The organism is uncultured Pseudokineococcus sp. (genome assembly GCF_947495735.1).
Lineage (GTDB): Bacteria > Actinomycetota > Actinomycetes > Actinomycetales > Quadrisphaeraceae > Pseudokineococcus.
In genome coordinates this window covers 113,764-171,434 of sequence record NZ_CANMAA010000002.1, presented here as the reverse complement: position 1 = coordinate 171,434, position 57,671 = coordinate 113,764, and the positions used below count along the sequence as shown (strand labels likewise).

Annotated in this window: 48 protein-coding genes (1 of these 48 running past the window's edge); 29 read left to right on the top strand and 19 right to left on the bottom strand. The window is 76.9% G+C overall.

Going from position 1 to position 57,671, the window contains the following annotated elements; translation table 11 throughout:
- The 4 genes from Q0848_RS03710 to Q0848_RS03695 form a co-directional block, all read right to left on the bottom strand.
- On the bottom strand, positions 1–775 hold the beginning of the coding sequence (locus tag Q0848_RS03710; RefSeq protein WP_299034972.1) for a cytochrome bc complex cytochrome b subunit. It extends 929 nt beyond the left edge of the window; only the first 775 of its 1,704 coding nucleotides appear in the window; the start codon lies at positions 773–775; its stop codon lies beyond the left edge, outside the window.
- Entirely contained in the window at positions 772–1,689 is a 918-nt protein-coding gene (locus Q0848_RS03705; protein WP_366146415.1) for a Rieske 2Fe-2S domain-containing protein, read from the bottom strand. The genes Q0848_RS03710 and Q0848_RS03705 overlap by 4 nt, the downstream gene beginning before the upstream one ends.
- A 107-nt stretch (positions 1,690–1,796) precedes the next feature.
- Positions 1,797–2,600 carry a c-type cytochrome gene (locus Q0848_RS03700; RefSeq protein WP_299034968.1) on the bottom strand — a complete coding sequence of 268 codons (804 nt, stop codon included), beginning with the start codon at positions 2,598–2,600 and terminating at the stop codon, positions 1,797–1,799.
- Positions 2,601–2,706: 106 nt separating this feature from the next.
- Positions 2,707–3,378 carry a heme-copper oxidase subunit III gene (locus Q0848_RS03695; protein WP_366146390.1) on the bottom strand — a complete coding sequence of 224 codons (672 nt, stop codon included), beginning with the start codon at positions 3,376–3,378 and terminating at the stop codon, positions 2,707–2,709.
- 178 nt (positions 3,379–3,556) lie between these two features.
- Here Q0848_RS03695 and trpD point away from each other — a divergent pair, with 178 nt between their 5' ends.
- Entirely contained in the window at positions 3,557–4,615 is a 1,059-nt protein-coding gene (trpD, locus tag Q0848_RS03690; protein WP_299034964.1) for an anthranilate phosphoribosyltransferase, read from the top strand.
- A gap of 50 nt (positions 4,616–4,665) precedes the next feature.
- On the opposite strand, the gene Q0848_RS03685 is transcribed toward trpD, so the two are convergent.
- Together Q0848_RS03685 and Q0848_RS03680 are read right to left on the bottom strand one after the other, a co-directional pair.
- Positions 4,666–4,947 (bottom strand): Lrp/AsnC family transcriptional regulator, encoded by a 282-nt coding sequence (locus tag Q0848_RS03685; protein ID WP_299034961.1) that lies wholly within the window; start codon positions 4,945–4,947, stop codon positions 4,666–4,668.
- 176 nt (positions 4,948–5,123) lie between these two features.
- A complete protein-coding gene (locus Q0848_RS03680) occupies positions 5,124–6,956 on the bottom strand; it encodes a DEDD exonuclease domain-containing protein (RefSeq protein ID WP_299034958.1) in 1,833 nt (610 codons plus the stop codon).
- A 191-nt stretch (positions 6,957–7,147) separates the two neighbouring features.
- On the opposite strand from Q0848_RS03680, the gene Q0848_RS03675 reads away from it, so the two are divergent.
- The 3 genes from Q0848_RS03675 to Q0848_RS03665 are packed head-to-tail and all read left to right on the top strand — an operon-like array spanning position 7,148 to position 10,011.
- Entirely contained in the window at positions 7,148–7,438 is a 291-nt protein-coding gene (locus tag Q0848_RS03675) for a hypothetical protein (RefSeq protein ID WP_299034955.1), read from the top strand.
- Positions 7,413–8,831: a hypothetical protein gene (locus tag Q0848_RS03670; RefSeq protein ID WP_299034952.1), complete on the top strand. Its 1,419-nt coding sequence runs from the start codon at positions 7,413–7,415 to the stop codon at positions 8,829–8,831. Before Q0848_RS03675 ends, Q0848_RS03670 begins: the two co-directional genes overlap by 26 nt.
- A 1-nt stretch (position 8,832) precedes the next feature.
- On the top strand, positions 8,833–10,011 hold the full coding sequence (locus Q0848_RS03665; protein ID WP_299034949.1) for a glycosyltransferase family 4 protein: 1,179 nt from the start codon (positions 8,833–8,835) through the stop codon (positions 10,009–10,011).
- A gap of 39 nt (positions 10,012–10,050) precedes the next feature.
- Here Q0848_RS03665 and Q0848_RS03660 read toward each other — a convergent pair whose 3' ends face one another.
- Positions 10,051–11,841, bottom strand: coding sequence for a long-chain fatty acid--CoA ligase (locus Q0848_RS03660; protein WP_299034946.1), 1,791 nt, complete (start codon positions 11,839–11,841; stop codon positions 10,051–10,053).
- A gap of 344 nt (positions 11,842–12,185) precedes the next feature.
- Between Q0848_RS03660 and Q0848_RS03655 the strand changes: the two genes are divergently transcribed.
- The 3 genes from Q0848_RS03655 to Q0848_RS03645 all read left to right on the top strand — a co-directional run bounded on the left by Q0848_RS03655 (position 12,186) and on the right by Q0848_RS03645 (position 15,066).
- Positions 12,186–13,127, top strand: a complete 942-nt coding sequence (locus tag Q0848_RS03655; RefSeq protein ID WP_299034943.1) for an ROK family glucokinase — start codon at positions 12,186–12,188, stop codon at positions 13,125–13,127.
- Positions 13,128–13,351: 224 nt separating this feature from the next.
- Positions 13,352–14,332, top strand: coding sequence for an ROK family glucokinase (locus Q0848_RS03650; protein ID WP_366146414.1), 981 nt, complete (start codon positions 13,352–13,354; stop codon positions 14,330–14,332).
- On the top strand, positions 14,329–15,066 hold the full coding sequence (locus Q0848_RS03645; protein ID WP_299034940.1) for an endonuclease/exonuclease/phosphatase family protein: 738 nt from the start codon (positions 14,329–14,331) through the stop codon (positions 15,064–15,066). The genes Q0848_RS03650 and Q0848_RS03645 overlap by 4 nt, the downstream gene beginning before the upstream one ends.
- A gap of 58 nt (positions 15,067–15,124) precedes the next feature.
- Here Q0848_RS03645 and Q0848_RS03640 read toward each other — a convergent pair whose 3' ends face one another.
- Together Q0848_RS03640 and Q0848_RS03635 are read right to left on the bottom strand one after the other, a co-directional pair.
- Positions 15,125–15,838, bottom strand: coding sequence for a hypothetical protein (locus tag Q0848_RS03640; RefSeq protein ID WP_299034937.1), 714 nt, complete (start codon positions 15,836–15,838; stop codon positions 15,125–15,127).
- Positions 15,835–16,677, bottom strand: coding sequence for a carboxylesterase (locus tag Q0848_RS03635; protein ID WP_299034935.1), 843 nt, complete (start codon positions 16,675–16,677; stop codon positions 15,835–15,837). The genes Q0848_RS03640 and Q0848_RS03635 overlap by 4 nt, the downstream gene beginning before the upstream one ends.
- A 163-nt stretch (positions 16,678–16,840) precedes the next feature.
- Here Q0848_RS03635 and Q0848_RS03630 point away from each other — a divergent pair, with 163 nt between their 5' ends.
- From Q0848_RS03630 to Q0848_RS03585, 10 genes are all read left to right on the top strand, one after another.
- Positions 16,841–17,851 carry a 1-acyl-sn-glycerol-3-phosphate acyltransferase gene (locus Q0848_RS03630; protein WP_299034932.1) on the top strand — a complete coding sequence of 337 codons (1,011 nt, stop codon included), beginning with the start codon at positions 16,841–16,843 and terminating at the stop codon, positions 17,849–17,851.
- A 78-nt stretch (positions 17,852–17,929) separates the two neighbouring features.
- Positions 17,930–18,781, top strand: coding sequence for a 4-hydroxy-tetrahydrodipicolinate synthase (gene dapA, locus Q0848_RS03625; protein WP_366146413.1), 852 nt, complete (start codon positions 17,930–17,932; stop codon positions 18,779–18,781).
- Complete coding sequence (locus Q0848_RS03620) at positions 18,778–20,463, top strand: ribonuclease J (protein WP_299034928.1); 1,686 nt, start codon at positions 18,778–18,780, stop codon at positions 20,461–20,463. Before dapA ends, Q0848_RS03620 begins: the two co-directional genes overlap by 4 nt.
- Before the next feature lie 126 nt (positions 20,464–20,589).
- Entirely contained in the window at positions 20,590–23,550 is a 2,961-nt protein-coding gene (locus tag Q0848_RS03615) for a DNA translocase FtsK (protein ID WP_299034925.1), read from the top strand.
- A 7-nt stretch (positions 23,551–23,557) separates the two neighbouring features.
- Positions 23,558–24,205: an NYN domain-containing protein gene (locus tag Q0848_RS03610; RefSeq protein WP_299034923.1), complete on the top strand. Its 648-nt coding sequence runs from the start codon at positions 23,558–23,560 to the stop codon at positions 24,203–24,205.
- A 98-nt stretch (positions 24,206–24,303) separates the two neighbouring features.
- The gene (locus Q0848_RS03605; protein ID WP_299034921.1) at positions 24,304–25,917 is read left to right on the top strand and encodes an alkaline phosphatase; all 1,614 of its coding nucleotides are present in this window, start codon (positions 24,304–24,306) and stop codon (positions 25,915–25,917) included.
- A 53-nt stretch (positions 25,918–25,970) separates the two neighbouring features.
- Positions 25,971–27,488 carry a 30S ribosomal protein S12 methylthiotransferase RimO gene (gene rimO, locus Q0848_RS03600; protein WP_299034919.1) on the top strand — a complete coding sequence of 506 codons (1,518 nt, stop codon included), beginning with the start codon at positions 25,971–25,973 and terminating at the stop codon, positions 27,486–27,488.
- A complete protein-coding gene (pgsA, locus tag Q0848_RS03595; protein WP_299034917.1) occupies positions 27,485–28,210 on the top strand; it encodes a CDP-diacylglycerol--glycerol-3-phosphate 3-phosphatidyltransferase in 726 nt (241 codons plus the stop codon). The genes rimO and pgsA overlap by 4 nt, the downstream gene beginning before the upstream one ends.
- Positions 28,125–28,793, top strand: a complete 669-nt coding sequence (locus Q0848_RS03590) for a CinA family protein (RefSeq protein WP_366146389.1) — start codon at positions 28,125–28,127, stop codon at positions 28,791–28,793. Before pgsA ends, Q0848_RS03590 begins: the two co-directional genes overlap by 86 nt.
- Before the next feature lie 271 nt (positions 28,794–29,064).
- Entirely contained in the window at positions 29,065–29,382 is a 318-nt protein-coding gene (locus tag Q0848_RS03585; RefSeq protein WP_299034911.1) for a helix-turn-helix domain-containing protein, read from the top strand.
- Positions 29,383–29,642: 260 nt separating this feature from the next.
- Here Q0848_RS03585 and Q0848_RS03580 read toward each other — a convergent pair whose 3' ends face one another.
- Positions 29,643–30,575 (bottom strand): DNA-formamidopyrimidine glycosylase family protein, encoded by a 933-nt coding sequence (locus tag Q0848_RS03580; protein WP_299034908.1) that lies wholly within the window; start codon positions 30,573–30,575, stop codon positions 29,643–29,645.
- A 156-nt stretch (positions 30,576–30,731) separates the two neighbouring features.
- Positions 30,732–36,080, bottom strand: coding sequence for a DEAD/DEAH box helicase (locus tag Q0848_RS03575; protein WP_299034905.1), 5,349 nt, complete (start codon positions 36,078–36,080; stop codon positions 30,732–30,734).
- A 95-nt stretch (positions 36,081–36,175) separates the two neighbouring features.
- Between Q0848_RS03575 and Q0848_RS03570 the strand changes: the two genes are divergently transcribed.
- The 3 genes from Q0848_RS03570 to Q0848_RS03560 all read left to right on the top strand — a co-directional run bounded on the left by Q0848_RS03570 (position 36,176) and on the right by Q0848_RS03560 (position 38,291).
- A complete protein-coding gene (locus Q0848_RS03570) occupies positions 36,176–36,400 on the top strand; it encodes a DUF3046 domain-containing protein (RefSeq protein ID WP_299034902.1) in 225 nt (74 codons plus the stop codon).
- Between the two features lie 218 nt (positions 36,401–36,618).
- Entirely contained in the window at positions 36,619–37,668 is a 1,050-nt protein-coding gene (recA, locus tag Q0848_RS03565) for a recombinase RecA (protein WP_299034899.1), read from the top strand.
- 146 nt (positions 37,669–37,814) lie between these two features.
- Positions 37,815–38,291 (top strand): regulatory protein RecX, encoded by a 477-nt coding sequence (locus Q0848_RS03560; protein ID WP_299034896.1) that lies wholly within the window; start codon positions 37,815–37,817, stop codon positions 38,289–38,291.
- A gap of 84 nt (positions 38,292–38,375) precedes the next feature.
- Here the strand turns inward: Q0848_RS03560 and Q0848_RS03555 are convergent, their stop codons facing one another.
- The 4 genes from Q0848_RS03555 to Q0848_RS03540 all read right to left on the bottom strand — a co-directional run bounded on the left by Q0848_RS03555 (position 38,376) and on the right by Q0848_RS03540 (position 41,709).
- Positions 38,376–39,251 carry an amino acid ABC transporter permease gene (locus tag Q0848_RS03555; RefSeq protein WP_299034893.1) on the bottom strand — a complete coding sequence of 292 codons (876 nt, stop codon included), beginning with the start codon at positions 39,249–39,251 and terminating at the stop codon, positions 38,376–38,378.
- Positions 39,248–39,901 carry an amino acid ABC transporter permease gene (locus Q0848_RS03550; protein WP_299034890.1) on the bottom strand — a complete coding sequence of 218 codons (654 nt, stop codon included), beginning with the start codon at positions 39,899–39,901 and terminating at the stop codon, positions 39,248–39,250. The genes Q0848_RS03555 and Q0848_RS03550 overlap by 4 nt, the downstream gene beginning before the upstream one ends.
- 117 nt (positions 39,902–40,018) lie before the next feature.
- Positions 40,019–40,921, bottom strand: a complete 903-nt coding sequence (locus tag Q0848_RS03545) for a glutamate ABC transporter substrate-binding protein (RefSeq protein WP_299034887.1) — start codon at positions 40,919–40,921, stop codon at positions 40,019–40,021.
- 68 nt (positions 40,922–40,989) lie between these two features.
- Positions 40,990–41,709, bottom strand: a complete 720-nt coding sequence (locus tag Q0848_RS03540) for an amino acid ABC transporter ATP-binding protein (protein ID WP_299035791.1) — start codon at positions 41,707–41,709, stop codon at positions 40,990–40,992.
- A gap of 164 nt (positions 41,710–41,873) precedes the next feature.
- On the opposite strand from Q0848_RS03540, the gene miaB reads away from it, so the two are divergent.
- Positions 41,874–43,463 carry a tRNA (N6-isopentenyl adenosine(37)-C2)-methylthiotransferase MiaB gene (gene miaB, locus Q0848_RS03535; RefSeq protein ID WP_299034884.1) on the top strand — a complete coding sequence of 530 codons (1,590 nt, stop codon included), beginning with the start codon at positions 41,874–41,876 and terminating at the stop codon, positions 43,461–43,463.
- A gap of 46 nt (positions 43,464–43,509) precedes the next feature.
- On the opposite strand, the gene Q0848_RS03530 is transcribed toward miaB, so the two are convergent.
- The gene (locus Q0848_RS03530; protein WP_299034881.1) at positions 43,510–44,271 is read right to left on the bottom strand and encodes a sulfite exporter TauE/SafE family protein; all 762 of its coding nucleotides are present in this window, start codon (positions 44,269–44,271) and stop codon (positions 43,510–43,512) included.
- 133 nt (positions 44,272–44,404) lie between these two features.
- Between Q0848_RS03530 and miaA the strand changes: the two genes are divergently transcribed.
- The 3 genes from miaA (at position 44,405) to Q0848_RS03515 (ending at position 46,937) form a co-directional block, all read left to right on the top strand.
- Positions 44,405–45,370, top strand: a complete 966-nt coding sequence (gene miaA / locus Q0848_RS03525; RefSeq protein ID WP_299034878.1) for a tRNA (adenosine(37)-N6)-dimethylallyltransferase MiaA — start codon at positions 44,405–44,407, stop codon at positions 45,368–45,370.
- Between the two features lie 151 nt (positions 45,371–45,521).
- Positions 45,522–46,436, top strand: coding sequence for a diaminopimelate epimerase (gene dapF / locus Q0848_RS03520; protein WP_366146412.1), 915 nt, complete (start codon positions 45,522–45,524; stop codon positions 46,434–46,436).
- A gap of 321 nt (positions 46,437–46,757) precedes the next feature.
- A complete protein-coding gene (locus Q0848_RS03515; RefSeq protein WP_299034872.1) occupies positions 46,758–46,937 on the top strand; it encodes a hypothetical protein in 180 nt (59 codons plus the stop codon).
- 52 nt (positions 46,938–46,989) lie between these two features.
- Here Q0848_RS03515 and Q0848_RS03510 read toward each other — a convergent pair whose 3' ends face one another.
- Positions 46,990–47,691, bottom strand: a complete 702-nt coding sequence (locus Q0848_RS03510) for a class I SAM-dependent methyltransferase (RefSeq protein WP_299034870.1) — start codon at positions 47,689–47,691, stop codon at positions 46,990–46,992.
- A 142-nt stretch (positions 47,692–47,833) separates the two neighbouring features.
- Between Q0848_RS03510 and hflX the strand changes: the two genes are divergently transcribed.
- Entirely contained in the window at positions 47,834–49,405 is a 1,572-nt protein-coding gene (hflX, locus tag Q0848_RS03505) for a GTPase HflX (protein ID WP_299034868.1), read from the top strand.
- A 286-nt stretch (positions 49,406–49,691) separates the two neighbouring features.
- On the top strand, positions 49,692–51,689 hold the full coding sequence (locus Q0848_RS03500; RefSeq protein ID WP_366146411.1) for an ATP-dependent DNA helicase: 1,998 nt from the start codon (positions 49,692–49,694) through the stop codon (positions 51,687–51,689).
- A 90-nt stretch (positions 51,690–51,779) separates the two neighbouring features.
- Here Q0848_RS03500 and Q0848_RS03495 read toward each other — a convergent pair whose 3' ends face one another.
- A complete protein-coding gene (locus Q0848_RS03495) occupies positions 51,780–52,370 on the bottom strand; it encodes a GNAT family N-acetyltransferase (RefSeq protein ID WP_299034862.1) in 591 nt (196 codons plus the stop codon).
- An 820-nt stretch (positions 52,371–53,190) separates the two neighbouring features.
- Between Q0848_RS03495 and Q0848_RS03490 the strand changes: the two genes are divergently transcribed.
- Positions 53,191–53,859 (top strand): UdgX family uracil-DNA binding protein, encoded by a 669-nt coding sequence (locus Q0848_RS03490; protein ID WP_299034859.1) that lies wholly within the window; start codon positions 53,191–53,193, stop codon positions 53,857–53,859.
- 223 nt (positions 53,860–54,082) lie between these two features.
- On the opposite strand, the gene lexA is transcribed toward Q0848_RS03490, so the two are convergent.
- Positions 54,083–54,799, bottom strand: coding sequence for a transcriptional repressor LexA (gene lexA, locus Q0848_RS03485; RefSeq protein WP_366146410.1), 717 nt, complete (start codon positions 54,797–54,799; stop codon positions 54,083–54,085).
- Positions 54,800–55,337: 538 nt separating this feature from the next.
- Here lexA and Q0848_RS03480 point away from each other — a divergent pair.
- Positions 55,338–55,796, top strand: coding sequence for a LysM peptidoglycan-binding domain-containing protein (locus Q0848_RS03480; RefSeq protein WP_299034854.1), 459 nt, complete (start codon positions 55,338–55,340; stop codon positions 55,794–55,796).
- A 186-nt stretch (positions 55,797–55,982) separates the two neighbouring features.
- Positions 55,983–57,485 (top strand): NCS2 family permease, encoded by a 1,503-nt coding sequence (locus Q0848_RS03475; RefSeq protein ID WP_299034852.1) that lies wholly within the window; start codon positions 55,983–55,985, stop codon positions 57,483–57,485.
- Positions 57,486–57,671 lie beyond the last annotated feature (186 nt).

Here is a 57,671-nt window from a genome sequence, read left to right as displayed (position 1 = left end):
CGTTGTCGTTCGTCCGCCCGGGCCCGGGGTACTGCGTGTGCTTGTGGGCCACGACCAGCGCCAGGTGCAGCGCGATGACCGCGAGGATGATCCCCGGCAGCACGAAGACGTGGAGGATGTACAGCCGCGGGATGATCGTCTCGCCGGGGAACTCGCCCCCGAAGAGGAAGAACGTGATGTACGTGCCGACGACCGGGATGGCGAGGATGACGCCCTCGATGATCCGCAGGCCGTTGCCGGAGAGCAGGTCGTCGGGGAGCGAGTAGCCGGTGAAGCCCTCGGCCAGCGCCAGGACGGCGAGGACGACGCCCAGCACCCAGTTGAACTCGCGGGGCTTGCGGAAGGCGCCCGTGAAGAACACGCGGAGCATGTGCACGACGATGGCGGCGACGAAGATCAGGGCCGACCAGTGGTGCACCTGCCGCATCAGCAGGCCGCCGCGGATGTCGAACGACAGGTTCAGCGACGAGGCGTAGGCCTCGGACATCGTCACGCCGTACATCGGCGCGTACGAGCCCTCGTACTCCACCAGCGTCATGCTCGGCACGTAGAACAGCGCGAGGAACGTGCCGGAGATCAGCAGGATGACGAAGCTGTAGAGCGCGATCTCCCCGAGCATGAACGACCAGTGGTCGGGGAAGACCTTGCGCGCGAAGCCCTTGACGAGGCGCGCGGCGCCGATGCGCTCGTCGAGGTAGTCGGCCGCGCCGGCGGACAGGCGGGCGGTGCGGCTGGTGGGTGTGAAGGCAGCGGTGCTGCCGGCGGGGGTGCTCATCCGCGCTCCCAGTAGCTCGGTCCGGGCGGTTCGAGGAAGTCGCTCTGCGCCACGAGGTACCCCTCGTCGTCCACCGAGATGGGCAGCTGGGGGAGGGCGCGCTTGGCCGGTCCGAAGATGACCTTGCAGTGCTGCGTCAGGTCGAACGTGGACTGGTGGCAGGGGCACAGGAGGTGGTGCGTCTGCTGCTCGTAGAGCGCCACCGGGCACCCGACGTGCGTGCAGATCTTCGAGAAGGCGTAGATGCCGTCCACGTCCCAGCCCACGCGGTCCTCGTCGTACTCCACCACGTCGGGGTCGACGCGCATGATGAGCACGGCCGCCTTGGCCTTCTCGTCGAGGAAGTGGTCGCTCTCGTAGAGGTTCTCCGGGATCACGTGGAAGACCGACCCGAGGGTGACGTCCGAGGCCAGGATCGGCTCCGCGGAGGGGTCGAGCGCCAGGCGGACGCCCTCGTCCCAGAGCGTCTCGGCGAGCGCGTCCCCGGGCAGGGGGCCGAGGTCGCGGAGCAGCACCACCGCCGGCAGCGGGGCCAGCGCCGCGGCGCCGACGAGGCCGCCGAGGATGAACGGACGCCGACCGAGACCGGACTCCTGCCCGCTCTGGACCATGATCGCGGCGGCGTCGTCGCGCTCCTCCTTGGTCCCGCGCTGGGGGTGGCGCTCGTCGAACATCTCGGTGTCCGGCATGAGGGTCTTCGCCAGGTGCACCGCAGCGGTGCCGATGAAGAAGATCCCGAAGCCCAGGCCGAGGCCGAGGGTGATGTTGCTGACCTGCAGCGTCGCGAAGGTGCCGTCGAGCGGCACAGCGAAGTAGGCGACGATGAAGAAGATCGTCCCGAGCGCGGACAGGCCCAGCATGACGAGCACCTGGCGCTCGGCGCGCTTGGCCGCCCGGGGGTCGAAGTCCGCCATGCGGTGGCGGTGCGCCGGCAGGCCGGGGTTGCGGAAGCGGACCGGGGTGCGTCCGCCGTCCGGCTCGTCCGCCGCCGTCTGCCCCGAGTTGGGGAGCTGGACGTCGCTCACGAGGACTTCGCCCCCAGCCAGACGGCGCAGCCGAGGAGCAGGACCATCGCGCCCACCCAGACGAACAGGCCCTCGGTCACCGGGCCGATGCTGCCGAGCGACCAGCCGCCGGGGGAGGGGGTGGTGTTGACGTGGTCGAGGTAGCTGATGATCTGCTGCTTCTCCTCGGGCGAGATGTTGTCGTCGTTGAAGACGGGCATCGACTGCGGGCCGGTCTGCATGGCCTCGTAGATGTGGCGGTTCTCGACGTCGTCGAGGGGCGGTGCGTACTTGCCCTGGGTGAGGGCGCCGCCCGAGCCGACCACGTTGTGGCACATGGCGCAGTTGATGCGGAAGAGCTCTCCACCGGCGGCGATGGCCTCGACGTCGTCGGTGGCCTCTACCTCGCCGGGCTCGGGGATGGCCGGGCCCGGTGCGAGGGAGGCGACGTAGGCGGCGAGGTCGGCGACGTCCTGGTCGTCGAAGACGACGGGCTTCTGGGGCGCCTGCGGGGCCTGCTGCGCGAGCGGCATGCGACCGGTGGCGACCTGGAAGTCGACCGAGGCGGCGCCGACGCCGATGAGGCTGGGTCCGGCGCTGCCGCCCTGCGCCTGCAGGCCGTGGCAGGTGGCGCAGTTGGCCAGGAAGAGCTCCTGGCCGCGGTCGACGTCGCCGACGGCGCCCTCGACGGTCGGCGCGATGGTCGCGTCGGCCCGGCTCGGTGCCAGGGCCGTGTAGGCGGCGCCCGTCACCAGCAGGGCCATCAGCAGCAGCAGCGCTGTGGCGGCGGGGTGGCGCCGGCGCGCGGCGAGGGTTCTCACGTCCTGGGCTTCCTCACGCTCGGGGTGCGGTGCCGGGCCGGGGGTGCGGCGGCCGGGCGGTGGTTCGTGCTCGGGGTCCTCGAGGGGCTCTTCGGCGGCACGGCGGTCACCGGATGACGTAGATGACGAAGAAGAGCCCGACCCAGACGACGTCGACGAAGTGCCAGTAGTACGACGTCACGATGGCGGCGGTGGCCTCGTGGTGCCCGAAGCGGCGGGCGGCGAAGGCGCGGGCGATGACGACGCAGAAGGCGAGGAGCCCGCCCACGACGTGCAGCCCGTGGAAGCCGGTCGCCAGGTAGAAGACCGAGCCGTACGCGGTGCTGGAGATGGTCAGGCCCTCGCTGACGAGCGTGGCGTACTCCCACACCTGGCCGGCGATGAAGATCGAGCCCATCACGAACGTGACGACGAACCACTCGACCATGCCCCAGCGGGCGAGGCTCAGGTGGCCGCCGAGGCGGTAAGGCTGGAAGCGCTCCGCGGCGAAGACGCCGAGCTGGCACGTGATCGAGCTCGACACGAGGATGCCCGTGTTGATGGCCGCGAACTGCTGGTCCAGCAGCGGTGCGCCCTCGGCCCAGAGGCCGGGGGCCGCCGCGCGGATCGTGAAGTACATCGCGAAGAGCCCGGCGAAGAACATCAGCTCGCTGGACAGCCACACGATGGTGCCGACCGAGACCATGTTCGGTCGGTTGACCGTGGCGTGGCCGACGGCCGTGGGGACTGCGGTCTCGGAGGTCACGAGAGGAGTATGGACGACGACGCCGCGCGGCATGCGGGGGGTGCGCGCGTGTCGTCCGCCGCGCCCCGATCGTTACGCTCGCCCGTGCGGCGCAGGCCCTCGCGGAGCGCGCCCGCACCGGGCCGGTGGCCCGGCCCACCCCCTCCGGGGCCGACCCCGGACCGAGCCGCTGCTCCCCCTGCGGGGCCGGGCGGCGACGTTGAGGAGCGACGTGGAGCGCACCACCAGCACCCCCTCGTGGCGTGACCTGACCGCCCGGCTGCTCGCCGGCGAGGACCTCGCCGCGCACGAGACGGCCTGGGCGATGGGCGAGGTGATGGCCGGCTCCGCCCCGGCGGTCCCCCTGGCGGGCCTGCTCGTGGCCCTGCGCGCCAAGGGCGAGTCGGTGGCCGAGGTGACGGGCCTCGCCGACGCCATGCTGCGGGCCGCCGTGCCCCTGGCCGTGCCCGGCCGCTGCCTGGACGTCGTCGGGACCGGGGGGGACCTGGCCAGCACGGTCAACCTGTCGACCATGGCCGCGATCGTGTCCGCCGGGGCGGGGGAGCGGGTCGTCAAGCACGGCAACCGGGCGGCCTCGTCGGCGTGCGGCACGGCCGACGTCCTCGAGGAGCTGGGCGTGCGCCTGGACGCGCCCCCGGCGCGGGTCGGCGAGATCGCGACGGAGGTGGGCATCACCTTCTGCTTCGCGCCGGTCTTCCACCCCTCGATGCGCCACGCCGCCCCCGTGCGGCGCGAGCTGGGCGTGCCGACGGCCTTCAACCTGCTGGGGCCGCTGACGAACCCGGCGCAGCCCGCCGCCAGCGCCATCGGCGTGGCGGACGCCCGGATGGCCCCCCTCGTCGCCGGCGTCCTCGCCGCCCGCGGGCGGGACGCCCTCGTCGTGCGCGGCGGCGACGGGCTGGACGAGCTCACGACCACCGCGCCCTCGACCGTCTGGTGGGTCCGGCAGGACGCGGGGGAGGGCTCGAGCGTGCACGAGGGGCGCCTCGACGCCGTCGACCTCGGCCTGCCGAGGGCCCGGCCGCAGGACCTGCGCGGCGGCGGTCCGCGCGAGAACGCCGCCGTCGTGCGCGACGTCCTGGCCGGCGGCCGCGGCCCGGTGCGCGACGCCGTGCTGCTCAACGCCGCGGCCGCGCTGGTCGCCGCCGAGGGCGGGGGCGGCGACCTGCTCGAGCGCATGGGGGCCGGGCTCGCCCGGGCCGCCACCGCCGTGGACTCCGGCGCGGCCGCCGACGTCCTGGACCGCTGGGTCGTCGCCTCGCGGGCCTGACCCCGCCGGTCGCCCCTCGACGCACGGGGGCCGCCGACGAGGCTGCGGCGTCAGCCCTCGAGGCCGAGGTCGAAGGCCTGGTCCAGGTCGTGGCGGGAGTAGGTGCGGAAGGCCAGGTGCGTGCGGGTGCGCACCACGCCGGGCACCTTGCTGAGGCGGTCGGCGATCGCGTCCGCGAGGTCCTCGTGGCGGTGCGCCCGGACGACCGCCACCAGGTCGACGTCCCCGGTGACCGAGTACACCTCGGTGACGCCGGGGAGGTCGGCGATCTCGGCGGCTGCCTCGGGGATGCGGTCGGCGGCGGTGTCGACGAGCACGATGGCGGTGATCACGGCGGCGTCTCCGGGTGCTGGGGGTGGGGAGCGTCTCGACTGCGTCGAGACCGGCCCAGCGTGGCCCCGTCGACGGCGGTGCGTCGAGCGGGCTCGGCTGGGCAGGGCCACGTCACGAGCTCCTCACGTCACCCTCTACCTGAGGTCGAGGCCGACGGTGGCGGGCTGCTGCGTCGTCAGGTCGTCTGGTCGAGGAGGTCGTCGAGGTCGTCCGCCGGCAGGGGCAGCCGCAGGCGCTGCGCCTGGCCGACGGCGCCGTGCAGCGGGCTGGCCCAGATGCCGTCGAGCTCGACGAGGCGCACGCCGTCCTGCTCCAGCCAGCGGGCGACGAGCTCGGTCTCGCCGACGAGGGCGGCCGGTGCCGGTGCGGCCGCCGCGACGACGGCCTCCCCGGTGGCCCGCAGCGAGGCGACGACGGGGAGCGGGTCGGTGCCCGCCGCGGCCACGGCCGTCCCGGCCAGGCGACCGTGGCGCACCAGCACGAGCTCCCAGCCCCCTCCGGCGTCGGAGGGGCGGCGTCGGGCCGCGACGAGCTCGGCCGCCGCGGCCAGGGGGGCCAGCCGCGAGTGGGCTCCCGCGGCGCCGAGGTAGGCGAGCAGGCGGTCGCGGTGCGCCGCGGCCTCCTCGAACCGCTCGGCGGCCGCAGCCTCCCCGGCGCGCCGCAGCCCGGCCTCGACGACGGAGCGCGGGTCGCCGCCCAGGGCGGTGCGGACCTCGGAGACGACGAGCCCGTAGTCCTCGCGGCTCTGGGCGCCGGTGCAGGGGGCGCCGCAGCGACCCAGCTCGGCGAGGGCGCAGGCGCTGGCGCCCGGGGCGGGGCGCACGGGCAGGCGCCCGGTGCAGCGGCGCAGCGGGTGCGCCTCGTGGAGGGCCTCGACCGCGAGCTCGGCGGTGCGGGCGCTGCGCACCGGCCCGAGGTAGGTAGCGCCGTCGTCGGCGACCCGTCGCACGACCGAGACCCGCGGGAAGGCCTCGTCCGTCAGCTTCAGCCACCGGCCGCGGTCGGGTCGCGTGGAGCGCCGGTTGTACGCGGGGCGGTGCTCGGCGATCAGGCGCAGCTCGCGCACCGCCGCCTCGAGGGGCGTGGGGCACACCACGGGCACGACGCGCGCCGCGCGGGTGACCATCTGGTCCATCCGGGCGCGGGTCTCCCCGGCCGTGAAGTACGAGCGGACCCGGCGGCGGATGTCGCGCGAGGTGCCCACGTAGAGGACCTCGCCGAGGCCGTCGAGGAAGAGGTAGACCCCCGGGGCGGAGGGGAGCCCCTCGGCCAGGTGCCGCTGGGCCCTCCGCCGGGGCTGCAGCCGGGAGCCCGCGCGCAGCTGGTCGCGCAGGTCCTCCAGGGTGCGCACCCCCACCCCGCCGAGGCGCCCCAGGAGCGCGTGCAGCACGTCGACCGTGGCGCGCGCGTCGTCGAGCGCCCGGTGCGTGGGCGTCGTGGCCGAGCCGAGGTGCGCCGCGAGCGTGGCGAGCTTGTGGTTGCGCACCTCGTCGCGGCCCAGCACGGCGCGCGACAGGGTGACCGTGTCGACGACCTCGTTGCCCGGCCAGGCGCGCCCCGTGCGGGCGCCGGCGGCGCGCAGGAAGCCGGTGTCGAAGGGGGCGTTGTGGGCGACGAGCACGGCGTCGCCGACGAACTCCCAGAACGCAGGCAGGACCTGCTCGACCGTCGGGGCCGCCGCGAGCATCGCGTCGGTGATGCCCGTGAGCACCGTGATGAGCGGCGGGACCGGGCCGCCCGGGTCGACGAGGGTCGACATCTCGCCCAGCACCTCGCCGCCGCGCACCTTCACCGCACCGATCTCGGTGATGGCGCACGTGCGCGCCGAGCCCCCCGTGGTCTCCAGGTCGACCACGACGAAGGTGACGTCCTGCAGCGGGGTGCCCAGGTCGTCCAGGGAGGTCTGCACGGGCGCGCGGACCGGGCGCGCGGCGCCCGGGGTCGGGGCCGTCGGGCCGCCGCCCGGCGCGGGCGCCGGAGGGGCCGGGAGGAGGGGTGCGGCGTGCATGGGGCGGACGGTAGGGGCGCCCCCCGACAGCGCCGCGCCGCGCGGGGCCGTCCGGGTGCGGACGGGCGCGGACGCCGGTGCGCCGGGCGCGAGCGGGGCGGCGGCGACGCCGGCGTTGTCGGTGGTCGTCCCTAGCGTCCGCAGCGCCGGTCGGGGAGGTCCTCGACCGTCGCCTGAGGGAGGGAGTCCCCATGATCGTCGACTGCGACGGCTGCGCGGTGCGCGGACCCGCGTGCTCGGACTGCGTCGTCAGCGTGCTGCTCGGGATGCCGTCGGTGCGCGAGGAGCCGGCTCGCGCCCCCGGTGGGGCCCGGCCGGGTGCGGTCCCCGGGGCGGCCGGTGACCTGGACGAGGCCGAGCGCGCTGCGCTCGGCGTCCTGGCTGGGTCGGGGCTGGTGCCACCGCTGCGCCTGGTGCCCGTGGGGCCTCCGGCCGACGGCGCCTACGATGCCCGCCGTGGCGGAGCGACGCGGGCCGGCTGAGGCCCTCGGCCCTCCGGCGGACGCGCCCGGGCGACCCCGGGGGCGGACGCGCCTCGCCGGTCTCGTGCTCGCCGCCGTGCTCGGCGCGAGCGGGTGCCAGGGCGGGGCCGTCCTGGAGGCCTCCGCGACGGCTTCCACGGCGACCGCCCCGACGTCGACCGCGCGGGCGGCGGCCGCGACGACCGCGGAGCGCGAGGACGCCCTGCGGCAGCTCCTGGACGAGCGGGCCTCCGCGGTGCTGGCCGGGGACGTCGAGGGCGTGCTCGCGACGACCGACCCCGCCGCCACCGCCTTCCGCGAGCGGCAGGCGGACACGGCCCGGGGCCTCGCGCGCGTGCCCCTGGGGTCGTGGTCCTACGAGGTGCAGGGCGAGGGCCCCGGGCTCGGGGACGGGCGCCGCGCCGAGCTGGGCCCGGACGCCTGGGTGGCCGACGTGGTGCTGTCCTACCGCGTCGCGGGGGTCGACCCGGTCGACCAGCGGCGCCAGCAGTCGCTCACGGTCGTCCGGCGCGACGGGCGCTGGCTGCTGGCCGGCGACGCCGACGGCCCCGGGCGCCCGGACGTGTGGGACCTCGGGCCGGTCGACGTCGTCGAGGGACGCCGCACGCTGGTCGTCGGGACGGCGGAGCGCGCCGTCCTCGAGCAGCAGGCGGCGCTCGGGGACGCCGCCGCGGAGCGGGTCGACGCCGTGTGGGGCACCGGCTGGCCCCGCCGCACGGTCGTGCTCGTGCCGGCCGACCAGTCCCAGCTGGCGCGGCTGCTCGGCCGGGACGACGAGACGGGACTGGCGCAGGTGGCGGCCCTGACCACGGGCGTCGACCGCTCGTCCGGCGCCCCGGGCGCCGCCGGCGCGGTGGACCGCGTGCTCGTCAACCCCGCGGGGCTGGAGGTGCTCGGCGACCTCGGGCGGGCGGTCGTCCTCACCCACGAGACCACCCACGTCGCCGTGCGCGCGGGGGCTGCCGCGGACCCGCCCCTGTGGCTCTCCGAGGGCTTCGCCGACCTCGTCGCCTACTCCGGCGAGGCCGACCTGCCGCCGCGCGTCGTGGCGCAGGACCTGCTCGCGGACGTCCGCGCCGGTCGCGGCCCCAGCGGCCTGCCGGACGAGACCGCCTTCGACGCCGCGCGAGAGGACATCGCCCCGGCGTACTCCTCCGCCTGGCTCGCGGCGCGCACCGTCGAGCAGCGGTACGGCCGGCCCGCGCTGCTCGAGCTCGTGCGCACGACCAGCGGGCGCACGCCCGTCGAGGGCGGCAGCGACCGGGGAGCCGAGCCCGGCGCGGCCCCGGTGCCCCTGGCGCAGGCCGTGCCGCAGGTCCTGGGCGTCGACCTGGCCGTGCTGGAGCAGCAGTGGCTCGAGGACCTCGCGGTGCTCGCGGGCGAGGCCGGCTGACGTGGGCAGGGTCCTGGTCGTCACCAACGACTTCCCCCCGCGCACCGGGGGCATCGAGTCCTTCGTGCTCGCCGTCGCCTCCCGGCTGCCCGCCGACGAGGTCGTCGTGCACACGGCCCGCCAGGAGGGTGACGCCGAGCACGACGCCCGGCTGTCCTTCCCCGTGGTGCGCGACCCGGCGCGCCTGCTGGTCCCCACGCCCGCGGTGGTGCGACGGGTCGCGGCCACGGCCCGCGCCCACGGCTGCGACCGCGTGTGGTTCGGCGCCGCGGCGCCGCTGGCGCTGATGGCGCCGGCCCTGCGGCGGGCCGGGGCGCGCCGCGTCGTCGCGACGACCCACGGCCACGAGACCTGGTGGTCGAGCCTGCCCCTGGCGCGCTCGGCGCTGCGCGCCATCGGCGAGCGCGTCGACGTCCTCACGGCGCTGGGGCCGTGGTGCGCCGGGCGCATCGCCCGCCCGCTCGGGCCGCGCGGACGGGCCCGGCTCCAGCGCCTCGTGCCGGGCGTCGACGCCTCGGTGTTCCGCCCGGGCGCGGGCGGGGGCGCGGTCCGGCGCGAGCTGGGGCTCGAGGGCCGTCCCGTGGTCGTCTGCGTCTCCCGGCTGGTGGCGCGCAAGGGCCAGGACGTGCTCGTGCGCGCCATGCCGGCGGTGCTCGCCCAGGTGCCGGACGCGGTGCTCCTCGTGGTCGGGGACGGTCCCGCGCGCCGCCGCGTCGAGCGCCTCGTGCGGCGCCTGCGCCTGGAGGGCTCCGTCGTCCTCACCGGGCGCGTGCCGTGGGAGCGGACCGCCGAGCACTACGCCGCCGGTGACGTCTTCGCGATGCCGACCCGCACGCGGCTGCTCGGGCTCGAGCCCGAGGCCCTCGGCATCTGCTACCTCGAGGCCGCCGCCACCGGGCTGCCCGTCGTCGGGGGCGACTCCGGCGGCGCCCCCGACGCGGTCCGGCCCGGCCGGACGGGCGTCGTCGTGGACGGCCGCGACGTCGCGGCCGTGGCCGGCGCCGTGGCGGGGCTGCTGCGCGACCCCGAGCGGGCCCGCGCCTGGGGCGCCGAGGGCCGGCGCTGGGTGACCGGGGCCTGGTCCTGGGACGGGCAGGTGGAGCGACTGCGCGAGCTCCTGGACCCGTCGGTCCCGCTGCCGCCCGGCGCAGACCCGGCGCTGCACCTCCCGGCGCGCTGACGAGGGCGCGGTGACGGGCGCGGTCGCCCCGGCGGTCGGTCAGGAGGAGTAGAGCTGCCCGACCCGGTCGGCGTGGTCGCGCAGGACGACGGCGCGCTTGAGCTTCAGCGACGGCGTGAGGTGCCCGCTCTCCTCGGTGAGGTCGGCGGGCAGCACCACGAAGCGGCGGATCGACTCGGCGCGCGAGACGGCCTCGTTGGCGCTGTCGACGGCGCGCTGCACCTCGGCGAGCACCTCGGGCAGCTCGGCGGCCTCGGACGGGGCCATCTCGGGCAGGTCGTGGTTCTTCAGCCAGATCGGCAGCATGTCCGGGTCCAGCGTCACGAGCGCACCGACGAAGGGGCGCCCGTCCCCGACGACCATGCACTGGCCGACGAGCGGGGAGGCGCGCAGCTTGTCCTCGAGCACGGCGGGGGCGACGTTCTTGCCGGACGCCGTGACGATGATCTCCTTCGAGCGGCCGGTGATCCTCAGGTAGCCGTCGTCGTCCAGGTGGCCGAGGTCGCCGGTGCGGAACCAGCCGTCCTCGAAGGCCGCGCGCGTGGCCGCGTCGTCGCGCCAGTACCCGGCCGTGATGTGCGGGCCGCGCAGCTGGATCTCGCCGTCGTCGGCGACGCGGGCGGCCGTCCCGGGCAGGGGCCGGCCGACCGTGCCGATGCGCAGCTCCGAGGGGACGCCGCAGGCGGTGGGGGCGGTGGACTCGGTCAGGCCGTACCCCTCGAGGATCGTCACGCCCACGCCCCGGAAGAAGTGGCCGAGCCGCTCGCCGAGCGGGGCGCCCCCCGAGACGGCGAACTCGAGCCGACCGCCCATGGCGGCGCGCACGCGCCGGTACACGAGGCGGTCGAAGAGGGCGTGCTGGGCGCGCAGGGCGAGGCCGGGGCCGCCGGAGTCCTGGGCCCGGCTCCAGCGCTCGGCGACCGACGCGGCCCGGCGGAAGAGATCCCCGCGCCCGGCGGCGTCGGCCTTGGCCTCCGCGCCGTTGTAGATCTTCTCGAAGACCCGGGGCACGGACAGGACGAAGGTCGGCTGGAACGACGCCAGGTCCTCGGCGAGGTGCTTCGGGTCCGTGGTGTGGCCCATCGGCGTCCGCGAGACGACCGCGAGGACCTGGATGAAGCGGGCGAGCACGTGCGCCAGGGGCAGGAACAGGAGGGTCGCGCTCTCCTCGCCCGAGACCAGGTCGCGCAGGATGGCGGCGACGTTCTCGGCGAGGACCAGGAAGTTGCCGTGGGTGAGGATGCAGCCCCGGGGGTGACCCGTCGTGCCGGACGTGTAGATGAGGGTGGCCGGCGACTCGCCGGACAGGGCCGCGCGGCGCCGGTCGAGCTCGGCGACCTCCACCCGGCTCCCGAGCTCGCGCAGCTCCTGGAGCCCGCCGCCCTCGATGGCCCAGGTGGGGCCGTCGTCGCCCTCGGCGCGGGCCCGGGACAGCAGCCCGGCGTGCGCCTCCGTCTCCACCACGACGCAGCGAGCGCCGGAGTCCTCCAGGACCCAGGCGACCTGGTCGCGGGAGGAGGACTCGTACACGGGCACCGTCACCGCGCCCGCGGTCCAGATGGCGAAGTCGACGAGCGTCCACTCGTAGCGGGTGCGCGAGAGCAGCGCCACGCGGTCGCCCGGCTCGACGCCCGCCGCGACGAGACCGCGGGCCAGGGCCTCGACGTCCTCGCGGAAGGCGGCGGCCGTGACGTCGCTCCACCCGCCGCTGCCGTCCGGGCGGCGGAAGGACACCGCGTCGGGCTCCTCGCGGGCGTTGTCGACCACCAGCTGCGCCAGGTGCCGGGCGGGGTCGACCTCGACGAGCGGGGGGCGGCTGGACTCGCGCACGGACTGCTCCCTCGAGGCTGGTGGTCCCGGGCGCGGGACCGGCGTCACCGGGCCCCGGCACCGCCCTGGGCCGAGGCCCTGAGCCTAGGGCCAGCGGGCGGTCCTGGGCGCGGCGGCGCGCCTCGTCGCCCGTTCGGGGAGCTGGCCGCGCGCGCTCCCGGGCCGACGGCGCCCGGTCGGCGGATAGCCTCGGGCCATGGCCGTGCGCACCCAGCCCTCCGCGGCCGAGCGCTCCTCGACGGCTGCGGCTGCAGGCCCCTCGACACCGACGAGCGGCGTCCCGCGAGGCTGAGCGACCCCGCGGCCGCGTGCGGTCGCGCCCACCCCTGCCAGACAGGAGAACCATGAGCACGATCGGCGTGGACATCGGCGGCACCAAGATCGCGGCCGGGGTCGTCGACGAGGACGGCACGATCGTGGCGAGGACGCGGCGCTCGACCCCCGCGACGGACCCCGAGGCCATCGAGGACGCGGTGGCGGACGCGGTGGCGGAGCTGCGCGCCGAGCACGACGTGACGGGGGTGGGCGTCGCGGCCGCCGGCTACATCGACGCCTCGCGCTCGACGGTGGTCTTCGCGCCCAACCTGGCCTGGCGGCACGAGCCGCTGCGCGAGGAGGTCGAGAAGCGCGTGGAGCTCCCCGTCGTCGTCGAGAACGACGCCAACGCGGCGGCCTGGGGCGAGTTCGTCCACGGCGGTGGTCGCAGCGCCCGCGACATGCTGCTGCTGACGGTCGGCACCGGCCTCGGCGGCGGGATCGTGCTCGACGGCGAGCTCGTGCGCGGCACCGGGGGGATGGCCGCGGAGGTGGGGCACCTGCGGGTCGTGCCCGACGGCCAGCAGTGCGGCTGCGGCCGCACCGGGTGCTGGGAGCAGTACGGCTCAGGCCAGGCCCTCGTGCGCTGGGCCCGCGCCCTCGCGGGCACCGACCCCGGCCGGGCCGCCCGCCTGCTCGAGCTGGCCGGCGGCGACCCCGACCAGGTGAGCGGCCCGCACGTCACGACAGCGGCCGAGGAGGGGGACGAGGCCTCCGTCGAGCTGGTGGCGACCCTGGGGCGCTGGCTGGGCGAGGGCGCGGCGAGCCTGGCCGCGGTGCTCGACCCCGGGACGATCCTCGTCGGCGGCGGCGTCAGCTCCGCCGGGGACCTCCTCCTCGCGCCGATGCGGCGCGCCTTCGCCGGCGGCCTGACCGCGTCCCAGCACCGGGACCTCGCGCGCATCGAGCGCGCCGAGCTCGGCAACGACGCCGGCATGGTGGGCGTGGCCCACCTCGCGGCGCGCTCGTGAGCGAGGTCGACGGACCGGGCGGGGAGGCTCTCCCCGCGGGTGAGCGCGCGAGGCGGGCGCGAGCCGCCCGGCGGGCCCGCGGCGAGGCCGCCGCGACCCCGGCGGAGCGCCGTCGGGCCGCCCGGTCCCGGGAGCCGCTCTTCGCCCGCGCCGAGGTGGACGAGGTCCGCCGGCTGCGACGCCTGCAGGCCGGGGAGCGCCTGCGCCTGCAGGCGCGACGGGCGATGATCGGCGACGGGCTCGCCATCGGCATCGACATCGGCGGCACCAAGGTCGCCGCGGGGGTGGTCGACGCCCAGGGCCGCGTGGTCGCGCGCGCTCGGCGCGACACCCCCACCCGCAGCCCGCAGGCGGTGGAGGACCTCATCGCCGAGCTCGTCGCGGAGCTGTCCGCCCGCCACGAGATCGTCTCCGTCGGCATCGGGGCCGCCGGCTTCGTCGACGTGACGCGCTCGACCGTCGTCTTCTCCCCGCACCTGGCCTGGCGCGACGAGCCGCTGCGCGAGGCGGTCGAGCTGCGCGTGCGCGAGCGGCTCGGCCGCCGCGTCGGCCGCCGCACGCTCGTGGAGAACGACGCCAACGCCGCGGCGTGGGCGGAGTACCGCTTCGGCGCCGGGCGGGGCGAGCCCCGGCTGGTGTGCATCACCCTCGGCACGGGCATCGGCGGCGCGATGGTCACCGAGGGGCGGCTGCAGCGCGGGCGGCACGGCATCGCCGGCGAGTTCGGCCACATGGTCGTCGTCCCGGGCGGCCACCGCTGCGAGTGCGGCAACCGGGGGTGCTGGGAGCAGTACGCCTCGGGCAACTCCCTCGGCCGCGACGGCCGCGAGCTCGCCCGCGGGCGGTCGCCCTTCGGGCACGCGCTGCTGGCCGGGGCCGGCGGGGACCCCGAGGCCGTGCGGGGGCAGGTCGTGACCGACGCCGCGCGCACGGGGGACCCGGCGGCGGTGGAGATCGTCCAGGACACCGGCCGCTGGCTCGGCACCGGCATCGCCAACCTCGCCGCGGCGCTGGACCCCGGCACCTTCGTCATCGGCGGTGGCGTCTCCGACGCCGGCGACCTGCTGCTCGGCCCGGCGCGCGAGGAGTTCCGCCGCACGCTGACCGGTCGCGGCTACCGGCCGGAGGCGGAGATCGTGCGGGCGCAGCTGGGCCCGGACGCGGGGCTCGTCGGCGCCGCCGACCTGTCGCGGGGCTGGGGATGAGCGCCGCCGTCCGCGGGGGTCCCGGGACCCTGCGGGTGCTGACGTGGAACGTGCACGGCCTGCGCGCCGGCGCCCCGGCGGTCGGCGACGTCCTGCGCGAGGCCCGCTGCGACGTCGCGCTGCTGCAGGAGGCGCCGCGGGGGCTGCGCTCGGTGCCCCGCGCCGCCGCCCTCGCCCGCCGCAGCGGCCTGCTCGTGGCGGCGGCGGGCCGCCCCGCGGCGGGGGCTCTGGTCCTCGTCGCGGCGCGGCTGCACGTCTCCGCCGCGGCCGTGGAGGCGCTGCCCGTGCGCGGGCTGACGACGCCGATCCGCGGGAGCGCGCGCGCCGTCGTCAGCGCGCCCGGGGGCCGCCGGGTCCTCGTCGCGGCGGCGCACCTCGGGCTCGGCGAGGACGAGCGCGCCGACCACGTCGCACGCCTCGCCGCGGCGCCCGGGGACCGGGACGAGCAGGGCGCGCGAGGGGACGGCGGCCCGCCGGACCCCGTCGTGGTGGGGGCCGACCTCAACGAGCACCCGGGGGGAGCCTCCTGGGTCGGCCTCCTGCCCGGGGGCCGCGACGCGTGGGCGGTCGCGGGGTCCGGGGCGGGGGCGACCTTCCCCGCGGACTCCCCGCGCGCCCGCATCGACGGCCTCCTCGTGCGCGGCCTCGACGTCGTCTCCACGCAGGTGCTGGACGTCGGGCGGGCCAGCGACCACCGGGCGCTGCTCGCCGAGCTGGCCGTCCCCGGGCTCTAGGAGGCCTCCGGCCCGCCGTCCGCACCGGGCGGCGGGCTCCGGGTGCCGTCCGGGGGCGTCAGACCACCGCGCCGTCGTCGTCGTCCCGCGAGCGGGGGAGGCGGGCGACGAGGACGCCGAAGCCGGCGACGAAGGCGGCCACGGCCGCGGCCACCACGAGCGTCGGCGCGTCGCGCCAGACCAGGGCGCACACCAGCAGGAGCGCCGGCCCAGCCAGGACCCCCGCCCACGCGAGCCGCGTGACGGTGTCGGCGGGCAGCGGGCGCGAGGGCTCGGGCGGGACGTAGTGGTCGTCGTCCGGGTCAGGATCCGGGTCCCCTGCTCCGCCGCGCCACGAGCTCGGGGCCCGCGCGTCGTCCTCGGCCCACCCGGCGGGGCCGCCCCGCCCGTCGGCCGCGTCGTCGGAGGCGCCCGAGGGCTGGTCGGGTCGCCCCCCGTCGCCGCGGGCGCGCAGGACGCGCCGACCCGAGGGCCCTCCCGTGCCGGGGGCCTCGGGGGCGTCGGGATCCGCGGCGTCCGCACCGGTCGCGTCGTCCGCGTCGGGTCTCCGGGGGGCCCGCGGCTCGCCCGGACCGACGGCTCCGGCTCCCGGCTCGCGCCCTGGGCCGCGGTCGTGCGGGGAGGTGCCGCGGTCGGCGGCGGGCTCGCCCCAGCGGGCGACGATGTCGGCCCACGCCGCATCGACGTCGACCGGGTCCTCACCGCTGCCGACGGGAGGGTCGCCGGGGCGGTCGGGACCGTCGTCCCCGCCGCCCGGCCGCTGCGGGCTCACGCCGGCACCCGGGCGGCGGCGTCGCGCGCCAGGCGGAGCGTCTCCTCGACCACGACGGGCGCGTCGTGGTCGAGCGTGGCGACGTGGAAGCTCCGCTCGAGGCGGACGTCGCGGACGTCGCGGGAGCTCACGCGCTCGCGCACGAGGGCCGCGCTGCTGGGCGGGACCACGTGGTCCTGGGGCGAGCTGGCCACCAGGAGCGGCTGCTCCACCCGGTCGAGCTCGCCCCGGACGCCGGCCATCAGGGCGACGAAGGAGGACAGGGCCCGCAGGGGCACCCGGTCGTAGCCCACCTCGGTGACCCCCTCGGCGGCGATGTCGTCGACGACGCCGGGGATGTCCCGCCGGACCCGCCGCACGAGGGGCAGCGCGGCGAGGCGGGGGTCGCCCAGCAGCACGGCGGGGTTGACGAGGGCCAGGGCGTCGACGGCTGCGCGCTCGTGCACCGCCAGCCTCAGCGCCAGGGCGCCGCCCATCGACAGCCCGCCCACGACGACGACGTCGCAGCGCTCGCGCAGGGAGAGGAGGTCGGCGCGGGCGAGGGAGTACCAGTCGCGCCACGACGAGCGGTCGAGGTCTGCCGGAGAGGTGCCGTGCCCGGGCAGGCGGGGGACGGCGACGTGCAGGCCCGCGGCGGCCAGGGCCCGCCCCCACGGCCGCACGGACGCCGGGCTCCCGGTGAAGCCGTGCAGCAGCAGGGCGCCCACCCGCGCGCCACCCGGGGCGCCGTCGCCCTCCGCAGGTCCGTCCGACCACGCCTCCGCGCCGCGGGCCACGAGGGGCTCGGGGGCGGAGCGCTGCCCTCGGCGGCGTCCGGTCCGTGGGTCGCGCGTGGGCACGCCCCGATGGTCGCACGCAGCGCCGTCCCCCCGCGAGCACGCGCACGGCCGTCCACCGGTCGGCCGCGGTCCGGTGCCGGGCCGCGCGGCGGGGGCGCTGCACCTAGAGTCCTGGGGCGCTGAGGTGGTCCGCCCGGCGCCCCGGACGGTGAGGAGCGGTGCGTTGCTCTACTGGCTGCTCAAGCGGATGGTCCTCGGGCCGCTCCTGCTGACGCTCTACCGCCCGTGGGTGGAGGGCCGCGAGCACGTGCCCGACCACGGGGGTGCGCTGATCGTGAGCAACCACCTGTCGTTCAGCGACTCCATCTTCCTCCCCCTGGTCCTGGACCGACGGGTCACCTTCCTCGCCAAGGACGAGTACTTCACGGGCAGCGGGGTGCGCGGCCGGCTGACCGCCGGCTTCTTCCGCGGCGTCGGGCAGCTCCCCGTGGACCGCTCCGGCGGCGCCGCGGGGCTCGCCTCGCTGCGCACGGGCCTGGGCGTCCTGGGGCGCGGGGACCTGCTGGGCATCTACCCCGAGGGCACGCGCAGCCCGGACGGGCGCCTGCACCGCGGCCGGACGGGCGCCGCCCGCCTCGCGCTGGAGAGCGGCGTCCCGGTGGTGCCGGTGGCGATGATCGGCACGGACGCCGTCCAGCCCGTCGGGAAGCTCCTGCCCGCGGTCCGTCGCGTCGGCATCCGCTTCGGCCCGCCGGTGGACGTCGCGCGGTACGCCGGCCGGGGCGACGACCGCTTCGTGCTGCGGGCGGCGACCGACGACATCATGCGCGCGCTGATGGCCCTCTCCGGGCAGGAGTACGTCGACGTCTACGCCACCGTCACCAAGGAGGCCCTCGCCCGCCAGCGCGAGGCGGCCGAGCACGGCGTCGCCCTCGACCTGCCGACGGGGGCGCCCGCCCCGGGCGGTCTCGCGCCCGGCGAGGCCGGTCCCGAGCGGCCTCGGCTGGACGACGAGCCCCCGGCGCCGGACGCACCCGTGGCGTCGGACGCCGAGACGTCCCCGGCGGACGACGGCCCGGCGGACGCCGGCCCGGCGGACGGCAGCGGCCCGGGCGCCGGGGGCGGGGCCGGCGGCCCCGCCGGTGCGCCTCCGGTCGCCCCGGAGGGCGGGGTGCGCCGGCGCCTGCGGCGCGCGGCGCCGCCGGTGCGCGGGGCGGGCCCTCGCGATCGGTAGCGTGCCCCCGTGCCCGTGACCACCCAGCCCGACGCCCCGAGGGCTCCCTCGCGACCCTTCGGCGCCGTGCTGGCCGCCATGGTCACGCCCTTCGACGCCGACGGCGCCCTCGACCCCGACGGGGCGGCGAGCACCGCGGTCGCCCTCGTGGACGCCGGCTGCGACGGCCTGGTCGTCAACGGCACGACCGGTGAGTCGCCGACGACGAGCCCCGAGGAGAAGGCGCGCGTCCTGCGCGCCGTCCTCGAGGCCGTCGGCGACCGGGCGCACGTGCTCACCGGCGCCGGCTCCAACGACACCGCCGGCAGCGTCGAGGCGGCCCGCGCCGCCGAGGCCGCCGGCGCCCACGGGCTCCTCGTCGTGACCCCGTACTACTCCAAGCCCCCGCAGGAGGGCGTGCTCGCGCACTTCCGCGCCGTCGCCGACGCCTGCGGCCTGCCGGTGATGGTCTACGACATCCCCGGGCGCACGGCCACGCCGCTGGCCGTCCCGACGCTGCAGGCGCTCGCCGAGCACCCGCGCGTCGTCGCGGTCAAGGACTCCAAGAACGACCTGTTCGCCGCCTCCCAGGTCATGGCGAGCACCGACCTCGCCTGGTACTCCGGCGAGGACGCCCTCAACCTCGCGCACCTCGCGCAGGGCGCCGCCGGCGTCGTGAGCGTGGTCGCCCACGCCGCGGCGGGCGCCTACCGGCAGATGGTCGACGCCGTCGACGCCGGGGACCTCACGACCGCGCGGGCGCTGCACGCCCGGCTCCTGCCGGTCGTGGACGTGATCATGAACCGCACCCAGGGCGCCGCCTCGGCCTCGGCCGTCGTGCAGCTGCTCGGTGCCACCACCCACCGCACCGTGCGCCTGCCGCTGCTCGCCCTCACGGGCGACCAGGTCGAGCAGCTGCGCGGGGCCCTGACGGAAGCAGGACTCCTGTGACCCACCCCCACCCCGAGCTCTCCCCGCCGCCCCCGCTCGCCGACGGCGCGCTGCGCCTGACCCCGCTGGGCGGGCTCGGCGAGGTCGGCCGGAACATGACCGTGCTCGAGACGCGCGGCAAGCTGCTCGTCGTCGACTGCGGCGTCCTCTTCCCCGAGGACCACCAGCCCGGCGTCGACCTGATCCTCCCGGACTTCTCCTCCATCGCCGACCGCCTGGACGACATCATCGCCGTCGTCCTCACGCACGGGCACGAGGACCACATCGGCGCGGTGCCCTACCTGCTGCGCCTGCGCCCCGACATCCCGCTCATCGGCTCCACGCTGACGCTCGCGCTCATCGAGGCGAAGCTCAAGGAGCACCGGATCCGGCCGTACACGCTCACGGTGCGCGAGGGGCAGACCGAGGCCCTGGGGCCCTTCTCCGCCGAGTTCGTGGCCGTCAACCACTCGATCCCCGACGCGCTCGCGGTCATGGTGCGCACCGACGCGGGGTCGGTGCTGCTCACCGGCGACTTCAAGATGGACCAGCTCCCGCTGGACGGGCGCATCACGGACCTGCGGGCCTTCGCCCGCCTGGGCGAGGAGGGCGTCGACCTCTTCTGCGTGGACTCCACCAACGCCGAGGTGCCCGGCTTCACGATGTCCGAGCGGGAGATCGAGCCCTCGCTGGACCGGGTGTTCCGCACGGCCGAGCGCCGGATCATCGTGGCGTCGTTCGCCTCCCACGTGCACCGGGTGCAGATGGTGCTCGACGCCGCGGCGCGCGTGGGCCGCCGGGTGGCCTTCGTCGGGCGCTCCATGGTCCGCAACATGGGCATCGCGGCCGAGCTCGGCTACCTCACGGTGCCGGACGGCGTCCTGGCGGACGTCAAGGAGATCGACAACCTGCCGGACGCCAAGGTCGTCCTCATGTGCACCGGCAGCCAGGGCGAGCCCATGGCCGCCCTGTCCCGGATGGCCAACAACGACCACCAGGTCCGCGTCGGGCGCGGGGACACCGTGGTGCTGGCGTCCTCGCTCATCCCCGGCAACGAGAACGCCGTCTACCGGGTCATCAACGGGCTCACCCACCTGGGCGCCAAGGTCGTGCACTCCGGCAACGCCCGCGTCCACGTCTCGGGCCACGCCAGCGCCGGCGAGCTCCTGTACTGCTACAACATCGTCCGGCCGAAGAACGTGATGCCGGTCCACGGCGAGCACCGCCACCTGCACGCCAACGCCGACCTGGCGGTGCTCACGGGCGTCCCGCGCGAGCGCGTCGTCATCGCCGAGGACGGCGTGACGGTGGACCTCCAGGACGGCGTCGCCCGCGTCTCCGGCGCCGTGCCGTGCGGGTACGTCTACGTCGACGGCTCCTCGGTGGGCGCCATCACCGACGCCGACCTCAAGGACCGCCGCGTCCTCGGGGACGAGGGCTTCATCTCCGTCTTCGTCGCCGTCGACTCCTCCTCCGGAGCCGTGGTCGCCGGGCCGGAGATCCACGCCCGCGGCGTCGCGGAGGAGTCCGCCGTCTTCGAGCAGGTGCGCACCCAGGTGGTCCAGGCCCTCGAGCAGGCCGTGGCCGGGGGCACCACCGACGTCCACCAGCTGCAGCAGGTGGTCCGTCGCGTCGTCGGCCGCTTCGCCTCCGGCCGGCTCCGCCGGCGCCCCATGATCGTCCCGGTGGTCGTCAGCGCCTGACCGCCGGTGCGCTCCGGTCACCCGCGGTGACCGGAGCGCCCGGACGGCGCCGCGGGGGCCGCCGGAGGCGGCGCCGCGCCGCCCGGGCTGGGGCCCTGGGGTGCCGCGCCGGGCTACGGTGCCGCCATGGCGACGCGCAGCACGACCTCGGCGCGCCGCTCGGGCTCTGCGCGCTCCAGCGCCGGCGGCACCCGAGACGGCTCCTCCCGGTCCGGGAGCCCGGCGAAGGGGGGCCGCGCGGCGGGGTCGTCCCCGGCGCCGCGCTCGGGAGCCTCGATCGCCGGACGCGCGGCGCGCGGGGCCTGGACGGGCACCGCCTCCGTGGTCGGCGGCGCCGTCCGCCGCGTGGGGGACGGCGCGCGCGACCTGGACCCGGCCCACCGCCGCGACGGCCTGGCCTTCTTCCTCCTCGGCCTGGGCATCCTGGTCGCGGCCCGTGAGTGGTGGGGCATCACGGGCACGCTGGGCGACGGGGTGCACGCCGTCGTGGCGGGCCTGCTCGGCCTGGTGGGCCTGCTCGTGCCGGTCCTGCTGCTGGTCACCGCGGTGCGGCTCATGCGCCACCCCGACAGCCCGGCCGCGAAGGGGCGCTCCTGGATCGGCGTCGCGGCGCTGCTGCTGGCCGCCTGCGGCCTCGTGCACCTGGCCGCCGTCGGCGCCGACGCGCCCGCCACGACCGAGCTCCTCCGCGCCGGGGGAGGGGTCGTCGGGTACGCCGCCGCCGTGCCGCTGGCGGCCGGGGCCTCGTCGGTGGTGGCCGTCCCCCTGCTCGTCCTGCTCGGCCTCTTCGGCGTGCTCGTCCTGACCTCCACCCCCGTGCACGCCGTGCCGGACCGCCTGCGCGCGCTGGGGGACCTCCTGCCGGGCCGTCGCTCCGACGACGACGAGCGCGACGACGACCGCGGGTCCGCCGGCGGCACCGCGGAGGAGTCCGTGCCCCGCCCCCGGCGGGCGCGGGGCGAGGCCCCCGCCGACGCCGCGGACGACGCACCGGCCGAGGCCGAGGGCGCGGGCGGCGCCAGCCGCGCCCGCCGGGCGGCCGAGCGGCTGCGCGCCCGCCGCAGCGGCTCCGCCGAGGAGCCCTCGGGCGAGGAGGCCGAGCCCGCGGGCTGGTCCCGCGGCTCCGGCGCCGAGCCCTACGACGCCGCGGTCGACGTCGAGACGGCGCCCGCGGGGCGCCGCCGCCGTGGTGGGGCGGGGTCGTCGCCGGCTCCCGCCCCGACCGCGGACGGGGCCGAGGCCGCTGCTCCGGCGAGCCCGTCCGCCGACGCCGCGCCCCCCGCACCGGCCGTCCCCTCCGGAGGGGCGCGGAGGCAGGCGGCCGCCGCGGAGCCCCCGGCGGAGGAGATGGAGGCGCCGCCGCTGAGCCAGCTGCCGCAGCGCGTCGAGCAGCTCCTGCTGGGCGGCGACGTCACCTACAGCCTGCCGCCGTCCGACGTGCTGACGCCGGGCTCGCCGCACAAGGCGCGCAGCGCCGCCAACGACCGCGTCGTCGAGGCGCTGACGACCGTCTTCGACAGCTTCGACATCAACGCCGCCGTCACCGGCTTCAGCCGCGGCCCGACGGTGACCCGGTACGAGGTCGAGCTCGGCACCGGCACCAAGGTCGAGCGCGTCACGGCGCTGAGCAAGAACATCGCCTACGCGGTGGCCAGCGCCGACGTCCGGATCCTGTCCCCGATCCCCGGCAAGTCCGCGATCGGCATCGAGATCCCCAACGCCGACCGCGAGACCGTCTCGCTGGGCGACGTGCTGCGCAGCCAGGCGGCGCGCAACCAGGCCCACCCCCTGGTCATGGGCGTCGGCAAGGACGTCGAGGGCGGCTACGTCGTCGCGAACCTCGCCAAGACGCCGCACCTGCTCGTCGCGGGAGCCACGGGCGCCGGCAAGTCGGGCTTCGTCAACGCGATGATCACCTCGATCCTCATGCGGGCCACGCCCGACGAGGTCCGGCTCGTCCTCGTCGACCCCAAGCGGGTCGAGCTGACGATCTACGAGGGGATCCCGCACCTCATCACGCCGATCATCACCAACCCCAAGAAGGCCGCCGAGGCCCTCGAGTGGGTGGTGCGCGAGATGGACGCGCGCTACGACGACCTGGCCACCTACGGCTTCAAGCACGTCGACGACTTCAACGCCGCCGTCCGCGCCGGCCGGGTGACCCCGGTGCCCGGCAGCGAGCGCGTGCTCCAGCCCTACCCGTACCTGCTGGTCGTCGTCGACGAGCTCGCGGACCTGATGATGGTGGCGCCGCGCGACGTCGAGGCCTCGATCCAGCGGATCACCCAGCTCGCGCGCGCCGCCGGCATCCACCTCGTGCTGGCGACGCAGCGCCCGAGCGTGGACGTCGTCACCGGCATCATCAAGGCCAACGTGCCCTCGCGGCTCGCCTTCGCCACCAGCTCGCTGGCCGACTCCCGCGTCGTGCTCGACCAGCCGGGCGCGGAGAAGCTCATCGGCCAGGGCGACGCGCTCTTCCTGCCCATGGGCAGCTCCAAGACCATGCGCGTGCAGGGGGCGTGGGTCACCGAGGCCGAGATCGGCGCCGTCGTCCGGCACGTCAAGGAGCAGCTGGCGCCGGACTACCGGGAGGACGTCGTCGTCGCGGCCCCGGCGGCCCAGGTCGACGAGGAGATCGGCGACGACCTGGAGCTGCTGCTGCAGGCCACCGAGCTCGTCGTCACGACCCAGTTCGGCTCGACGTCGATGCTCCAGCGCAAGCTGCGGGTGGGCTTCGCCAAGGCCGGTCGGCTCATGGACCTGCTGGAGTCGCGCGGCGTCGTGGGCCCCAGCGAGGGGTCCAAGGCGCGCGACGTGCTCGTGCGGCCCGACGACCTCCCCGGGACGCTCGCGGGCCTGCGCGGCGAGCCGCCGCCCGGCGGCGACGACGCCTACGACCAGGCCGTCGCGGTGGAGCCGACCGCGCCGCAGCAGACGGGCGGCTCGCGCCCTGCGCGCGGCGGCTACGGGGCCCCTGCGGAGGACGACTGGGACGCCGGCCTCCCCCCGGCGCCGCAGCGGTACGACGACGGCGCGGACGGGGACGACGAGGAGGACAGCGACGCGTGGCAGCTGACGGGACGGTGAGCGGGGCATGACCGCGGTGGTGGACGAGGTCGGGACGGTCGAGGACGAGGCCCTCGGCGAGGGCCTGGACCTGCTGGTCTGGGACGCGCCGAACATCGACATGACGCTGGCCAACGTCATCGGCGAGCGCCCCTCCCCGACGTCGCGGCCGCGCTTCGACGCGATCGCGCGCTGGCTCGTCGGCTCGGCGGCCGACCGCGACGTCGAGGGCTGCGTCTTCACGAACATCGCGCCGTCGGCCGCGCCGAACATGCGCGGCTGGGTGGAGGCCGTCCGCTCCTTCGGGTTCGCGGTCTTCGCCCGGCCCAAGGTGCACCCCGAGGACGACGTCGACGAGGCGATGCTCGAGCACATCGCGCGGCGGGCGGCCGAGGGCGGCCTGTCCCGCGTGGTGGTGGCCAGCGCGGACGGGCGGAACTTCCGCGAGCCCCTGGAGGAGCTCGCCCGCACGGGTGTCGAGTGCGTCGTCATCGCGTTCTCGGAGGTCGCGGGCTACGCCCAGGAATCCGACCTCATCACCTTCATCGACCTCGAGGACGTGCCCGGCGCCTTCACGACGCCGCTGCCGCGCATCCGCCTCGACAACCTCCCGCCCGAGGGGGCCTGGCTGCGGCCGACGCGCTCGATGCGGTCCCTGGTGGAGGCGGTCGGCTGAGGCGTCGCCCCGGCACCGGGGCGGTGTTCGCCGAGGCGTCACGGCGACGACGCGCCGGGGCGGCCCGGCGTCCACCTCGCGCGGGGTCTCATCGGCTCATGACGCAGCGCGACCACGGCCGCTCCCGCCCGATCTCCGGACCGGAGGCGGCTCCGGAGGCCGGTGCACCGTCCCGACGCGCCGTCCTGCACGGCGGCGCCGCCCTCGGCGGGGCGGCTCTCCTCGGTGCGGGCCTGGCGCCGACGAGCGCCGCCGCGGCGCCCGCGCTGCTGCGCGGCGGGCGGGCGGGGCTGAGCCACGGCGTGGCGTCGGGCGACGTGACCCGCTCGTCCGCGGTGCTCTGGGCCCGGGCCGACGCGCCGGGGCGGCTCGTGGCGGAGGTGCGGCTCCCCGGGCGCGGAGGCGGGTGGCGGACGGTCCCCGGTCCGGTGGTGACGGAGGCCTCCGACCTCACGGGCACGATCCGGCTCGAGGGGCTGCTCCCCGGCGAGCTCTACGAGTACCGGCTCGCCGTCGAGACGGCGGACGGCGCCGGGCCCTCCGAGGCCGGGCGCCTGCGGACGGCTCCGCGCGCGCGCTCGGACGTGAGCTTCACGTGGACGGGCGACACCGCCGGGCAGGGCTGGGGCCGGCGGCTCGAGGAGGGCCTGCCGGGGTTCGGCGCCATGCTCGCCACCGACCCGGACTTCGTCGTGCACTCCGGGGACACGGTCTACGCCGACGGGCCGATCGCCCCGGAGGTGCTGCTCCCGGACGGGACGACGTGGCGCAACGTCGTCAGCGACGGCGTCGAGGAGGTCGCGCAGGACCTGGACCAGTTCCGCGGCCGCCACCGGTACAACCGCGGCGACCACCACGTGCGGGCGCTCACCTCCGCCGTGCCGCTCTACGCCCAGTGGGACGACCACGAGGTGACGAACAACTGGTACCCCGGCGAGGTGCTCACCGACCCGCGGTACACGCGCGAGCGCCGCACCGACGTCCTCGCGCAGCGGGGGCGGCGGGCCTTCGTCGAGTACCACCCCCTCGACGGACGGCGCCGGGACTCCGAGGGCAAGGTCTACGGCCGCTTCGCGCGCGGCCCGCACCTCGACCTCTTCATGCTGGACATGCGCACCTACCGCGGGGTCAACACCGCGAACACCCAGCCGGCCGCCGGCCCGGAGACGCCCTTCCTGGGGCGCGAGCAGGCCGACTGGCTCGTCCGGGAGACGCGCCGCAGCCGGGCCACGTGGAAGGTCGTGCTGGCCGACATGCCGCTCGGCGTGGTGGTGCCCGACGGCTCGCTCTTCGAGGCCGTGGCCAACGGCGTCGACGGACCGCCGCTGGGGCGCGAGCTGGAGATCGCCTCGCTGCTGTCCCGCCTCAAGCGGGCCCGCGTCGGGGGCCTGGTGTGGCTGACGGCCGACGTCCACTGGTCGGCGGCCCACCGCTACGACCCCGCCGCCGCGGGCTTCTCGGACTTCGACCCCTTCTGGGAGTTCGTCGCCGGGCCGATCCACGCCGGGGCCTTCCCGGTCGGGGCGCTGGACGGCACCTTCGGGCCGCAGCGGGTCTTCGCGTCGGGGCCCTCGGGGCCGAACGAGAGCCCGGCGGGGGACCACCAGTTCTTCGGCCACGTCGCGGTCGAGGGGGCCACCGGCGCGATGACGGTCTCGTTGCGCACCTCGCGCGGCGCCGTCGTGCACTCCCAGGTGCTCGAGCCGAGCTGAGCGCGGCCCGCTCCCGTCCGGGCGGAGCGGCGGTGGCGCCTACAGTGGCGGGGGTGAGCACGTCGACCCCGCCGAGCCCCCCCGCCCCGCCCGCACGGCGGTCGGTCGCGCTCGTGACCCTCGGGTGCGTGCGCAACGAGGTGGACTCCTCCGAGCTCGCGGGGCGGCTGTCCTCCGCCGGCTGGGACCTCGTCGAGGACGCCGCCGACGCCGACGTCGCCGTGGTCAACACGTGCGGCTTCATCGAGTCCGCGAAGAAGGACTCGGTCGACGCCCTGCTCGAGGCCAACGACCTCAAGGAGACGGGGCGCACGCAGGCCGTCGTCGCCGTGGGCTGCATGGCCGAGCGGTACGGCACCGAGCTCGCGGAGCAGCTGCCCGAGGCGGACGCCGTCCTCGGCTTCGACTCCTACGCCGACCTCTCGGGCCACCTCGACGCGATCCTCGCCGGGGAGCGGCCGGCCAGCCACGTGCCGCGCGACCGGCGCAGGCTGCTGCCGCTGTCGCCGACCGCCCGTCGCGGCACCACGGTGGCGACCCCCGGCCACGGCAGCTCGCCGGGCGAGGAGGCTGCGGCGGACGCGCGCGCGGCCGACCTCGCACCGGCGTCGGGCCCGCCGGTGCTGCGGCGCCTGCTCGAGCCCGGGCGCCCGTGGGCGCCGCTGAAGCTGGCGTCGGGGTGCGACCGCCGCTGCACCTTCTGCGCCATCCCGGCCTTCCGCGGCGCCTACCTCTCGCGCCCGCCGGAGGACGTGCTCGCCGAGGCGCGCTGGCTGGGGGAGCAGGGGGTGCGCGAGCTCCTCCTCGTGAGCGAGAACTCGACGTCCTACGGCAAGGACCTGGGCGACCTGCGCGCCCTCGAGCAGCTGCTGCCGCGCCTGGCCGCCGTCGACGGAGTCGAGCGCGTGCGGGTCACCTACCTGCAGCCCGCCGAGGTCCGCCCCGGCCTGCTCGAGGCCGTCGCCGGCACCGACGGCGTGGCCGACTACTTCGACCTGTCCTTCCAGCACTCCGCGCCCGCCCTGCTGCGCCGCATGCGCCGGTTCGGCGGCACGGACGACTTCCTGGCCCTCCTGGAGCGCGTGCGGGCGCTGGCCCCGCTCGCCGGGGTCCGCTCCAACGTCATCGTGGGCTTCCCCGGGGAGACCGAGGCTGACGTCGAGGAGCTCATGGGCTTCCTCGAGGCGGCGCGCATGGACGTCACCGGGGTCTTCGGCTACTCCGACGAGGACGGCACCGAGGCGGTGGGCCTCGACGGCCACCTGGCGCCCGAGGTCGTCGAGGAGCGCCGCGAGCGCGTCGAGCAGCTGGTCGAGGCCCTCGTCGACGAGCGCGCCGGCGAGCGGGTGGGCGAGCGCGTGCGCGTCCTCGTCGAGGAGCTCTCCGACGAGCCGGACGAGTCGGGCGCCGACGTCGTCGTGGGCCGGGCCGAGCACCAGGGCCCCGAGGTCGACGGGTCCGTCGACGTCGTCCTGCCCCAAGGCGCTCCGCGGCCGCGCGTCGGCGACCTGGTCGAGGCCGTCGTCACGGGCTCGGCCGGTGTCGACCTCGTCGCGGAGCCGGTCCGGTGAGCTCCTGGCTCGTGGCCCGGCGGCACGCCGACGGCACCGCGAGCGCCTGGAACATCGCCAACGCCCTGACGGTCCTGCGCATCTTCCTGGTGCCGCTCATGGCGGTCCTGCTCCTCGTGGAGGAGGGGCAGGACCCGTGGTGGCGCCTCGCCGCCGCCGCCGCCTTCGGCGTGGCCATCGCCACCGACAAGGTGGACGGCGACCTCGCCCGGCGCCACGACCTCGTCACGGACTTCGGCAAGCTCGTCGACCCCATCGCCGACAAGGCCCTCATCGGCACGGCGCTGGTGCTGCTCTCGCTGCTGGGCGAGCTGCCGTGGTGGATCACCGTGGTCGTGCTCGGCCGCGAGCTCGGGATCACGGCGCTGCGCTTCGTGGTCATCCGCCACGGGGTCATCCCCGCCTCGCGCGGCGGCAAGCTGAAGACGGTGCTCCAGAGCCTGGCGATCATGCTGTACCTGCTGCCGACGCCCGAGGTGCTCGCCGGCGTGAAACCGGCGCTCGCCCTCGGCGTCATGCTCCTCGCGGTGCTGGTGACGGTCGTGACCGGCCTCGACTACGTCGTCTCGGCGCTGCGCCTGCGTCGCGAGGGTCGCCGCGCGAGGGCCGCTCGCGGCCGGGACGCGCGGGGCCGGGGTGCGCAGGACCCCTCGGTCCCGAGCGCGGGGGACGGCGGACCGGTGCGCCACGGGCCGGGGGAGCGCGGTGGCCCGGGCCGCTGACGGATCCGACGCGGGCGAGCCGGCCACCGCCGGGGCGCACGGCGACGTCAGGACCCGCTGCGTGCGGCGAGCGCTGGAGCGGGGCCTGAGCCTCGCGACCGCGGAGTCCCTGACCGCCGGGCTGGTCTGCGCCGGGCTGGCGGACGTGCCGGGCGCCTCGGGCGCGCTGCGCGGCGGCGTCGTCGCGTACGCCACCGAGCTCAAGCGGGATCTGCTCGACGTCCCCGCTGACCTGCTCGCGCGCGAGGGGCCCGTGCACCCCGACGTGGCCCTGGCCATGGCCGCCGGCGTGCGCCGCCGGCTGGGCGCCGACGTCGGCGTCGCGACCACGGGCGTCGCCGGACCGGGGCCCTCGGACGGTCGCTCCGCCGGCACCGCCTACGCGGCGGTGGTGGGGCCCGGCGGAGGCCGGGTCCTCCCGCTGCACCTGCCGGGCGACCGGGCCGCCGTGCGTGCCGCGACGGCGCACGCCGCGCTGGCGCTGCTGGCCGAGGTCCTCGAGGCCCCCGACGACGCCCCCCCTGGCGGCTCCCCGCCCACCGACGCCCCGGCCCCGGGCACGGCCGACCCGCGGTCTCGGTGAGCGAGCGCGGGCGTCCGGGCGGAACACCGTCCAGCGGCCGCCCGTTGGACGAGGCATGCACGTCTCCCGGGTCCCCGCGCCCTCCCGGCCCTCGTCCGGGTACCGTGGTTCCGACCGCACCGCACCGCCCCGTCGACCGTCACCGCCGACCCGCCCGGCCCACGCCGCCGGCCCCCGGGCCACCGGCACCCGCCACACGGGCCCTGCACCCGCCCGGGCGACGTCCGCACCGCAGCAGACGCACGACCCGAGCACGAGAGGGGGACATCCGGTGATCCTCCTGCGCCGCGAGCTCGGTGACGCCCTCCGCGACCTGCGCCAGAAGCAGGGGCGCACGCTCCGCGAGGTCTCCGGGACGGCCCGCGTCAGCCTCGGCTACCTCTCGGAGGTCGAGCGCGGGCAGAAGGAGGCGTCCTCCGAGCTGCTGTCCTCGATCTGCGGCGCCCTCGGCACCCCGCTGTCCGTCGTCCTCAGCGAGGTCAGCGACCGGGTGGCCCTCGCCGAGGACCTCAGGGTCCCCGACGTGGTGCCGGCCGACCTCGTGGGCGAGGACGTCCGCGGCCCCGAGGGCCTGGTCAGCGCCGCCTGAGGCGCACCGCGTCCCGCTCCCAGGAGGACCCGCACGGCTCGTGCCGTGCGGGTCCTCCTGCGTCCGGGGGGCGCTCGGCGCCGACCTGGGCCCCTCGGCGCAGTCGGGGCTCGAGGACCGCGCGCGGGCCCGAGGACTCGACCGAGCGCGGGCCTGCGACCCCGAGCGGGCGCGGAGGCGGGCCTGAGACCTCGGCCGTGCGAGCGGCCGCGCGACGCCGTGCGAGCGGCGTGGAGGGACCTCCAGCCCGGGGTCCGGGCTCAGGCTCGGGGCGACGTGCCCCGACGGCGCGGGGCCGTCCCGCCCCGGCGGTCGTGGCCCAGCGGCGCCTGCGGGCGCCCGTCGTCCGTGGGCCGCGGGCCCGGCTGGCACGTCGGGCAGGAGAAGGCGCTGCGCGCGGTGGGCCCCGAGCCGATCGGCGCCACGCGCACGGTGGTCCCGCAGCGCAGGCAGGGCAGGCCCGACCGGGCGTGCACGTAGCGGTTGCGCCCGGGCCGCGCGTCCCCCGTGGTGGTCTGGACCGGGTCGCGGGCGTCGGCGGCCGCGCGCATCATCCGTCGCGTGCGGGCCAGGAGACCCGGCACGTCGCGCACGTCGCGCACGGGCGTCCACGGGCTCGTGCCGCGCAGGAACAGCGCCTCGCTCATCCAGAAGGTCCCGATGCCGGCCACGAGCCGCTGGTCGAGGAGCGCCCAGCCGACCTCCCGGTCGCCGCCGGCGAGGACCGCCGCGGCGGCGTCCTGAGCACCGCCGGCGTCCCAGCCGTCGGCGAGCAGGTCAGGACCGAGGTGACCGACGAGCTGGTCCTCCTCGGCCGTCGGGACGAGGTCGAGCATGCCCAGCCGGTGGCCGACGGCGGTCCACTCGTCGGTCACCAGGACGGCCCGCACGCCGTCCGGGGCCCCGCCGCGCAGCGGCCGCACCCGCGAGGCACCGCTCCGGCGCTCGTCCTCGGGGGCGGTGCGCTGGACGTGCCACGAGCCGTCCATCCGCAGGTGGCTGTGCAGGCTCGCGCCGGCGTCGGTGCGCACGAGCAGGTGCTTCCCACGCGCGACGACCTCGACGACGACCTGCCCGGACAGGTCGGCGCCCGCCAGGGTCGGCCAGCGCAGGTCGCTGCGGCGCAGCACGCGCCCGGCCAGGGCCGCGTCCAGGCGGCGGGCCGAGCGCAGGACGGTGTCACCCTCGGGCACGGCCGACCTCCTCCGACGCCGCCCCGCCGAGGCCCCGCCCGGCCTCCGCCCGTCCGGCGCTCGCCCGCCTGGTCGCCGACCGCCTGGCCTCCGCCCACCCGGCCGCCGACCCGGCCGCCGACCCGGCCGCCGCAGCGCCTCCGCGCGCCGTGGCGCTCACGGCCGCAGCCGCAGGCCGCGCGGCGTGGGGACGAAGCCCGCCTCCTCGAGGGCGGCCGCGACCCCGCCGGTCTCGGTGAGCACGGAGGCGCCGTCGGCGCGCTGCACGAGCAGCTGGCCGAGCCCGCCGTCGCGGACGGCGGCGACGAGCGCCTCGGCCGCGGCGCGCAGGTCCTCGGGATGGGCGGACCAGGTCCGCACCGACCGCCCCCCGCGCTCGACGTAGAGCAGCAGCTGCCCCTCGCGCACGACGACGAGCGCCCCCGCGGCGCGCGCCGGCCGGTGCGCGCGCCCACCACCGCTCTCGCCGTCGCCGGTGGCCGGTTCGCGCTCGTCCGGGGCGCCGGGGTCCTCGGCGTCCGCGCCCGACGAGGTCGGCGCACCGCCGGAGGAGCCGCGCTCCGGCCACGGCAGAGCCGCTCCGAAGGGGTTGGCGGGGTCGCACGCGGACAGGACGTCCGCCGCGGGACGACGCGCTGCGCCGTCGGCGGGCGGACCCCCCGGCGCCTCCCCGAGCGGCCGGGCCACCGCCCGCAGGCGGTCGACGGCCCCGGGACCGGCGAACTGCGACGCCCCCAGGCCCTCCACGAAGTAGCCGCGGCGCACGCGCCCGGCGTCCTCCATCGCGGCGAGCACCCGGTACACGCCCGCGAAGCCGCCGGCGACGCGCTCGGCCGCCACCGAGCCCCGCGTCACGACGCCGTAGCGGTCCAGGAGGACCTCGGCGAGCGCCGCGGCGCGCACCGTGGCGTCCTCCTCGGCCGCAGGCAGGAGCGACCACCGCCCCGCCGCGTGCGGGGGGCCGCCCCGGACCGGGACGCTCGGGCGGCCGGGCCGCGACCGGCCCGCCGCCCAGCCGCGGCGGCTGCTGGCGTAGCGCGAGCGCGGCGGCGCGGGCGCGGTGCGGTGGCGCGTGCGACCGCCCCGCAGGCGGGCTCGCAGCGGGCTGAGGGTGTCGTTCGTCAGGCGGCCGTCCCAGACGAGGTCCCACAGCACGTCGGCGAGAGCTTCGTCGTCGCTCGATCCGACCGCGTCGGCGAGCGCCCGGAAGAAGTAGGCGCCCCCTCCGTCGAGGGCGTCCAGCACGGCGCGGTGGTCGTCGGTGAGCTCGAGCGCGTCGTCGTCGCGCCCGGCGGGGGGCGCGGGGGCGCGAGCCCCGTCGGGCAGGTCCCACGCCGGGCGGGGCCGCAGCGTCAGGTGCGCGGAGTCCGCCAGGTGCAGCGAGACCCACCCGTCGTCGCCGGGCAGCGCGCCGTGGCCGCACCACACCACCTCGCCCGACGCGGTGAGCTCGTCCAGGAGCGCCGGCGTGTAGCGCTGCAGGCGCGCGGGGAGGACGAGCGACTCCAGGGCGCTGGCGGGGAGCACGGCACCGGCGAGCTGCTCGACGACGCGCACGAGCCCCTCGGCGCCGCGCAGGCGCGCTCCCACGCCCTGCCAGCGGGGGACGAACGCGGCCAGGTCCTCGGGCGGCACCGGCTCGACCTCCGCGCGCAGCGCCGCCAGGGATCGGCGGCGGAGCACGCGCAGCACCTCGGCGTCGCACGCGTGCTCGGCGTGGTCGGCGTCCGAGGGGGCCTGCTCGAGCACCGGGTCGCCCTCGTCGAGCCGCCCGCGGACGCCGTCGGGCAGCAGGTCGCCCCGCACGAGGCGCCCGCGCTGCTCCAGGCGGCGCAGGGCCGCGTCGACCACGGCGGTCCCGAGGCCCAGCCTCCGGGCCAGCGCAGCGGGTGCGAAGGGCACGTGCGTGCGTGCGTAGCGCGAGACGAGCTCGCCGACCGGGTCCGGCACCGGGGCGGTGAACGCCTCGGGCACGCCCACGGGCAGCGGGGTGCCGAGGGCGTCGCGCAGGCGCCCGGCGTCCTCGATCGCCGCCCACCGCTCCTCGCCCGCGACGCGCACGGCGATGACGCGGCGGGTGCGCTCGAGCTCGGCCAGCCATCCCTCGACCGCCGGCAGGCGCGCTGCGGCGGCCGCCTCCGCCGCCGCGGCGTCGGGGCCGGGCCCGTCGTCGACGGCGTCCTCCGCGCCGGTGTCCTCGTCCGGGACGGGGGAGGGGCTCGCCCCTGCGCTGGGCTGCGTGGCCGCGGCCGCGCTGCCGGCGTCCGGCCGGGTGCGGCGGGCCACCTCCAGGGAGCTCAGCGGGCCCAGGACGCGCAGCAGGTCGGCGACGTCCTCGCGCCCGCGCGCCCCCCGCCCGGGCGCGAGCCGCTGCAGCTCGGCGTGGGTGCGCAGCACCGCCTCGGGGTCCAGGAGGTCGGCCAGCGCCGCGCCCTCGCCGCGCCCGAGCAGCTCGGCCAGCAGGCCCGGGTCGAGGGACAGGGCGGCCGCGCGGCGCTCGGCGAGGGGGGAGTCGCCCTCGTAGAGGAACTGGGCGACGTAGCCGAACATCAGGCTGCGGGCGAAGGGCGACGGCTGCTGCGTCGTGACCTCGACGACCCGCACGGCGCGCGAGCGCAGCTCGCGCAGCAGCTGCTCGAGCGCCGGTACGTCGAAGACGTCCTGCAGGCACTCGCGGACCGTCTCGAGGACGATCGGGAACGACGGGTAGCGGCTGGCCACCTCGAGCAGCTGGGCGGCGCGCTGGCGCTGCTGCCACAGCGGCTGGCGCCGGTCGGGGCTCCGCCGGGGCAGCAGCAGGGCCCGGCCGGCGCACTCTCGGAAGCGGGCCGCGAAGAGCGCCGAGCCGCCGAGCTCGTCGGTCACGACGTGCGAGACGTCGTCGGGGTCCATGAGCAGCACGTCGGCCAGGTCGGGCAGCCCCGCTCCGCCGCCGTCCTCGCCGCCGTCGTCGTCCGCCCCGCCGAGGCCGCCCCCGTCGTAACCGACGTCCGGCAGGCGGAGCACGAGGCCGTCGTCGGCGGGCATGGCCTGCACGTCCACGCCGAACCGCTCGCGCATGCGGGCCGCCACCGCCAGCGCCCAGGGGGCGTGCAGCTGCTGGCCGAACGGGGAGTGGACGACGACGCGCCAGTCCCCGAGCTCGTCGCGGAAGCGCTCCACCACGATCGTGCGGTCGTCGGGCAGGTGGCCCGTGGCCTCCTGCTGCTCGCGCAGGTAGCCGAGCAGGTTGTCGACGGCCCAGGCGTCCAGGCCCGCGGCGCGGGCGCGGTCGCGGGCCACGTCGCCGTCCCAGCCGCCGGGCGCGGCGGCCAGCTCGCGCACGAAGGCCCCGAGCGCGCGCCCCAGCTCGGCGGGGCGGCCGAGGGAGTCGCCGTGCCAGAAGGGCAGCTTGCCGGGCTGGCCGGGCGCGGGGGTCACGAGCACCTGGTCGCGGGTGATGTCCTCGATGCGCCAGGTGGAGGCGCCGAGGGTGAACACGTCCCCCACCCGGGACTCGTAGACCATCTCCTCGTCGAGCTCCCCGACGCGCCGGCCCGGGCCCTCGCCGGAGGCGAGGAAGACCCCGTACAGACCGCGGTCGGGGATGGTGCCGCCGCTGGTGACCGCCAGGCGCTGCGCCCCCGGGCGCCCGCTCAGCACGCCGGTGACGCGGTCCCAGACCACGCGCGGGCGCAGCTCGGCGAACTCCTCGCTGGGGTAGCGCCCCGAGAGCATGTCGAGGACGGCCTCGAGCACGCCGCGGGAGAGGTTCTCGAAGGAGGCCGCCCGCCGCACGAGCGCCTCGAGGTCGTCGACCGACCAGTCGTCCATGGCCGTCATCGCCACGACCTGCTGGGCGAGAACGTCCAGCGGCGAGGAGGGGATGCGCAGCTCCTCGATGCGGCCCGCGCGCATCCGCTCGGTGACGACGGCCGTCTGCACGAGGTCGCTGCGGAACTTGGGGAACAGGACGCCGCGGCTGACCGCCCCGACCTGGTGGCCGGCGCGGCCCACGCGCTGGAGCCCGCTGGCCACGCTCGGCGGGGACTCCACCTGGACCACCAGGTCGACCGCGCCCATGTCGATGCCCAGCTCGAGGCTGGAGGTGGCCACCACGGCGGGCAGGCGACCGCTCTTGAGGTCGTCCTCGATGAGCGCGCGCTGCTCCTTGCTCACCGAGCCGTGGTGGGCCCGTGCCAGCACCGCCGGGGCGCCCGCGGACGTCCCGGCCTGCGCCATCACCTCGGCCGGGGGGCGCCGCGGGCGCTCGGCGCGCCGCGTGCCCGCCGACGCCGCCCACTGCGGCCCCTCGTCGCCGTCCTCGGCGTCGTCGCCGTCCGCGCCGTCGGTCGGGTCGCCGTCGTCGTCGCCCGCGCCGAAGAGCTCGGGGGCGTCGCCCGGGGACAGCCGGCGGGGCTCGCCGCCGCCCGGGGCCTCCTGCTCGAGGTCGACGACGCCCTCGGCCGCCTCCAGCCGCTCGGTCCACGTCTCGTTGAGGCGGGCGGTGAGGCGCTCGGCCAGGCGGCGGGAGTTGGCGAAGACGATGGTGGAGCGCTGCTCGCCCTCGACCGGGGCGACGAGGTCGACGATGCGCTCCTCGACGGAGGGCCAGATCGACGTGGTGCGCTGCGCCCCGGCGGCGGCGCCGGTCAGGTCGTCCGTGGTCTCGCCGAGGCGCGACATGTCCTCGACGGGGACGACCACCGACAGGTCGAACTGCTTCTCCGACGGCGGCTGCACGATCGTCACCGCGCGCCCGCCGTCCTCGCCCGGCGCCCGAGCCCCGGCGAGGAAGCGGGCGACGGCCTCGGGCGGGCGCACCGTGGCGGACAGGCCGATGCGCTGGGCGGGGCGCGGCAGCATGGCGTCGAGGCGCTCGAGGGAGAGGGCCAGGTGCGCGCCCCTCTTGGTGCCGGCGACGGCGTGCACCTCGTCGAGCACCACCGTGGTGACCCCGGCGAGGGACTCGCGCGCCTTCGAGGTGAGCACGAGGAACAGCGACTCGGGCGTCGTGATGAGCACGTCCGGCGGGCGGCGGGCCTGGAGGCGGCGGTCGGCCTGGGAGGTGTCGCCCGAGCGGATGCCGACCTGCACGTCCGGCTCCGGGAGGCCGAGGCGCACGCGCTCGTGGCTGATGCCCGTGAGCGGTGCGCGCAGGTTGCGCTGGACGTCGCTGGCCAGGGCCTTGAGCGGCGAGACGTACAGCACCCGGCAGCGCTGGGCGGGCTCCGGGACGGGCTCGCTGACGAGCCGGTCGATGGACCACAGGAAGGCCGACAGCGTCTTGCCCGAGCCCGTGGGCGCGACGACGAGCGTGTGGTCCCCGCTGCTGATGGCCTCCCACGCTCCGGCCTGGGCGGACGTCGGGGCGGCGAAGGCCCCGGTGAACCAGCGGCGGGTCGCCTCGGAGAAGCGCTCGAGGACGACCGAGCGGTCCGCCGGCTCCCCGGCCGCGGCGCCGGGGCGCGGGTCGACGGCCGCGCTCCCGCGCGCCCCTGCCGTCGTGCCCCTCGCTGCCGCCACGACGTGGATCCTGCCCCGGACCCCCGACAGCCGTGCGCCGGGGCGGTCCACGGGGGCTGCCGCCCGTCCGCGCCGCCGGGTGGCACCCTGGTCCCGTGCGGTTGAGCGAGTTCTGGCGGCTGATGGCGGACGAGCTGGGCGCCGCCTACGCGCGGTCGGTCGCCTCCACCCAGGTCATCGGGGCGCTGGACGGACGGACCCCCGACCAGGCCCTCGAGGCCGGGACCCCGCCGCGCGAGGTCTGGGCCGCCGTGTGCGACGCCATGGACGTGCCGCCCGAGCGCAGGCTCGGGCGCGACGAGCCGGCTCGTCGCCCCTGACGAGCGCGGCGCTCCTCCTCGCCCGGCGACGCGCCGGGCGAGGACCACCTCATCGAACGCCTGTTCGCCTACGCTGTGCGCACAGGACGGCCCCACCGGTCGTCCGTCCACAGCTCACGGGCGCAGGAGGCCCGCTGTCGGTGGGTGCTCCTAGCGTCGCCCCGACGGATGAGAAGCCACCCCGGCCACCGGCCGGCGCAGACCCTGAGGTGAAGAACATGGCCGGAACGGCAACGGCAGACCGCGGCAAGGCGCTCGAGACGGCGCTGGCGCAGATCGACCGCCAGTTCGGCAAGGGCTCGGTCATGCGGCTCGGGGACGAGGTCCGCGCGCCCATCGCCACCATCCCCACGGGCTCCATCGCCCTCGACGTCGCCCTCGGCATCGGGGGGCTGCCCCGCGGCCGCGTCGTGGAGATCTACGGCCCGGAGTCCAGCGGCAAGACGACCGTGGCGCTGCACGCCGTCGCGAACGCGCAGAAGGCCGGCGGCATCGCGGCGTTCATCGACGCCGAGCACGCGCTCGACCCGGACTACGCCCAGAAGCTCGGCGTCGACACCGACGCGCTGCTGGTCAGCCAGCCCGACACGGGGGAGCAGGCGCTCGAGATCGCCGACATGCTCATCCGGTCCGGCGCCCTCGACATCATCGTCATCGACTCGGTGGCGGCCCTGGTGCCCCGCGCGGAGATCGAGGGCGAGATGGGCGACAGCCACGTCGGCCTGCAGGCCCGCCTGATGTCCCAGGCGCTCCGGAAGATCACGGGGGCGCTCAGCACCTCGGGCACCACCGCCATCTTCATCAACCAGCTGCGCGAGAAGATCGGCGTGATGTTCGGCTCGCCCGAGACCACGACCGGCGGCAAGGCGCTGAAGTTCTACTCCTCGGTGCGCCTGGACGTGCGCCGGATCGAGACGCTGAAGGACGGCACCGAGCCGGTCGGCAACCGCACCCGGGTCAAGGTCGTCAAGAACAAGGTGAGCCCGCCGTTCAAGCAGGCGGAGTTCGACATCCTCTACGGGCTGGGCATCTCCCGGGAGGGCGGCCTCATCGACATGGGGGTCGAGCAGGGCTTCGTCCGGAAGTCGGGCGCCTGGTACACGTACGACGGCGACCAGCTGGGGCAGGGCAAGGAGAACGCGCGCGCCTTCATGCGCGACAACCCCGACCTCGCCGACGAGCTCGAGAAGAAGATCAAGGAGAAGCTCGGCGTCGGGCCCCGCGTGGACGCCCCGGCCGAGCCGGTGGAGGCCGAGGTCGCGTTCTGAGCGGCCAGGAGCCCCCCGAGGGCGGCGCCGGCCGGAGGTCCTCCGGCCGGCGCGCGCGGGGCCAGCGAGGCGCCCACGGCGGCGCTGCCCCCGGAGCAGCCGCGGAGCCGCCGCCCTCCCAGGCCGGTGATCCCGACGCGGACCCGGTGGCCGTCGCGCGGAACATCGCGCTGCGGCAGTTGACCATGGCGCCGCGCAGCCGTGCCGAGCTCGCGACGAAGATGGCGGCCAAGGGCGTCGAGGACGCCGTCGCAGAGCAGGTGCTCGACCGCCTCACCGAGGTCGGGCTCGTCGACGACGTCGCCTACGCCGGGATGCTCGTCCGCTCCCAGCAGGAGGGCCGGGGTCTCGCCCGACGCGCGCTGCTCCACGAGCTGCGGCAGAAGGGCGTGGACGACGACGTCGCCCGCGACGCCCTCGAGGACGTCAGCGACGAGGACGAGCGGGAGAGCGCGGAGCGCGTCGTCGCCCGCAAGCTGCGGGCCACGCGCGGCCTCGACCGCGCGGTGCGCGAGCGCCGCCTCGTCGGCGTCCTGGCGCGCAAGGGCTACCCGGGTGGCGTCGCCTTCGCGGTGGTGCGTGCGGCACTGGAGGCCGAGGAGGGGCAGGGCGCCGGAGGCTGACCGCGCCGAGGGCGGACGAAGGGTCTCTGTCGGCCTCCGGGGATCTCCGCCGCCGTGGGACGGCGGGGCCTCGGTCCTCGTCGGTCAGGCGCGGACGGCCTGCTCGGCTTCCTCCACCTCAGGTGATGTCGACCGGCTGCGGCTGAGGCGACGCTCGAGGACCACGGCCAGCCGTCCGATCACGAGGTTGATGGCGATGTAGATCACGGCGACCACGAGGAGCGTCTGCAGGCCGTTGTTGAGCACGGTGCGCAGCTGCAGCCCCTGCCGTGCGAGGTCGTCGAGCCCGGTCAGGACCACCGCTCCCAGGGCGGTGTCCTTGAGGATGACGACGAGCTGGCTGATGAGCGCCGGCAGCATCGAGCGGAAGGCCTGGGGCAGCTGGATGCCGCGCATGACCTGACCTCGCGTGAGGCCGACAGCGCTGCCGGCCTCCACCTGCCCGCGCGGCACGGCCAGGACGCCGGCGCGCAAGATCTCGCTGATGATCACGCAGTTGTAGAGCGTCAGCCCGATGACGAGGGCCCACTGCGGCCCGGAGTCCCAGCCCACGGCGGGCAGGGCCACGGAGACCAGCAGGATCGTCACGACGACGGGCAGGCCCCGGAGCAGCTCGACGACGCCGATGAGCGGGATGCGTCCGGCCGTCGGCAGGCTGAGGCGCGCGACGGCGATGACGACGCCGATCACGAGGGAGAGCACCATGGCGGCCGCGCCGAGGACGACGGTCCAGGCGGCTCCGCGCCCGAGCCGCTGCCAGACCAGGGGGAACTCCTCCGTCCTGGGGTCCAGCAACGGGGCCCACAGGGCGGCGTCGAACTGCCCGCGCTCGTGGAGGCGGAGGACGGCGGCGACCACGACGGCTGCGATGAGGACGGCGGCGACGCCGGTCGCCACCCGGACGCGGCGACGCCCCCGGGGGCCGAGCTCGTCGAAGAGGACGGGCGTGGGGGCGCTCACCGCGACACCGCCATCCGGCGCTCGACGACCATGAGGATCGCGCCCGCGGTCAGGGTCATGACGAGGAAGCCGACCGCCGTCCCGGCGATGGAGGGCAGCCGCTCGTAGCCCAAGGCGCTCGCCATGCGGCGGTAGGCGCTGAAGAGGTCGCCCGACACCCCGATGGCGCCGACGACCGCGCTGTTCTTGATCATGGCGATGATGACGCTCCCGGTCGGCGGTACCACGGTCCGCAGCGCCTGCGGGAGGACGACGAGGGAGAGGTTCTGCCGGAAGGTCAGCCCGAGAGCTCGCGCCGCCTCCGCCTGCCCCGCGTCCACGGCGTTGACGCCGCTGCGCACGCTCTCGCACACGAAGGCCGCCGTGTACACCACGAGGCCGACGGTCCCGAGCGCGAAGAAGTCCCAGGTCACGCCGAAGGCCGCGGGCACCCCGAACGCGAAGAAGAACAGCACGATCGTCAGGGGCGTGTTGCGGATGGTCGCGACGTAGAGGGCCCCGAGCCGCTGGAGCACCGGGACGGGCGAGACCCGGAAGGCCGCCAGCAGGATCCCCAGCGCGAGCGAGCCGGCAGCGGCCCACAGGACGATCTCCAGGGACCGCCAGAACCCCGAGACGTACAGGTCGAGGTTGTCGAGCACGGGCTCCACGCCCACCTCCGAGGTCGTTGTCCAGGCACAGCAGCGGGGCGGACGAGGACGGGATCCCCGTCCGCCCCGAGGACGGCTCCGCCGTCGCGGGCCCTCAGGCCGTCAGGCGGTCGTCCGTCACACGCACTCGTCGGGCTCGGGCAGGTCGGGGACCTCGGTGCCCTCGAACTGGCCCGCCGTCGCCGTCCAGGCCTCCTCGTAGTACCCGGAGTCCGCAGCCTCCTGGAGCGCCTCGTTGACGAACTCGCAGAACTCGACGTCGCCCTTCTCGATCCCGATGCCGTACGGCTCCTCGGTGAACTGCTCGCCGACGAGCTTGTAGGCGCCCTCGGAGCCCGCGACGAAGCCCGTGAGGATGACGTTGTCCGTGGTGACGGCCTGCACCTGCCCGTTGTCGAGCGCGGAGATGCAGTCGTCGTAGATGCCGAACTCGACGAGCTGGCCGGGGCTCGCCAGGTACTCGCGGATGTTCTCCGCGGGGGTCGAGCCGGTGACCGAGCACACGACCTGGTCGGGGTTGTCCGCCAGGTCCTCGGGGCCGGCGATGACGTCGTTGTCCGAGGCCACGAGGATCTGCTGGCCGGCCACGTAGTAGGGCCCGGCGAAGGTGATGCGCTCGCGGCGCTCGTCGTTGATCGTGTACGTCGCCACGACCATCTCGACGTCGCCGTTCTCGAGGAGCTCCTCGCGCTGCGCGCTGGGGGCCTCCGTCCAGGTGATGTCCTCGGGGGCGATGCCCATCTGGCCGGCGATGTACTCGGCGATGCGGACGTCGAAGCCGTCCGGCGTCTCGTCGAGGCCCTGGAGGCCGAAGCCCGGCTGGTCGAACTTCGTCCCGATGGTCATGGACCCGGCCTCGGCGATCTCGGCCATGGTCGTGCCCTCGGCGAACTCCGGGGCCTCCGCCACGGTGGGCTCGGTCTCCGAGCCGCCGGAGCCGGAGTCGTCGCCGCCGCAGCCGGCGAGGACGAGGGCGCCGGTCGCGAGGCCGGCGGCGAGGGTCAGGGATCGGGTGCGCACGGGGGGTCTCCTCCGGTCGGTGGCCGGCCCCGCTGGTCGCGGGTCCCGGGACGTGCTGGTGGGGCTGGTCAGTGGGTGAAGATCTTCGAGAGGAAGTCCTGGGCCCGCGGCGACCTCGGCGCGGTGAAGAACGTCTCGGGGTCGGCCTGCTCCACGAGCTCGCCGTCGGCCATGAACACGACCCGGTCGGCGGCCTTGCGGGCGAACCCCATCTCGTGGGTCACGACGACCATCGTCATGCCGCTCGTCGCCAGGTCGGTCATGACGTCGAGGACCTCGCTGATCATCTCCGGGTCGAGGGCCGACGTCGGCTCGTCGAAGAGGATGACCTTCGGCTCCATGGCCAGGGCCCGCGCGATGGCGACGCGCTGCTGCTGGCCCCCGGACAGCTGCGCCGGGTACTTGTCGGCCTGGTGGCCGACGCCGACCCGCTCCAGCAGCTCGCGCCCGCGCCGGTCCGCGTCCGCCTTCTTGACCCCGCGCACCTTCGTCGGGCCCAGGGTGACGTTCTCGAGGACCGTCTTGTGCGCGAAGAGGTTGAACGACTGGAAGACCATGCCGACGTCGGAACGCAGCCGGGCGAGCTCCTTGCCCTCGGCGGGCAGCTCGGCGCCGTCGATGGTGATCGACCCGCCGTCGATGCTCTCGAGGCGGTTGATCGTGCGGCACAGCGTCGACTTGCCGGACCCGGAGGGGCCGATCACGACGAGCACCTCGCCGCGGCCGACGACGAGGTCGACGCCCTTCAGCACGTGCAGGTCGCCGAAGTGCTTGTCGACGCCGGACATGACGACGAGAGGCTCGCGGCTGGTGGGCGTCCGGCCGGTCGCCCCGCCCTCGGGAGTGGTCACGCGGCGCAACATAACCGCGCCGCCGCGGCCGCAGGGCAGCGGCGCGCGAGGCGGAGGCGTCGTGACGGCATCGTGACGAGCCGCCGTACCCTGGTGCCGCCATGACTGCCACCGCTGACGCCCCCACCGCCGCCCCCGCCGCGTCGGAGGCCACGACCGCCCCCGCGGGCCGCACGTACGCGGTGCGCACCTTCGGCTGCCAGATGAACGTCCACGACTCCGAGCGCCTGGCCGGCTCGCTCGAGGCGGCCGGCTACGCGCCGCTGCCGGCGGGGGAGCGCCCCGAGGCGGCGGACGTCGTGGTGTTCAACACGTGCGCGGTGCGCGAGAACGCGGACAACAAGCTCTACGGCAACCTCGGCCAGCTCGCGCCGGTCAAGGCCTCGCGCCCGGGCATGCAGATCGCCGTCGGCGGGTGCCTGGCGCAGAAGGACCGCTCGACGATCGTCGCCAAGGCCCCCTGGGTGGACGTCGTCTTCGGCACCCACAACATCGGGTCGCTGCCGGCGCTGCTCGAGCGCGCCGCGCACAACCGCCGCGCCGAGGTCGAGATCCTCGAGTCGCTCGAGGTCTTCCCCTCCACGCTGCCGACCAAGCGGGACTCCGCGGCCTCGGGGTGGGTGTCCATCAGCGTCGGCTGCACCAACACGTGCACCTTCTGCATCGTCCCCGCGCTGCGCGGCACCGAGAAGGACCGCCGCCCCGGGGACGTCCTCGCCGAGGTGCAGGCGCTCGTGGACGACGGCGCCGTCGAGGTCACGCTGCTGGGCCAGAACGTCAACACCTACGGCATCGAGCTGGGGGACCGCGGCGCCTTCGCCAAGCTGCTGCGCGCCTGCGGGGACGTCGAGGGCCTCGAGCGCGTGCGCTTCACGAGCCCGCACCCGGCGTCCTTCACCGACGACGTCATCGCCGCGATGGCCGAGACGCCGAACGTGATGCCGCAGCTGCACATGCCGCTGCAGGCGGGCTCGGACCGCGTGCTGCGCGCGATGCGCCGCTCCTACCGCAGCAGCCGCTTCCTGGGGATCCTCGACCGCGTGCGCGCCGCGATGCCGGACGCGGCCATCTCCACCGACCTCATCGTCGGCTTCCCGGGGGAGACGGAGGAGGACTTCCAGGCCACGCTCGACGTCGTCGCGGCGTCCCGCTTCGCCCAGGCCTTCACGTTCCAGTACTCCCCGCGCCCGGGCACGCCCGCCGCGACGATGGAGGACCAGGTGCCCAAGGCCGTGGTCCAGGAGCGCTTCGAGCGCCTCGTCGCGCTGCAGGAGCAGATCAGCTGGGACGAGAGCAGGACCCAGGTGGGCCGCGAGGTCGAGGTGATGGTCTCGGTCGGCGAGGGGCGCAAGGACGGCGCGACGGCGCGGATCTCGGGCCGCGCGCCCGACAACCGGCTCGTGCACGTCGCGCTGCCCGAGGGGGCCGAGGTCCCGCGACCCGGCGACATGGTGACGGCGCGCGTGACCTACGCGGCCCCGCACCACCTCGTCGCCGACCCGTCCGTGGGCGTCGGGCCGGAGCTGGCCGCCCAGGGCGCGCCCCCGGTGCACTCGCTGCGGCGCACCCGCGCCGGGGACGCCTGGGACCGGCGCCAGGCGGCCTCGTGCGGCGTGCCCGCGCCGGCCGGTGCGGCCCCGCGAGCGGCCGGGGCGCCCGTCGCCCTCGGCCTGCCCGGTCTGCGGCACTGACGCCCCGGCGCCGCTGGCGCCGTCCTGCCGCAAGCGGGACGCGCCGTCAGCCGGCGGTCACCCACAGCCGCACGGCGAGGCCGAGGCCGGCGACGCCGATGACGGCCCGAAGCAGCGTCTGCGGCAGGTGCCGGGCGACGATCGGCCCGACCCAGCCGCCGACGAGGATCCCCAGGGCGAGCGGCAGGGCCGCGAGCAGGTCGACCATCCCGAGGGCGAGGAAGAGCGCCGCCGCGACGAGGTTGCTGACCATCAGCAGGATGTTCTTCAGCGCCACCAGGCGCTGGATCGTCGTGTCGAGGACGAAGCCCAGCAGCACCGGGATGATCACGCCGGCCGCGGCGCCGAAGTAGCCGCCGTAGACCGCGACGAGGAACAGGCCGCCCAGGGCGAGCCGTGACTCGGGCGCGTCGTCGGGGGCGGCGGGGCGGCGCATCAGGGCCCGCAGGCGGGGCTGGAGCAGCATGAGCACCGACGCCCCGCCGACGAGGAACGGCACGACGCGCTCGAAGACCTCGCCCGGCGTCGTCACGAGCAGCACCGCACCCGCCAGACCGCCCACGGCGAAGACGGGCGCGAGCCGCACCAGCCGCGCCCGCTGGCCGCTGAGCTCGGGACGGGAGCTGAGCGCCGAGCCGACGCCCGAGGCGACCAGGGCCACGGTGTTCGTGACGTTGGCGGTGACCGGCGCGAGACCGGCGGCCAGCAGCGCGGGGTAGGTGACGAGCGAGGCGAGGCCGACGACCGAGCCGACGAGCCCGCCCCCGACGCCCGCGAGCACCAGCAGGGCGAACTCGAGGGGACTCATCGCCGTCGATCCAACCACCGCCCCGGCGCACCGCCCGCACCTGCGGGGATGCCGTCGGTGACCCGGGCCCGGCGGGCGACCGGCCACGGGGCGGCCCCGGTGCGCCGTCGGGTCCCTGTGGGAGGGTCCTGCGGTGAGCGCGGAGGTCCCGGGGGGCGCCCAGCCGCCGCTCGTGGCGGTCGTGGGGCCGACCGCGACGGGCAAGTCCGACCTGGGGACAGCGCTCGCGCTGGCCCTGGGGGGCGAGGTCGTCAACGCCGACGCCTCGCAGCTCTACCGCGGCATGGACGTGGGCACGGCGAAGCTGTCCGTCGCCGAGCGGCGGGGCGTCCCGCACCACCTGCTCGACGTCCTCGACCTGCGCGACGACGCGAGCGTCTTCGCCTACCAGGGCGCGGCGCGCGCGGCCGTCGCCGACGTGCGCGCCCGCGGGCTCGTGCCGGTGCTGGTCGGCGGCAGCGGCCTGTACGTGCGCGCCGTCCTGGACGCCCTGGACTTCCCCGGGACGGACCCGGTGGTGCGGGCGCGGTGGGAGGCCGAGGCCGCCCGCGTCGGCAGCGCCGCCCTGCACGCCCGTCTGGCCGCGCTCGACCCGGCGGCCGCGGCGTCCATCCCGGCGGCCAACGAGCGGCGCGTCGTGCGGGCGCTGGAGGCCGTCGAGGTGACGGGTCGTCCCTTCAGCGCCACGATGCCGCGGTACGAGCACCCGCCGGGCGTCGAGCCCGTCGTCCAGCTGGGGCTGCGCCTGCCGCGGGCCGCGCTGTACTCGCGCGTGGACCTGCGGGTGCGCCGGATGGCGGACGCCGGCCTGGTCGAGGAGGTGCGCGCGCTCGAGCAGCAGGGGCTGCGCGAGGGGCGGACGGCCTCGCGCGCGCTCGGCTACGCGCAGGTGCTCGACCACCTGGCGGGGGAGTGCTCGCTGGAGGACGCGCTGGTGGCCACGGCGGCGGCCACGCGCCGGTTCGCCCGCCGCCAGGAGAGCTGGTTCCGCCGCGACCCGCGCCTGCACTGGCTGGACGTCGACCCCGACGCGCCCGCCGGCGCCGCCGCGGCGGACCTGCTCGCCCGCGCGCTGGCGGTCGTGCACCAGCGCGCCTGACCGGAGACGGCGGGAGTCCTGCGGCCGGCTCGCCGGGTGCCCCGCGGTGCGTAGCCTCGGGCCCGTGAGCACCCCGGCGGACCCCCAGGCCACGTCCCGCAGCGCCCCGCAGCCCCCTGCGCGGGGTCCCGAGGCGCCGGGCGCAGGACGCCTGGCGGGCCTGCGCTTCACCACGGGCCACGGCACGGAGAACGACTTCGTCCTCGTCACGGACCCCGACGGCGCCCTGGCGCTCTCCGACGCCGACGTCCGCCGGCTCTGCGACCGCCGGGCCGGCGTCGGCGGCGACGGGCTGATCCGCGCTGTGCGCAGCGACGCCCTGCCCGAGGGGGCGGCGGCGCTCGCGGAGGACCCGGCGGCCACGTGGTTCATGGACTACCGCAACGCCGACGGCACCGCGGCCCAGATGTGCGGCAACGGCGTCCGCGTCCTCGTGGCGCACCTGCTGCGCGAGGGGCTCGTGGACGCGGCCGAGCTCGCCGACGGGCGCGAGCTCGCCGTGGGCACCCGCTCCGGCGTCAAGCGCGTGAGCGCCGCCCTCGACGACGAGGGCCGGCCCGGCTGGTTCGCGGTCGACATGGGCCCGTGGACGGTGCCCGGCGGGGACGCCGCGGTCGCCGACGGCTTCGACACGACCGTGGGGGTGCGCGGCCTGGACGGCGTGCCGCGGCCCGGCCTGTCGATGGACCTCGGCAACCCCCACGTCGTCGTCGCGCTGACCGGGCGCGCCGAGCTGGAGGCCGCCGACCTGGTCGAGGCGCCCGTCGTGGAGCCGGTGCCCGAGCAGGGCGCCAACGTCGAGATCGTCGTCCCCCTCGACGCGCCCGAGCCGGGCGTCGGGGCCCTGCTGATGCGCGTCTCCGAGCGCGGCGTCGGCGAGACCCGCTCCTGCGGGACGGGCGCGTGCGCCGCCGCGCTCGCCGTCCGCCTCTGGGCCGGGGCCGACTCCCCGGACGTGTGGCAGGTGGCCGTGCCCGGTGGGCGCCTGCGCGTGCGGGCGCTGCCCGGCGGGCGCGTCGAGCTGGCGGGGCCGGCGGAGCTCGTCGCCGACGGCGTCCTCGCCTGAGCAGACCCCGCCACCGCCGCACCCGCCCCGTCGGTCGCCCCCGGGACGGCGCGTCCACCCGGCGCACGCCGGCCCGTCCTGCCCCCGGTCACCCGAACGGGCGACGACCGCGGCACGTCTCCGGGGAGTGACCAGATCGTGATGACGATCTGCCACGGAACGTCACCCAGAGGTGCTGAGGTGTCTCCAGGCGCAGGGCGTCGCCGCACCGGGGGGGCCGGTGCGAGCAGCAGAGGGGGCGTGGTCGGCGTGGTGCAGGAGAGGTCTCGCGCGGTCGGGGTCGCGGGAGGCGGGCCGGTCCTGGCGCCGCCGGCTCCGCCGGTGGGACGCCGCGTCGTCGCTCCCGGGCGCAGCACCCAGGTGGTCCGTCGCGAGCTCGTGCGGACCGTCACTGCGGAGGTCCCGGCACCGCGCGACGGCAGCGACCGGGCTGCTCGCCGCGACGCCCTGCTGCACGCGCTGGAGCTCTCGCGCCGGCGGCGCCGCGTCGTCGGGCGCTGACGACGCGGCCACCTCTCCGCAGGGCTCGGGCCCCGGCCGACGGGGGAGCCGGTCAGCCGACGGGCGCGCCGTCCGTCGCCGCGCCGGGGAGCCGGTGGGAGCGCAGCACGCGGAAGCCCTTGGCGCTGCCCGCGCGGGACGTGGTCACGACCGAGCCGAGGTGGGCGGACATCCACGCCTGGAGTGAGTCGGCGCCGAGGTTGCGCTGGACGACCAGGTGGGCGTCGGCGCCCGGCGCGAGGCGGGGCAGCCAGGTCGACAGCAGCTCGTGGAGCGCGTCCTTGCCCACGCGGATCGGCGGGTTCGACCACAGCGCCGCGAGGACGACGTCGTCGGGGACGTCCTCGGGCAGGACCGCCCGCACCCCCGGGAGCCCGAGGCGCTCGGCGTTGCGGCGGGTCAGGTCCAGGGCCCGGGCGCTGACGTCCACCGCCCAGACCACGGCGTCCGGCGCCTCGGTCGCCATCGCCAGGGACAGGGCGCCCCAGCCGCAGCCCAGGTCCAGCAGGTCCCCCGAGGCGGGCGGGGTGGGCGCCTCCCGCAGCAGGACGCGGGTGCCGAGGTCGAGGCGACCGGCGCTGAAGACCCCCGGCGCGGTCTCGACCTCCACCTCGCGACCGCGCAGGCGGACCTCGCGCAGCTCCCGCTCGTCCTCGCCGGCGGGCCGGCTCGCCAGCCGGCCGGTGAAGTAGTGCTGGGCCGACTCCGCCGGGGTCGGCTCCTGGTCGTCCGGGTCCTGCTGGGCGCCGCTCACCCGCCGGACGCTACCCGGCGGGCGCGCCTGCGCCCGTACCGCGCGGAATCCCCTCGTCGGCGCCGCCGTTGACTGCGACAGTGGCCCTCGTGCCGCTCCGGCCCGGTGTCCTCCGAGCCGCCCGACCCCTCCGCAGGAGACCATGACCCCCACCACGTCGACCACGCCCGCCCGACCCGCCACCGACACCGACGTCCGCAGCGAGGCCGCCGTCGAGCGCGAGCGCGAGCTCCCGCCGGCGGTCGAGGGCGGCGCCGAGGGGTCGCCGACCTCCCGCGCCGACGCCGTCACGCGGATCCTCTCGCGCCACGGCTCGTCCTCGGCGCCGACCGAGTCGACCTTCGACGGCGACCAGCTGGACCTCGCCGAGCGCCAGGCCCTGCGCCGCGTCGGCGGGCTCGGCAGCCACTCCTCCGAGCTCCAGGACGTCACCGAGGTCGAGTACCGGCAGCTGCGCCTCGAGCGCGTCGTCCTCGCCGGCCTGTGGACGTCGGCCAGCGCGGAGGAGGCCGAGGCCTCCTTGCGCGAGCTGGCGGCGCTGGCCGAGACCGCTGGCTCGGCCGTCCTCGACGGCGTCCTGCAGCGTCGCCCGACGCCCGACCCCGCGACCTTCCTGGGCTCGGGCAAGGCGGGCGAGCTCAAGGGCATCGTCGCGGCGACCGAGGCCGACACCGTCATCTGCGACGGCGAGCTCTCCCCGTCCCAGCGGCGCGGGCTCGAGGACATCGTCGGGGTCAAGGTCATCGACCGGACCGCGCTGATCCTCGACATCTTCGCCCAGCACGCGAAGTCCAAGGAGGGCAAGGCCCAGGTCGAGCTGGCGCAGCTGGAGTACCTGCTGCCGCGCCTGCGCGGCTGGGGCGAGTCGATGTCCCGCCAGGCGGGTGGCCGCGTGGCCGCCGGTGCCGGCATCGGCTCCCGCGGCCCCGGTGAGACGAAGATCGAGCTGGACCGCCGGCGCATCCGCACCCGGATGGCCCGCCTGCGCCGCCAGATCCGCGAGATGGCGCCCGCGCGGGAGACCAAGCGCTCGCGGCGCCTGGCCGGCGGCGTGCCGTCGGTCGCCATCGCCGGGTACACCAACGCCGGCAAGTCCAGCCTGCTGAACCGGCTCACCGGTGCCGGGGTGCTCGTCGAGGACGCGCTGTTCGCCACCCTGGACCCGGCCGTGCGCCGGGCGCAGACCCCGGACGGGCGCGACTACGTCCTCGCCGACACGGTCGGGTTCGTCCGGCACCTGCCCACCCAGCTCGTCGAGGCCTTCCGCTCGACGCTGGAGGAGGTCGGGGGCGCCGACCTCGTGCTCCACGTCGTCGACGCCTCCGACGTCGACCCCGAGGGGCAGATCGCCGCGGTGCGGACGGTGCTCGCGGACGTGGACGCGCTCGACGTGCCCGAGCTCGTCGTGCTCAACAAGTGCGACGCGGCGACGCCCGAGGCGATCGCGCGCCTGCGCTCGCGCTTCCCGGGCGCCGTGGTGGTGTCCGCGCGCACCGGGGAGGGGCTGACCGCGCTCCTCGACGTGGTCGCCGAGCGGCTGCCCCGCCCCGACGTCGACGTCGACGTCGTCGTCCCGTACACGCGCGGAGACCTCGTCTCGAGGGTGCACAGCGCGGGCGAGGTGCTCGTCGAGGAGCACACCGGGGAGGGCACGCACCTGCGCGCCCGCGTCGGTGAGCACCTGGCGGCCGAGCTGCACGGCGCGGCCGTCTGAGGCTCACCGCACCGCGGCCCGACCGCGGCTGACGACGCCCGCTCCCCCCTGTGGAGAGCGGGCGTCGTCGCGCTCGCCGGACGCCTACCCTCGACCGGTGAGCAGCGCACCTCCGTCGGCCCCGACGTCAGCGCCCGCCGCCGCGGGGACGGGCGTCTCTCGCGGGTCGGAGGGCGCTCGCGGGTCGGAGGGCGCTCGCGGGTCGGAGGGCGCTCGCGGGTCGGAGGGCGCTCGCGGGTCGGAGGGCACGGGGCCCGCCGAGGTCGACGCGCTCCTGTCCTCGGCGGTGGCGGCGCTGGGGGGCAGCCGTCGGGAGGGCCAGCACGTGATGGCCCGCGCGGTCGACGCCGCGCTGCGCACGAAGGAGCACCTGCTCGTCCAGGCCGGCACCGGCACCGGCAAGTCCCTGGCCTACCTCGTGCCGCTGGCCCGGCGGGCGGTCGAGTCGCGTCGGCCGGTCGTCGTCTCGACGGCCACGCTGGCGCTGCAGAACCAGGTCGCGGCGCGCGACCTCCCCCGCCTGGCGGACGCCCTCGAGCCGCTGCTGGGGCGGCGCCTGACCTGGCAGGTCGTCAAGGGCCGCGGCAACCACCTGTGCGTGCACAAGCTCGACGGGGGCTTCCCCGAGGACGACGCGCTCTTCGACGCCCCCGCCCCCCTGCCCGGCCGCTCGGTGAACGCGGGAGGCGCCTCCAGCCGGCTCGGCCGCGAGGTGGTCCGGCTGCGCGAGTGGGCCACGACCACGAAGACCGGCGACCGCGACGACCTCGTGCCCGGCGTCAGCGAGACCGCCTGGCGCCAGCTGGCCGTCACGGCGCGGGAGTGCCTGGGCGCCAGCCGGTGCCCGCAGGCGGAGGACTGCTTCAGCGAGAGGGCCCGGGAGCGCGCCCGGGAGGTCGACGTCGTCGTCACCAACCACGCGCTGCTGGCCATCGACGCCTTCGAGGGGCGCTCGATCCTGCCCGAGCACGAGGTGCTGGTCGTCGACGAGGCGCACGAGCTGGCCGACCGGGTGACCTCCGTGGTCTCCGCCCAGCTGACCGCGGCGTCGGTGGCGGCGGCGGCCACCCGGGCGCGCCAGGCCGGGTCCGACACCGCGCGCCTGGACGCGGCGGGGGAGGACCTGGGGGTCGCGCTCGCCGAGGTGCCGGAGGGGCGCTTCCCCCGCGGCCTGCCCGAGCTCGTCCACCTGGCGGTCGGCTCCGTGCGCGACGCCGCCCGCGAGCTCGTCGGGCAGCTCAAGCCGCCCCCGGGGGAGCGACCGACCGAGGCGCTCGCCGGAGCCCTCGCCGTCGCCAAGGCGGCCGTGGGCGAGGTGCACGAGGTCGCCGAGCGCATGACCGCGGGCTCCGAGCACGACGTGCTCTGGCTCTCGGTCTCGGACCTGTCCTCGACGCCGTCCGCGGGGCGGCGGATGCTGCAGGTCGCACCGCTGCAGGTGGCCGGCCTGCTGCGCGAGGCGCTGTTCGCCGAGCGGACCGTCGTGCTCACCTCGGCGACCCTCACCACGGGCGGCACGTTCACGGGAGCGGCCCAGTCGGTGGGCCTGGGGAAGCCGCCCGCCGACGGGGAGGCGGCCGGGCCCGGCCCGAGCTGGGACGGCCTCGACGTCGGCAGCCCCTTCGACTACCCCCGGCAGGGGATCCTCTACCTCGCGAAGCACCTGCCCGCGCCCGGGCGCGAGGGGGCGGGCACACCCGTCGTCGACGAGGTCACCGAGCTGGTCCGGGCCGCCGGCGGCCGCACGCTCGGGCTCTTCTCCTCGCGCCGCGCTGCCGAGGCCGCCGCCGAGGTGCTCCGCGAGCGCCTCGACGTGCCGGTCCTGTGCCAGGGGGACGACGTCACGCCCACGCTGGTGCGCGAGTTCGCGGCCGACCCGAGCAGCGTCCTCGTCGGCACGCTCTCGCTGTGGCAGGGCGTCGACGTGCCGGGCCCGTCGTGCCAGCTCGTCACCATCGACCGGATCCCCTTCCCGCGCCCGGACGACCCCCTGCTCTCGGCGCGCGCCGAGGCGGTCGCTCGCGCCGGCGGCAACGGCTTCCTCGCCGTGTCCGCGCAGCACGCGGCCCTGCGGCTGGCCCAGGGCGCGGGCCGGCTCGTGCGCTCGACCGCCGACCGGGGCGTCGTGGCGGTGCTCGACCCGCGGCTGGCGACCGCGCGGTACGCGGGCTTCCTGCGGGCGAGCCTGCCGCCGCTGTGGGCGACGAGCGACAAGGAGGTCGTCCTCGGCGCGCTGCGGCGCCTGGACGCCGCCGCACGGGAGGCGGAGGACGGCGACTCCTGACCCGGGATCCTGCACCGTCCCGGCGCCAGGGCCGTGCCCTCGCGGGAGCCGGCGAGGCCTCGCGGGTCCCTGGCGGCCTCGGGCGTCCCGTCAGCGGGCGGGGCCCGGCTGCTGGGCGCGCCAGGCCCCGGCGGGCAGACGGTGGAGGACGTGTCGGCGCAGCCGGTGCCCGGGCGGCAGGTTCGGGTGGTCGAAGTCGTCGTCGGGGTCCCGGCGCATGCCGAGCCGCTCCATGACCGCGCGGGAGCGGGTGTTGGTCGCCGCGGTGAAGGACACGACCTCCTCGAGCGCCACGTCCTCGAACGCGACGCCCAGGGCCGCGCGTGCCGCCTCGGTCGCGTAGCCGCGGCCCCAGGACCAGGGCGTGAGTCTCCAGCCGATCTCGACGCACGGGGTGAAGGCGGCCTCGAACCGCGGCACCGCGAGGCCGGTGAAGCCGGCGAAGCGCCCGGCGTCCTCGCCGTCGGCGACCTCGACGGCCCACAGGCCCCACCCGTGCTCCGCGAGGTGCGCGTCAGCGCGGTCGGCCAGCGCGTCGCTGGCCGTCCGGTCCAGCGGAGCCGGGAAGTGCTCCATGGCGCGGGCGTCGGCGTTCAGCGCCGCGAAGGGCGCCCGGTCCGCGGGCGCCCACCGCCGCAGGAGCAGGCGTGAGGTGCGCAGGTCGGTCGACACGGGGGTCATCGTCCACGTCCGGCGACCCGCTCCGCGGGAGCCGGCCCCGTGCCGGCGCGGCTCCCCGCCCGTGAGCCCGGCCCGGTGCGCGCGCGGCAGCATCGCCGCGCGCACCTCGCCACCGCAGGCGCCGCCTTCGTCCCCGGCTGCTGCGACGCCGCCACCGCGGGACTGCCCAGCCGCGCCGTCCCCGCGGCGCTCGCGGCGTCGCCCGACGACCGGGTCGCCGGTCGCGCGAGCGCGCCGGGGTAGGACGCCGTCGTGGCGCGGGCACGGGCGCTGTTCGCCGACCTCGTGGGCGTCCCCGTCGGGCGCGTCGCGGTCGGGTCCCAGGGGTCGCTGACGGTCGGAGCCGGGACGGCGTCGCCGCCCCACGGAGCGCGCGTCGTCCTGCCGCGGGCCGGGCACGCACCTCGCCGGGGACGCGCGGCGCCCCGACGTCTCGCCGACCTGGCTGGCGTGGGCCGGGGCCGTGCCGGCGCCGGAGCTCTCCGAGGGTCTCGACGTGGCGGAGGTCCGCGACGACCACGACGCCGTGCTCGCCGACGCGGTGCTCGAGGGACTGGGACTCCCGCCGGCCGGGCGGGCCGCCGCCACGGTGCCCGACCCCACGGCACCGCCCTGGCGCAGCCGGGGTGACCGCCGTCGGCCACGCCGGAGCCGTGCGGCGCCCCTCCCACCTGCGGGACGACGAGGCGGACGTCGAGCGCGCCGGGCTCCCTGCGCTGAGACCGCCCGTGGGAGGGACCGCCCGTGGCAGGGACGGGGGCCGGCGCACGGCGCGGGCCGGCGACGCGCGCGAGGGCGGGGCCGGACCTAGCGTGCCGACATGCCCGCAGCCGCCCGTCCCGACCGCCCCGGCGCCGCCCAGTGGGTGCCCGACGACCCGGCGCAGCGCGACGTCGAGCACCTGCGCTCGGCCGCCCGCGAGTGCCGCGGCTGCGAGCTGTGGGAGCCGGCCACGCAGGTCGTGTTCTCCGCCGGCGCGACCACCGGGCGCATGGCGCTCGTCGGCGAGCAGCCCGGGGACCAGGAGGACCGGCGCGGCGTCCCCTTCGTCGGACCCGCGGGGCGGCTGCTGCAGGCTGCGGTGGAGGAGGCGGGCATCGCCCGCGAGGACGTCTACGTCACCAACGCCGTGAAGCACTTCCGCTTCACCCAGACGGCGCCGGGCAACCGCCGCATCCACGCCACGCCGGACGCGGGGCACGTGACCGCCTGCCGGCCGTGGCTGACCGCCGAGCTGGCGGCCGTCGACCCCGACGTGGTCGTCGTGCTCGGCGCCACCGCCGGCCGAGCGCTGCTCGGCCCGGCCTTCCGCGTGACCAAGGAGCGGGGCCGCGTCCTCGAGCGCGAGACCTCCCGGGGGCTCAAGCGCTTCGTCGCGACCGTCCACCCCTCGGCCGTCCTGCGGACGCCGGACGACCAGCGCGAGGAGGCCCGCGCCGGCCTCGTGGCAGACCTCCAGGTCGCGGCTGAGGCGCTGGGCGCCGCGTAGTCCTCGCCGATCGGGCGGCAGCTCGGGCCGGGGCTCCGGCTGGGACGGGTGGGTCGCGTGCGCCGGGGCCGCTGGCTCCGTCGACGCGCGGGGCTCACGCCCCGCGGCGCCGACGGGCCTGACGTGCCCCTGGCGCGCACGACCCCCCTGAGCGGTCGTCACCCGGTCGTCGGTGACGACCGTCGGCTCGGCGCCCGTCGCGCGATCCGGTGGAGGGACCTCCTCAGACGCTGCGGAGGACCGCCACCACGCGGCCCAGGACCACGGCCTCGTCACCCGGGATGGGCTCGTAGGCGTCGTTGCGGGGGAGGAGCCGGACGTGGCCGTCCCGGCGCTGGAAGACCTTCACCGTGGCCTCGCCGTCGATCATGGCGGCCACGACCTCGCCGTTCTCGGCGACCGGCTGCTGGCGGATGACGACCCAGTCCCCGTCGCAGATCGCGGCGTCCACCATCGAGTCGCCGGCCACCTTGAGGAGGAAGAGCTGGCCGTCGCCGACGAGCTGGCGGGGGAGGGGGAAGACGTCCTCGACGGCCTGCTCGGCCAGGATCGGCCCGCCGGCGGCGATCCGTCCGACGACGGGGACGTACGTCGCCGCGGGCCGCGCGTCGCCCGACCCCGTCTCGTCCACCCCGGCGCTGCCGACCACGTGCAGACCGGGCCCGTCGGAGGGGCCGGGGGAGACCTCCGCCGGCGTGCCCGGCACGACGACCTCGATCGCCCGGGGCCTGCGCGGGTCGCGGCGCAGGAAGCCCTTGCGCTGCAGCGTCGCCAGCTGGTGGGAGACGCTCGAGGGGCTGGTCAGGCCCACCGCCTCGCCGATCTCGCGCATGCTCGGCGGGTAGCCGCGACGGCTCACGGCCTCGCTGATGCACTCCAGGACCTTGCGCTGGCGCGGCGTCAGCCCGTCCACCGCCGGGGCGTCCGGCAGCTCGACCACCTCACCGCCGCGCTCGTCGGCCGCGTCGGCGCTCCCGCCGTCCCCGCCCGGAGCGCTCCCGCCCCGGGCCTGCGAGCGGTCCTGGTCCTCGTCGTCCCTGCGCCGCGCCACGTGGCCTCCTGAGCTCTGCGCCGGCGTGCACCCTCCTGCGCGCGCCGTGCCCGTCGAGCCTAGGGACGGACACCACCGTGATCAAACACCTGTTCGAGCGTGTCGCGGCCGTGCGGGTGACGCGTCGCGGGGGGCTGCCCGCGACCTCCAGGTCCAGGGGCGGCGGGTCGAGGAGCCCGGAGAGCGGTCGTCGTCGGTGGTCGCTGCTTGCGTGTGCACGTCGGGCAGGAGCAGGTGCTGCCGCCCGGGGAGCACGGCCGACGGCGCCGTCGACCTGGACGGCGGCCCGGCACCCTGGTAGACATCGCACAGACGTTCGATCGAAAGCACGTTCGACAGAGCGGGGCTCCTCGCCCGCCTGTCGGCCGGGCTCGTCCTCGACCCGCACGTCCGCCGGGCGCCGCCCGCGGTCACACCGGAGGTCTCCATGAGCGCACTCGTCCTGCTGCCGCCGCTGAGCGCACCGACCCGGCGTCGGCATCTCGTCCTGGTGCCCCCCGCCCGCGTGGCCGCTCCCGAGCGTCGTGCCCGCCCCGCCCGCCGGCAGAGGGCCGTGCCGGGGCCGCTGCACGTGACCCGGCGCGGTCGGCTGGCCGCCACCCTTGGTGTGTCGACGCTCCTGCTCGTCGGGGCCACGGTCTTGCTCGCCGCGGCGCTCGCCGCGCCCGCCGCGTCCGGGGCGCCCGTCACCTCCGGGGCTCCCGCGGTGGCGGTGTCCACGCAGGCCGAGGTCGTCGTCCTCCCGGGCGACACGCTGTGGTCCATCGCGGACGAGGTGGCCGTGCCCGGGGAGGACGTCCGCGACGTCGTCCTGGTCATCCAGGAGATGAACGAGATGTCGTCGGCGGCGGTCTCGGTGGGGGACTCGCTGCTCGTCCCCGCCTGAGACGTCTCCTCCTCCCGCGGGAGGTGTCGACGCCGGTGACGGGCAGCTCGGACGGCGGGGCGCGCGCCACCTGGCGGGCAGGGCGACCGAACGCGGCAGGCGTCTGCCAAGGTGAGCGCCGCCCAGCGCCAGCACCGCCGCGGGTCGCGGCTCCGCTGCGGCCCGGGCCCGTCCCGCGGAGGACGCATGAGCCGCACCGACCCGCACGCCGCGACCGACCGTGACGGAGGACCGGGGCGACCCCTCGGTCGGGTCGACCGGTACTTCGAGATCACGGCACGCGGCTCGACGGTGCCCCGCGAGGTGCGCGGTGGCCTCGTGACGTTCGTCGCGATGGCCTACATCGTCGTGCTGAACCCCCTCATCATCGGGACGGTGCCCGACTCCACCGGCACCTACCTCGGTGGGGGCGACGCGCCGAACCTGCCGGCGGTCGCGGCCGTCACCGCGCTCGTCGCCGCCGTCATGACGGCCCTCATGGGCGTCGTCGCGCGCTTCCCGCTCGGGCTGGCGGCCGGGCTCGGCCTCAACGCGTTCATCGCCTACGGGGTCGCGAGCCTGCCCGGGATGACGTGGCCGATGGCCATGGGCCTGGTGGTGCTCGAGGGGCTCGTCATCCTGGTCCTCGTCCTGACGGGCTTCCGACGCGCTGTGCTGCGCGCGGTGCCGGCCCAGCTGAAGATCGCCACCAGCGTCGGCATCGGCCTGTTCCTTACCCTCGTCGGGCTCGTCAACGCCGGCTTCGTCCGCTCCCCGGTCGGCGGGGGCACGCCCCTGGAGCTGGGCATCGGCGGCTCGCTGCGGGGCTGGCCGACGGTGGTCTTCGTCGTCGGCCTCCTCCTCACGATCGTCCTCGTGGCGCGCGGGGTGCCCGGCGCCCTGCTCGTCGGCGTGGTCGTCGCCACGGCGCTCGCCCTCGCCCTCCAGGCGGCCTTCGACATCGGGGGCCAGTCGGGCGGCGACGAGCCCAACCCCACGGGCTTCGGGCTCTCGGTGCCCCAGGTGCCCGCGCAGTGGCTGGGGCTGCCCGACCTGAGCCTCCTGGGGCAGGTGAACCCCCTGGGCGCCTTCGCGGCGGTGGGCGTCGTGACGGCCGTGCTGGTCGTCTTCACGCTCGTGGTCGCCGACTTCTTCGACACGATGGGCACGATGGTCGCCGTCGGCGCCGAGGGCGGGCTGCTCGACGAGGAGGGCAACCCGGTCGGCAGCCAGCGGATCCTGCTGGTGGACTCCCTGGCGGCGGTCGCGGGCGGCGCGGCGAGCGCCTCGAGCGCCACGAGCTTCGTCGAGTCGGCGGCGGGCGTCGGGGACGGCGCCCGCACCGGGCTGGCCAGCGTCGTGACGGGGGCTGCCTTCCTCGTCGCCGTGGTGGCGTCGCCGCTCGTCTCCCTGGTGCCCTACGAGGCCGCCAGCCCGGCGCTCGTCGTCGTCGGCTTCCTCATGATGAGCCAGGTGACGGGCATCCGGTGGGACGACATCGGCATCGCCCTGCCCGCCTTCCTCACCATCGTGCTCATGCCGTTCAGCTACTCGATCACGGTGGGCATCGGGGCCGGCTTCCTCACCTACGTGCTCCTCGCCGTCGCCCGCGGGCGGGCGCGCACCGTCCACCCGCTGCTGTGGGTGGTGGCTGCAGCCTTCGTCCTGTACTTCACCATCGGCCCCGTCCAGGACGCGCTGACCGGCTGAGGCACCCCCCGCGTCGGATCCCCGCGTGCGGACCCCCGTGCTGCAGCGCCGGGGTCCGACGCGGGTCGGCCCCGGCCCGTCGACCGCGGCTCGTCGGCACCGCTGTCGGTGGTCGGCGCCAGGCTCGGGCACGTGCTCCCTCGACCTCTCGTGCCTCGAGCTGCGACCGCGCGGCCGGCTGGTCCG

Excerpts from the sequence above, each read along its gene's own strand:
- Q0848_RS03540 (WP_299035791.1), bottom strand. The coding sequence starts at position 41,709 with ATGTCCGGCGTCGACAAGCACTTCGGCGACCTGCACGTGCTGAAGGGC.
- Q0848_RS03695 (WP_366146390.1), bottom strand. The coding sequence starts at position 3,378 with ATGCCGCGCGGCGTCGTCGTCCATACTCCTCTCGTGACCTCCGAGACC.
- Q0848_RS03675 (WP_299034955.1), top strand. The coding sequence starts at position 7,148 with ATGATCGTCGACTGCGACGGCTGCGCGGTGCGCGGACCCGCGTGCTCG.
- Q0848_RS03615 (WP_299034925.1), top strand. The coding sequence starts at position 20,590 with ATGGCGACGCGCAGCACGACCTCGGCGCGCCGCTCGGGCTCTGCGCGC.
- Q0848_RS03530 (WP_299034881.1), bottom strand. The coding sequence starts at position 44,271 with ATGAGTCCCCTCGAGTTCGCCCTGCTGGTGCTCGCGGGCGTCGGGGGC.
- Q0848_RS03610 (WP_299034923.1), top strand. The coding sequence starts at position 23,558 with ATGACCGCGGTGGTGGACGAGGTCGGGACGGTCGAGGACGAGGCCCTC.
- Q0848_RS03680 (WP_299034958.1), bottom strand. The coding sequence starts at position 6,956 with ATGCACGCCGCACCCCTCCTCCCGGCCCCTCCGGCGCCCGCGCCGGGC.
- Q0848_RS03490 (WP_299034859.1), top strand. The coding sequence starts at position 53,191 with ATGCCCGCAGCCGCCCGTCCCGACCGCCCCGGCGCCGCCCAGTGGGTG.
- miaB (WP_299034884.1), top strand. The coding sequence starts at position 41,874 with ATGACTGCCACCGCTGACGCCCCCACCGCCGCCCCCGCCGCGTCGGAG.
- recA (WP_299034899.1), top strand. The coding sequence starts at position 36,619 with ATGGCCGGAACGGCAACGGCAGACCGCGGCAAGGCGCTCGAGACGGCG.
- hflX (WP_299034868.1), top strand. The coding sequence starts at position 47,834 with ATGACCCCCACCACGTCGACCACGCCCGCCCGACCCGCCACCGACACC.
- Q0848_RS03705 (WP_366146415.1), bottom strand. The coding sequence starts at position 1,689 with ATGGCGGACTTCGACCCCCGGGCGGCCAAGCGCGCCGAGCGCCAGGTG.
- Q0848_RS03650 (WP_366146414.1), top strand. The coding sequence starts at position 13,352 with ATGATCGGCGACGGGCTCGCCATCGGCATCGACATCGGCGGCACCAAG.
- Q0848_RS03605 (WP_299034921.1), top strand. The coding sequence starts at position 24,304 with ATGACGCAGCGCGACCACGGCCGCTCCCGCCCGATCTCCGGACCGGAG.
- Q0848_RS03655 (WP_299034943.1), top strand. The coding sequence starts at position 12,186 with ATGAGCACGATCGGCGTGGACATCGGCGGCACCAAGATCGCGGCCGGG.
- Q0848_RS03480 (WP_299034854.1), top strand. The coding sequence starts at position 55,338 with ATGAGCGCACTCGTCCTGCTGCCGCCGCTGAGCGCACCGACCCGGCGT.
- Q0848_RS03645 (WP_299034940.1), top strand. The coding sequence starts at position 14,329 with ATGAGCGCCGCCGTCCGCGGGGGTCCCGGGACCCTGCGGGTGCTGACG.
- dapA (WP_366146413.1), top strand. The coding sequence starts at position 17,930 with ATGGTCACGCCCTTCGACGCCGACGGCGCCCTCGACCCCGACGGGGCG.
- Q0848_RS03475 (WP_299034852.1), top strand. The coding sequence starts at position 55,983 with ATGAGCCGCACCGACCCGCACGCCGCGACCGACCGTGACGGAGGACCG.
- Q0848_RS03495 (WP_299034862.1), bottom strand. The coding sequence starts at position 52,370 with ATGACCCCCGTGTCGACCGACCTGCGCACCTCACGCCTGCTCCTGCGG.